The sequence below is a fragment of the Chamaesiphon sp. genome, from assembly GCF_041737865.1.
Taxonomy (GTDB): Bacteria; Cyanobacteriota; Cyanobacteriia; order Cyanobacteriales; family Chamaesiphonaceae; genus Chamaesiphon.
Genome location: NZ_JBGSQZ010000148.1, coordinates 1 through 54,078 on the forward strand (window position 1 = coordinate 1; position 54,078 = coordinate 54,078).

Consider the following 54,078-nt stretch of genomic DNA (forward strand, 5'->3'; position numbering starts at 1 on the left):
AGAGTGGGGTTGCGATCATGATTCCAGTGGCGATGTTTTTTGCTAAAACAATTTTCCCACTGTGGAGATCCCTCCCTTTTCTTCTCTTTTACCACTTTCTACTCCCTGTAACCGTTTCAGGAGTTTTCTGCACCACTAAGGCTCGGTTGTTCGATTTCCATCAAATCGGCTCTAATCGATCGATTCGCCCCAATTTAAGAAGATCGATGACTGTCTGCGTAACTTTAGCTCCTAGTCCCTTAAACAAATTTCTTAGCTGTGATGGGTTAAGAAGTTCAATTACCTGCGTTACAGCTTCGGCTTTAGCTCGAAGAGATACTTCATCATTTTCTAGTACTGTTTGTACATACTCAACTGGTTCCAATTCAGTCAAACTCTCCCAATCAGAGAGTAGAGAGTTGGGTATTTCATCTGTAGTCGATTTGAAAGGGTCAATGGTGCTACATAGAGCTTTTAATAGCACCATTGACCCTTGTTTGAAATCCTCACCTAATAGCTTGAACAGATGAGTGAGATTGGATTTGGAGCATTCAACCAATCTAGCTAAATTCTCTCTAGTCAGGGTACCCGCTCGATGTAGTCTCATTATTGCCTCAGTAATCCGCACCTTCAGTTGTCGATCGGGTGATGCTGCTGTTAGACAAATATCGATCCACCCAAGTATTTGATGAAGAGACTGATGTATTACCCGTGCCTGAATTTGCCAAAGATTTTCAGCTCACATTAGGCGATTTATTTGGATGGCTGCGCGATTGAATTAGAGTTTTTGGTGGCGACTTACAGCGGTTTGCGTAGAGGTGCCCTTTACGGATATCCTAGAACAGTGATAACAACAAAACCCGACTCCTGTGATAGATAGTCTACCTTTAACACCAGCAAGACTGACAGATATTCGGCTGATTGCCACAGATATCGATGGTACCCTGACTCGTGAGGGAAAATTTACCACGGAGCTGCTAGAAGCGATCGAGCGAGTCAACACCAAGGGGATAAAATTACTACTAGTTACTGGTAGATCTGCGGGTTGGGTGAGTGCTGTCAATAATTATCTCCCTGTGGCAGGTGCGATTGCCGAAAATGGGGGACTATATTTTAATGGCGATGGTGACTTCGATTTGATGACGCGGCTCGAAAGTATCGAGGAGCATCGCGCACAGTTGGCAAATCGGTTTTATCAATTGCAATCGCGTTATCCCCAAATTGCTGAATCAAGCGATAATCAGTTTCGGATTACCGATTGGACATTTGATTTAGCTGGTTTGAGCGATTTAGAATTAGATGAAATTGCCACTCAGTGCCAACAATGGGGTTATAGTTTTACTTTTAGTACGATCCAATGTCATATTAAGCCGCAGCGTCAAGATAAAGGAGTAGCGATTTTACAGGTACTCAAACAGTATTTTCCGCAGATTAACCCGACACAGATGATTACTGTCGGCGATAGTCCAAATGATGCTAGTATGTTCGATCGAGAGTTGTTTCCACACTCAGTTGGTGTCGCTAATATCGAGCACTACATCACCCAATTACCACATCAGCCCCAGTATCTCACCCAATTACCAGAAGTAGCCGGATTTTGTGAATTAGTAAATGTATTGACACGAATGTAGATTAGTCATGCTACTATCGAACCTAGACTAATCTTAACTATCAAAATTTCACTAATTTTAGGAACTTTTGAGCAAACGGGTACGTCATTCGGGGCAAAGCAGTTAATTAATATTACAAATGGTTCTTTCATTTACTAGAGGTTCGCTCATTTCAACTGCTTTGATTTCAATGGCGATCGTCGCGATCGCACCTGCACAAGCGGATATTAATTCAAAAGTTCAGCCAATTATCCAAACAAACTACAATCAAATTAATGCTGCCTTCATTCGTAAAGATATTAAAGGAGCCACAGCACTATTTACTCAAGATTATGTAAGTATTAACCCTGAAGGTGGGAAACAGACACTCACAGAATTTCGCGAACATTATAATAGTTTATTCACTCGTTTTAATATTAAGTTAACGTCCAATAAAGCAACGATTAAAACGATCGATACCAATACTGGCGGCATCGATGTAGCGATCGAGCAAAAGACAGAGGGTACTATTGCTGGCTTTAATAAAATTGTTATCGATCAAACATCTCGCGATCTGTGGTTGAAAACGCCTCAGGGATGGCGACTAAAACAAAGTAAAATTTTAACTAGCCAGACTACTTTTAATGGACAAACTTTTAAAGGTTAGCTATTGCTAAAATTGATTTAATTGATGAATTTAGTTCATCTCAAAAGAATCGATCGTCCTCAGCGCAGTTGCCAAGAATTGATAATATCGAGTTGGTTCGGCTTTGTATGTTAATATATAAGCCTTACCACGATCGATCGTCCAAACTTCGAGATGCTCGATCGGGAGTGAATTTTCATCTTTTCCTGTATACACAACCAAATTTGCTCGTCTTTTTGCTAAAATAGTCGAATTGGATTCAATAATTTTAGCACCTTGGTAATATTTATTAATCTCAGCGATCGTCGATCGAGTATAACTTGCTAAAGTAGTCTGAGGATTCGTTAAGTTTTCGATTCGGATCGAGATATTTTCTCGATATTTAGTAGAGTTGGGATTAGTAAACATAACATTTTCTCCCGTAACGATGTTGTGAATGTCCTGCTGATGCCAATTAGCAGGATATTTGACTGAGATCTTCGCTGTTTTATCTACGTAGCTGTTCCAAATGCCACTATTGGTTACAGCTGGCGACTTAATTGTTGTTACTGATGATAAGACTTGAGGCTGATTTGCCGATGTAAATAATTTTACTCCACCAAATCCTAGTAATAAGGTGGTGATAGCAGCACCAATGATTAACTGAGATTTGAGCGGATGAGATTTAGGCGGTAGCTGAGTCAGCTCAAAAGATTTGAGATCTTGTAATACCTCGGATGCCGAGCGATAACGATTACGATAGTCAGGACGTACCATTCTATTGATGATTTCGATTAACTTTTGGTTAATGGTTACTTCATCGCGCCACTTTAATTCATAACTATATGAATCTTTTTCAATTGGGAATTTACCAGTCAGAGCTTGAATTGCAATTGTCCCAACTGCATAAATGTCACTATTAAAATGCGATACATTTTGTTCCTGCTCGTAGGAAGTATAACTCGGATCGTTGAGGTTATGCGTCTCATAATGCGGCGGATACCAAGTATTCCCCAGATCTCGAACAGCACTAAAACTAATTAATGTTAACCTACTATTATCCTGGCGACGAATAATATGCTGGGGACTAATATTTTGATGAATATATTTGAGCGGATGAATAAAAGATAAGATTTCGATTAGCTCGATTAAAAAAGATAATACCTGCGCCTGACTCCAAGTTGAGCCTGGAGTTAGTTCTTGAATGAGTAATTCACCATCAATATATTCATAAACTAGATATTTATGACCATCTGCTTCAAATTTAGCAACTAATGAGGGAATTTGGGAGTGCTGTCCAACTCGATGTGAGATCGTTCCTTGAACATCAAATGATTGTTCGATTAGTGGTAAAAATATCGGATCGAGATTGTCATAGGTGAGCTGTTTGACTAGATAAAATGGGGAATCGATCGAGTCTAAGTCTTTTGCTAAATAAGTAGTCCCTGACTTACCCGTACCTAAAACTTTAAGGATATTGTAATGATAAATTATTTGGTTGAGCATACGAACTGAGATTAGTAACCCACGGCGGAAAAGGTCGAGTCTGACTGAGGATAAAAGACGACGCTCTGGTAGAGCTAGTGCTTAGATAATACTACTCCCTTCCTGTGATAAGATTATGAGCTATAAACCCTTACAGGATAAGCTTTATAGCGGCTAAACACCTATACTCTTGTGCCGGAAAGGGAGTAAGCATATATTTGCAAAAAATGCTGCGATCGCGATCGCAAGTTGAATAAGACATTTAGCTGATTTTGCGAGGTCAGATTCAGTATTTTTACGGTATGGAGTTAATCAGAATACATTCTAACTACCCCTATAATAGGTGATAAATTAAAAACGATCGAATCGCTGTGCAGCTTGGTGTTGACGACTCATCGCGATACCACTGCAAAAGCCCTGAAACAATTGCACCCACCCGTGACATTTAGAATGCTATCCCCAATCCATAAATTTGCTGGTGTTTTCATCCTGGGTACGATCCTCGCAATCGTGCCCCCATCCTCACCGCCGAGCCTAGCTCAATCGAGTCGCAAGTTTAGCTGTGAATTAGTTGGTGAAGTGCCTACTACAGTCGTCCGCACAGTCAGGGGTAGTATCCCGATGATTCATTGGGTCAAGTCCTTTACGGGGCGATACAATAGTGTGAGTCAACGCTGCGACGAAGTATCTACTAGGCTCGATCGATTCAATCGCGATAGTAAGTTAAGATTTATTCGGACTGGCAACGTCAATAGCTATCCGGTGCTGTGTGTCGATACGGGCGTAAGTGGAAATACTTGTCCCAAGACTAGTGTATTGGTAACACTTCCTAGAGGTACTGATTCTGCGGTGATGCTCCAACAGATGCTCGATCTGCGCGCGCGGGCTTCGGGACGCATTATTCAATTGAGTGGGGAACAATTAATTAGATATCGCAATGGCGATGCTTATGTTAGTATCGATCGACTATTAGCAAAATAGTCATCCATAATTTTCACCATTCCTCAATGCTCCCCCCTACTTCACCTCTACCTCAGCATCGAACGATTAGCGCGAACAAATGAAATTGCGTCAAAATAATCTAACTAGCTGGGTAGTAAATATCATCACAATCGTGGCTGCGGGAGGCTTTATCGGTCGCATCCTCTGGCAGATATTGATGCCAAATGTGAGTGAGATTGCCAAAACAGTCACAGTGCGGATTGATGGTGCAAATAGTGGTTCTGGAGTGCTAATCGAGGATCGGGGTGTTGGCGCATCTCCCCTAGAGCATCGATATATCGTTTTGAGTAATTGGCATGTAGTCAGTCTATTACCCACCCCTAAATCATTTACGATTCGGACTAGGGATGGACAAAAACATCTAGTCCCCACGAGCAAGATCGTCAGAGTAGGGAAGCTAGATTTAGCTATTTTAGAATTCCAGAGTCGTTATCGTTATCCAGTCGCCGCAATTGGTAATTCCGACAAGTTGACTGAGGGCGAAACACTATATGTATCTGGCTGGGCAGATCCTAGCCCGACACTACCGACTCGAACATATCAGTTTTTGGTCGGCAATCTATCGGGACGAATCGATCGCCAGCACGAGCGCGATGGTTATACTCTAATATATACAGTTAATGCCTTACCAGGCATGAGTGGTGGGCCAGTACTCGACAATCGGGGGAATTTAGTTGGGATTAACGGACGCGCCACAGTAGACTTACGTACTGGTACAGTCAGCTCGGTACTCGGCATCGATATCGCTCGCTATCTCCGCGCCAGTGGCAATTTACCCCGTCACAATCGTAAATAAATCTCCTGCGAAAGTCAGGTGTTAGGCTTTAGGCTTTAGGCTTTAGTTCCCGCACCATTCACCATTCACCATTTTCACTATTGATGAATTCCAACAATCCAACCGAACAAATCTCCTTTAATTTAGTAGCAATATGTGTATTTGGGATGACGGTATCTAGTTTAGTCGCACCCCTACTCAATATTTCTTCTACAGTACCGATTTTAGGTATTTTTGCGATCGTTGTTGGAGCGACTGTAGATAACTTTTTCCTCAAAAGTACGGCAGCTACCCTAATTATTGATGCAATCGCTGGTACTAATCCAGAATATCGCCAACGAATTATCAATCATGAAGCCGGACATTTTTTAGTTGCTTATCTACTCGATATTCCGATTACTGGATATACACTCAGCGCGTGGGAATCGATGAAAGTAGGGCAGTTAGAACAGGGTGGAGTGATGTTTACGCCGCCACAGACAGACAAATCAGATCGACTACTACAACAACATTATTTTACTGTCTGCATGGCGGGAATTGCTGCGGAAAAATTGATGTCTGTTGGTAAGTCTTCGCAAACCGAGAATCAATCTCAAGGCGGTAGCGAAGATCGCCAAAAAATCCGGCAGATCTTGTTGTTAGCAGGTAAACAGCAACAGGAAATAGTCAACCAGGAAAATTTAGCCACACTCCAAGCTAAAACTCTAATTCAAACACATTGGTCAGCCTATCAAGCTCTAGTTCTCTCCATGACGGAACGTGCTAGTGTTGCCGAGTGTTGTGATACGATTGAATCCCATAGTTATAAACAGTTGATAGTTGATAATTGACAGCTTGCGATTCACCATCCACCATTCACCATTCACTCCCTACCCTAAATGTCTAGCTTGGGTTCGTTCCATGGTCGGGAAACCCGACCGGACAAACTCCGCAATTTGACACTACTTTAAATTAATAATATGGTGATGGATTTCGATCCCAAAACTGCGTACTTAGAATATGTCAAACATAATCGAGTCGAAATCTCCCCGACAGCAACTGGGCAACTCACTGAGATTTTAGATGATTGTCAGTGGGAGGAACCTCAAACAGCCTTAGATTGGAATAATTTAGCCGTCGCCGCCTTAGTTGCCGCCGAAAGCTGCGATAACTCCCTAGCACATGGATTGTATGTCGAAATCGCTTTTGATGCGGTACAAGCCGGATCTGAGTTGAACCAGCACCCTTTGTGTGCTGCACATCTAGCCTTACTCAACTGTATGTTGGGTAATTATAGTGAAGCTGCCCAGATTGCCTTTAGTGCCTTTATTAATAATCTCCAACCTACTTATACCGCAGCAGAAATCGCGCCTGGAATTGTTTATATTCCGCCCTTGACATGCACTCATATCACTAATGGTAGAAGCGAACAACTCCAACGGATATTAAATACAGAAAATGGCTATGCTCAAGCCATGCTTTTACTATCCGAGGTACTTTGCCGTACTCAAATTACGCTAGATAATCATACTGGAATCCGGTTGTTACATTTAATCAATCAACTCATGCCAGATCTGATTTTTCCGAATATTAGACTCGGAATTTATAGCATTGGAGATCGAGAATTAGAAGGATTAGTTTATCTACATCGGGCTGGTGACTTAGCTTTAGATCATCCGACTATTTTGCAAGCATTATATCTAGCTTATCGAGATTTAGAACAGCCAGAAGTAGCTAGTTATTGGCAACAAGTGGGCTGGGATTATGGTCGTCAGCGATTGGATAAAAACCCCTGGCGGTGGACACATTTAGCGATCGATAGTCCGTGGACTTATATCCCATTTGGTGGTGGTATTTCTCCCATTGAGCGGCGAGATATTTCATTAGCAGTACCTGCTAGTCTCCAGAGTCCGACCACTCGATGTTTACTCGCTCAAGGGGATTGGTTCGAGCGAGAACTAGAGTTTTGGCGACAATATCTTCAACCTGGAATGAACGTCATCGACATCGGTGCCAATGTGGGGATCTATACTTTTAGTGCCGCACACAGAGTTGGTAAAAATGGAATAGTATATGCGATCGAACCATTTAGTGAATCGATCGATCTTCTGAACGAAACTTGTCGGATCGATGAAATTAAAAATGTCCAGGTTTTTAAAAATGCTATGAGCGATCGCAATGGTAATGCTCACTTAGTTTTGCAGACTAGTAGCGAACTCAACTATCTAGCCGCAGTCGCTCCGAATGAGTCAGCAACTCAAACAGAAGAAGTTATCTGCATGACTCTCGATACATTTATCGAGCAAACAGGCATCGAGCGATTAGAGATAATCAAAATCTCCACCGAAGGTAGTGAACTCGCAATCCTCAGCGGCGGCGAACAAACTCTGGCTAAATTTGCACCGACGATTATTTATAATAGTTACACCAGTAAAGGCATCAATTTAGCCGTCGCTCAATATCTACTCGATCGAGATTATGAACTATTTCGCTATCAACCCTATTTACAGCAACTAATCCCCCTAGTTAGTGAATCTGATTTTACCGAAGTAATCAAAGCGATCGCAATTCCAAAAGTACAAGGTTAGGGATTAGGGATTAGGGATTAGGGATTAGGGTTTAGGGATTAGGTTTTAGGTTTTAGGTTTTAGGCTTTAGGGTACCCCTGTTAAGGTAAGTTTACTCACATCTTGCACCAATACGTAGAGACTAGTGAAAGCATAGATCTGAGGGTACCCACAAGGGGCACCCCTACAGGTTAATTGTGTAGGGGTGCCCCTTATGGGTACCCTGGATCTATACTAAGCAATAGTATATTCAAACTGGTGCAAGATGTGAGTTTATCTACGATCGGATGACTTTGATAGCGATTGCGCTCAGACGCAGGCTGTGCTCAACGGCAGAGTATCGCCAACAACGATTACCCAATACTAGTAATCCAAAGTCCAAGCACTAATGCGAAGCGCGCTCCGCTTCCCACAAATCAATCCTTACGCAGGAGAGTTTGAGAGGCGGCGTTCCGCCTCTCAACGGGGGGTCTGGGGGTCGGAACCCCCAGATCCGGGTTCTGTCCCCGCCAATAAAATCCGCAACCCGCAAGTTCTCTTCGTTTGCCGATAAGCAATACAAGCACCCCGAACAACTAGCAACACAAAACCCACTATGCTGCTATCGTGCATTTTCATATAAGATGTAGAGTGCCATTGGCGTACCCCCAAAGTCCAAAGTGCCATCTCTTCTCCGGCTTTACCGGACTAACAAGAAGCAAAGCAGGGAACAGAATCGGGTACGATCGCCTTAATTATCATTATTCACGTCAACCAGGAACTTATATGAGCGTAGATGTATTGGCTAAAGTACAAGCCGTAATTGCAGATAAATTGGAAGTAGACGCCAGCAAAATCACTCCCGAAGCCAATTTCACCGACGATCTCGGAGCCGACTCCCTCGATGTCGTCGAACTGGTAATGGCACTAGAAGAAGAATTCGATGTCGAAATTCCCGACGAAGAAGCCGAAAAACTCCAAACAGTTCAATCTGTAGTTGACTATATCAACACCAAACAAAGCTAGTACCGCTACGCGGAAATCATGATATGCGGTGCCGCGATGCGGAGACTTCCTCCGCATGAGCACAGCCCCTATCTATCCCCACACCCCACATCTCATCTCTGACATCCACCATGGCAAATTCCGATCCGCAAGGACAGCACAGCTATCGCAAACGTGTAGTTATTACTGGTTTAGGGGCAATCACGCCCATTGGCAACACCTTAGCTGAATATTGGGAAGGCTTAGTGAGTGGGCGGAATGGGATTGGCATGATTACCCACTTTGACGCATCAAAACACGATTGTCGAATTGCTGGAGAACTCAAAAATTTTGATCCACTCCTGTATCTAGAAAAAAAAGCTGCCAAACGGATGGATAGGTTTGCTCAACTGGCTGTCTGCGCCACCAAGCAAGCAATCGTCGATTCGGGCTTGACGATCGATAGTACCAATGCCGATCGAGTCGGTGTTACCATCGGTACGGGGATCGGCGGTCTCAAAATCCTCGAAGACCAACAAGAAATCTATCTCACCAAAGGGCCGAGCCGTTGTAGTCCCTTCATGATTCCGATGATGATCGCGAATATGGCAGCCGGACTCGTCGCGATCGAAATCGGTGCCAAAGGCCCCAACTGTTGTACCGTAACTGCCTGTGCAGCAGGTGCAAACGCGATCGGTGAAGCATTTAGACTAATTCAGGGGGACTACGCCACAGCGATGATTTGCGGCGGTACAGAAGCAGCAATTACACCGCTGGGCATCGCCGGATTTGCCGCTTGCAAAGCAGTCTCCACTCGCAACGACGACCCCCTCCACGCTTGTCGCCCCTTTGATACTGGACGCGATGGATTTGTGATGGGAGAGGGTTCGGGCATCTTAGTATTAGAAGAACTCGAACACGCCGTAAATCGCGGCGCGAGAATCTATGCCGAAGTCGTCGGCTACGCCATGACCTGCGATGCGTATCACATGACCGGACAGACTCCTGGCGGGATCGACGCCGCCCGAGCGATGTCTCTGTGTCTCAAAGATGCCAGACTAGCACCTGAAGCCGTCAGCTATATCAACGCTCACGGTACCAGCACACCCATCAACGACCCCACCGAAACAGCCGCCATCAAAAAGGCTCTGGGCGACCATGCGTACAAGATCGCCGTCAGTTCTACCAAATCTATGACTGGACACCTCCTCGGCGGTGCAGGTGGAATCGAAGGCGTTGCTTCCGCCCTCGCCATCCATCACGGCATTATCCCCCCCACGATCAATCTCGAAAATCCCGAAGCAGGTTGCGATCTCGATTATGTCCCCCATGTCAGTCGCGCCGCCAATGTCGATGTCGTCCTCTCCAATTCCTTCGGTTTTGGCGGGCACAATGTCACCTTAGCATTTAAGAAATTCTAGTAAAATGGAACCGAACTTCTTCTGCAAGGGGTCGCCCGTTATATCCGAAGGATTAGCGGGTGGGGAATTGCGGTCATCCCTTCAGCTTGTAGGGGATGATTGCTGTTCGACATAAACCTTAGAACTTTTAAGAAGACATTGGAATTATTCATTAGGGCAGCGGTTAGACTATCTACGACGTACTCGCTCACAAATCGATAGGTGTTCGCTGGTCTCTGAGCCGATTGGTGACATTCCCGAACGGGTCAACTACTATACTCAGCAATCAGATCTCAAGCAAACGAAAGTCTTGTTTCCTGAATATCGACAGATTTGGGCAGAGTCACAGCAAGTAAATTTACAGCGGCTAAATAAAGCTTGGGAAAGATGGCTAATTCCTGATGCTAGTGGTAAGCGTGGTGGTCGCCCTCAGTTTAAAAAACCTGGGGAACTACGGTCATTTGTCTATCCTCGAATCAATAGTCTTAAAGCTGGGGCACATTTGATTGACGGAGTTTTGAAACTCTCAAAAATCGGTCAAATGAAAGTAGTAGTACATCGCCCATTACCAGATGGGTTTGTACTTAAAACTTGTGCGATAGTGAAGAAGGCTGATGGCTGGTATTGCTGTATTTCAATGCAGGATGATTCAGTCCCATCAACGATCCCTCTATCAGAGATTAAATCGGCTGTAGGTGCTGATGTTGGTTTGAAAGAGTTCTTGACAACCAGCGGAGGTGCGGCCGTTCCTATCCCACAGTTCTACCGAAAGGCTCAAGGTAAATTAGCTCGTCAGCAACGAAAATTAGCTAGAAAACAAAAGGGGTCACATCATCATACAAAACAACAAAATCGAATTGCTAGAATCCATCAACAAATTGGTAGACAGCGACAAAACTTTCATTACAACACCGCACACGATTTAGTCAAAAAATATGACTTAATCGCTGTTGAAGATCTCAATATTAAGGGATTGGCTAAAAGTCGTTTGAGCAAATCAATTCTAGATGCAGCGTGGGGAGCTTTTATCAATATTTTAAACGCAGTGGCGGTCAAACGCGGCGTTCATGTGTTGAAAGTCAATCCACATGGTACGAGTCAGAATTGTTCTAGTTGTGGCATAAAAGTTCCGAAAACATTATCTGTTCGTCTGCATGAATGTCCGAAATGTGGACTGAGTATGGATCGCGATGAAAATGCGGCGGTCAACATTCTCAATCGAGCATTAAACGAGGTGGGACTCATCTTGTCTGCGCGTGGAGGCTTCGGGGATACCCAGCCATTGAAGCGTGAAAACCTTGAAGGAAGTCCCCATCATACGCCCAAGCGTTGATGGTGGGTAACGTCACCAACGAACAAGCTCAAGGTCTTTATCGACTTTGCTATCGATTGACTAACGTAATTTATCCTGGCTGGCAATTTAGATCTATACAATACAACTTGTTAGAATTGATGAGCGGACGAAAAATGTGTACGTGATTGCAGGGGAAAGTGATTTTGAGATTAAGCCCACAGGAGGGTATTAGCGAAAAGTGCTCCACTTGGGGTTTCCCCAAGTGGAGCACCTTTTCAAGAGAGCCATGACATCACCTAATTATGAAACAATGGAGCTTGATGAGCTACGTCAATATATGCTTACCTATCGTGAAGATATTCAGGCTTTTCATGTGTATGTAGATCGATCTAAAGCGTCGGGACGGATGATAACGATCGATCCTACCGATCCTCAGTGGGAAGCAAATTTAGTCCAGAGAATTGAATCGCAAACATCTGGTGAAGCGAATAAATAGAAGATACAGCGGTTTGCGATCTAATCCACCACATCAAAAATCTGGAATGGTGCGTTACGGCTTGCGCCTAACACACCCTACCCTCTACTATTCCCTATTCCCTATCCCCTATCCCCTACCCTCTACCCTCTCATCAAAGTTAACCTCGGACTTTCACCGGAGATCTACTGTGCTCTGATTTGATAAAATTTCACAATCTATTTAGATTCGTCCCTGATAAATATGCGACGATCTAAGTAAGTAGGATTCGATCGATCCAGTATCGTCCAGCTTGGCGAGATAGGTGATAATCGTTTGCGACCGAGTGAGCATATTAGCAGAGGTAATAGTGTGAGTAATAAACGGATCTTAGTAGTTGATAACGAACCATCGATCCAAGAAGTTGCTCAAATTTGTCTAGAAACTGTAGCAGGTTGGGAGGTAAGTATTGCTGGTTCTGGATTAGAAGGATTAGCCACCGCCGAGCGGGAACAACCAGATGCGATTTTATTGGATGTGATGATGCCAGATATGGATGGTTTAGATACCTTCAGTCGGCTTCAAGCTAATCCATTCACGAAAGCGATTCCAGTGATTTTGCTGACTGCCAAAGTTCAAACAACCGATCGCCAAAACTATCAACAACTTGGGATTCGATCGACGATCGCCAAACCATTTAGTCCGTTAGAATTAGCCCAACAAATTGCGACAACTCTGGGCTGGAAACTCTAATATAGCTGAGGGTTGGTTGAGACAAGCATGATACCAGGTAGAGATCGTGAAGATTTTAGTAGTTGAAGACGATCGAGCAGTGGCTGAGGCACTCAAAATTATCCTCTCCGAACAGAAGTATGCTGTGGAGATTGCTAATGATGGACAAGCCGGATTAGACTTTATCGAAGCATTCGACTACGATCTGCTGCTGCTAGATGCGGTTTTGCCCAAGCTCGATGGGATTAGTATTTGTCGTCATGTGCGATCGCGTGGCTATATGATGCCGATTTTGCTGCTCACAAGTAAGGATAGCAAACACGATCGAGCGATTGGTTTAGATGCTGGCGCGGATGATTATGTCGTCAAACCTTTCGAGCCAGAAGAGTTGTGTGCCCGAATTCGCGCCCTGCTCAGACGCGGAAACGATCGCGCTCGCCCTGTCTTGACTTGGGAACATCTCACCCTCGATCCGCGCAACTACGAAGTCACTTACCAGCACCAACTCCTCAATCTCACCCCAAAGGAGTACTCCCTACTCGAACTTTTTCTGCGGTACAGTCGGCATTTATTTAGTTGTGGAGCGATTTTAGAGCACTTGTGGGCATATGAAGATGTACCGAGTGAAGAGGCTGTCCGCACTCATATTAAGGGACTCAGGCACAAACTCAAAGCCGCAGGTGCACCCACCAATTTTGTCGAAACCGTCTATGGCATGGGCTATCGACTCAAACAGGGCGAACCTGTAGTATACAGACAAGTCCGATCGAAAGATCGCCAGATCGGGCTGGAAACCTCAGTAGATGCGCCAGTAGCGACGCCACTACCACGATTTGCGCGGGGAGAGGCTCCAGGTGCTAGTGTTACGTCGGAAGTCTCCGCGATCCCCAACTTTCTCACCGAGATCTGGAACCGACATTACGCGCAAATGCTCGATCGAGTAGCCACGATCGAGCGAGCCATTGTCGCACTCCAAGATCTGTCATTGACTCCCGAAATCCGCCACCAAGCTTGGCACTCCGCACACAATCTCGCTGGTGCTTTAGGTACCTTTGGCTTACCACTGGGTTCCCAAGTCGCCAGACAAATTGAATTAGTACTGGCTCTAAATACCGCGCTCACTCCCGCCCAGATTCCCCAGTTGCAAAGCGGAGTAGACAAATTACGGCAAGAGATTACCAGTAAAAAACCCGTGGATGGGCAAGATGGAATCGGCGGGGATGGGGCGACGGGGGATCGGCACGGCGATCGATCGCCGTGGTTGCTTGTCATCACTGCGGAGACAGATTTAGCCTCATCTTTAATATCTACCAATCCAGGTAGTTTTGAGATTGTCGGTGCGACTGAGTTAGTATCTAGTCAATTAGATCGAGCACCAGAGGCGATTGTCCTCGATCTAGACTGTTTCCCACAAATTACCGCCGGGTTAGCTGTATTATCTGAATTAGAGCGGGATTATCCAAATATTCCCGTTGTGGCGATTAGTCAACCCCACCACTCGGTATCCGAACGAACATTGAGTGCCAATGGCACTCAACGGCTGCGTCAACGCATCGAAGTTGCGCGTAGGGGTGCCAGACTATTTCTCTCGAAACCGATGCCCGCCGGAGAGATTTTGCTGGCTGTCGATCGAGTTATCCAGCAAGCTCGTACCGTTGGTGGAGTCTCTGTGCAGAAGCAGCAAGTCAGAGTGACGATCGTCGATGACGATCGAGCGATCCTAGAAGGAGTCAGTGCCCTATTATCGCTACAGGGGATGACAGTGACGACACTATCCGAACCCCGCCGCTTTTGGGAAACGCTGGAGGCTTCCACCCCCGATTTATTGATTCTCGATTTGGATATGCCCACCCACGACGGGATCGATCTGTGTCGGGCGGTACGCACCGATCCACGGTGGGCGATGCTACCGATTCTATTTCTCACCGCTCACGCCGAAGCCATCGCTAGCAATCGAGTTTTTGCCGCTGGTGCCGATGATTTTGTCACTAAACCCGTCGTTGATGCTACCCTAGTTACCCGCATCATCAATCGACTCGATCGGATCGGATTTGGGAGATCTCTGAATCAAATCGACGGCTAACAGCTATGCTCTACTTATGAAATATCGATTCAATGCTCACACGCCCAGCAAGGGTGAAGATCGATGGCATCAACTCAAGGATCATTTGGCTAAAGTTGCCAATTTAACTGAGGAGTTTGCGAATAAATTAAATGCGGGAAAACTCGGAAAATATGCTGGATTATGGCACGATCTGGGTAAGTACAATCCTGGCTTTCAGCAGTATTTAGATGAATGTGCATCAGGTAATAAACATCCAAAAAGTGTTCCTCATGCCTTATATGGTGCTAAATTAGCTCTCCAGCTTTTACCACCATTAGCACCGATTATTTATGGACATCATGCTGGATTGCCAGAGACTAGTAAGCTTAGATATAGTATTGCAAACCCCGATCGAGAAGCAACTTATTTAACTAGTCTGAAAGCCGCAGCAGCAGACGGAATCAAATTAACAGCCGATCTAGATTTAAAAGAAATTCTGGCTGACTTTAAGGAACCGTTGAGTTATGAGTTATTTATCAGACTATTATTTTCCTGTTTACTGGATGCAGACTATTTAGACACTGAATCTCATTTTGATATTCAACAATCGCTATTGAGAAAACCAGCAGCAATTGTATCAGAACTATGGGAGAAACTAGAAAACAGCCAAAAACAACTATTAGCAAATACAGCCACAGAGCAAACAGATGTCAATCGAATTCGGGCTGAAGTTTATCAATATTGTATCGATCGAGCAGAGGAAGATCGAGGTGTATTTAGATTAGCAGTGCCAACTGGTGGTGGGAAAACTCGCAGTGGATTAGCCTTCGCACTTAAACACGCTGTTAAGCACAAAATAGATCGAGTAATTATCGCCGTCCCTTATACCAGCATTATTGAGCAGACAGTTGGGGTATATCGCGAAATCTTTGGCAATGAAGCAATTTTAGAACATCACAGCGCGACGAAAACAACAGTAGATGATGAGGATGCTAAAGCAGCCCAAGCACAAGCACGATTAGCTACTCAAAACTGGAATGCACCATTAATTGTAACTACTACAGTCCAACTATTCGAGAGCTTATTTCATAATAAGACTAGCCGCTGTCGAAAGTTACATAATATTGTGAATAGTGTAATTATATTGGATGAGGTGCAGACTTTACCGATTAGATTATTAGAGCCGATCGTGAGTGTTCTGCAAGAACTAGTCGATCGATATAATGTCACAGTTATTCTCTGTACTGCTACCCAACCAGCATTGGAAGGTGAGAATCCTTATCTCAAGGGATTTCCTAGCATCAAAGATATTATCCCACCTCATATAGCCACAGACCATTTTCGACAACTCAGTCGTGTAAATTATCAAATATCTGTAAATGCTTGGAATTGGGCTGATGTTGTCGCAGATGCAGGTGATAACAAACAGGGTTTGGTAATTCTCAATACTCGTAAAGACGCTTTAGATTTGCTAAAGGAATTTACAGAAACATTCGAGCAAAAAGAGTCAATATTTCATCTTTCTACCTTGCTCTGTGGTACACATCGGCGCAAAGTTTTAGACGAAGTTCGATCGAGACTAAAAACAGATCTTCCTTGTTGGTTAATTTCTACTCAAGTCGTAGAAGCAGGTGTAGATCTAGATTTTCCCTTAGTATATCGAGCATTGGGGCCACTCGATCGGATCGTTCAAGCCGCAGGTAGATGCAATCGGGAAGGTAAACTGAAAAATAGTGCAGGTAAGCTAGACAAAGGAAGAGTAGTTATCTTCGAGCCTCAAGATGGCAAAACTCCCCAGGGTGAATATGCTACGGCGGTTGCGCTGACAAAGAATTTAATTGGGCAAAATCCAGATTTTAACGATCCAAGTATATTTCAATCTTATTTCAGGGAACTATATCAAGGTGTAGATACTACAGATGGAAAGGAGGTACAAAAATATCGAGCGGTACTCAACTACCCAGAGACAGCCACAAAATTCCAACTTATTCAGGATATCACTCATCCCGTTGTCATAGCCTATGACGACAAGGCGAGGAAGCTGCTCAAAAACATTGAACGGTACGGAGCGAAGTTTACTAATTATCAGGCTCTTCAGCCTTATTTAGTGAGCTTACGCGATCGAGAATTCAAGCAGTCAGTAGATCTGCGACGAGAAATTAGCCCTGGAATTTGGCTCTGGGAAGGCGATTATGACGAGGTAACAGGTATCAGTATCGGCGCAAATGCGATCGTTCGCGATCCGGCGGATTTAATTTTATAGTCTAGTCAGCGGTTCAAACCGCTGCTCATGTTGCAAAAACCGCCTACGCGGATTAGGATTTCTAGTCTGCGTAGGCAGACTTTGCAATACAAGCGACGATTTCAATCGTGCGGTACTCAGTAAATCTGATTCATAACAATTAGGGGCAGCATCGATGAGTAATTTTAACTCACCATTAGTGGTGAAAGTTTGGAGCGAGCAGGGGGCACTCTTCACGCGCCCTGAATTTGGTGCAGAGCGGGTAAGTTATCCCGTGATGACTCCCAGCGCGGCTAGAGGCGTATTAGAAGCAATTTTCTGGAAGCCGGAATTTAGCTGGAAAGTGCGAGAAATTAAGGTGTTAAAACCGATTCGTCACTTTTCGATCCTGCGGAATGAGATCAACGACTGGCAAAGTGCTAGCGCAGCAAAAGATGAGAGCTATCATTACTTTGCTGATGACAATGAGGCTAAAAATAGATGTCAACGCCATTCGCTCTGCCTACGGGATGTTGCTTATATTATCTCTGCTGATATTATGCTCAAGCCCCATGCAAATGCGGATGTAGCTAAATATCGGGATCAATTTCGGCGCAGAGTAGCTAAAGGGCAATGTCATCATCAGCCCTATTTAGGTACGCGAGAATTTAGTGCTTATTTTAGCAATCCAGACAGCACAGAACCGACGATTAATCACAGTGATGAGCTTGGTTTAATGCTGTGGGATTTGGATTTTACGATCGATCCTGAAGCTAAACAACTAGAGTTTCTCACTCATGATGAAAATGGCGGGAGAGTCACCAAAGGTACTGCTAAACCTCGATTTTTCCGAGCGCGGCTGGATAAGGGTGTTCTACGCATTCCAGAGGTAGCAGTATGATTCTAACTAAACTCAAGGAATTTGCTGAAGAGCAAATGACTTTACCACCAGTTAACTATCGCAAAATTAATGTTAGCTGGTTTATCGATTTAGCTACGGATGGTTCACTTATCGGTTTTGTTCCAATAGGTGGAGAGTCTAAATCTAAAAAGGGCAAAGAAATTATTGCACCTTATATCAAAAGAGCAGGAGTTAAGCCTAACCCTCAATTACTTGTTGATAATGGTGAGTATATTTTGGGAATTGTTCGGGCTAAATCAGATCCAGAGCGTGCTATTAAGTGTCATGCAAGTTTCAAGGAACTGATGATTCATTGTCATGCCGAAACTGGAGAGGAAAAACTAAGCGCAGTAACTAAATTCTTGTCTACATGGAATCTATCTAATCAAAAATTAATTCCTAGTGGATTTAGTCCAGAAGACAATTTGACATTTAGGGTTAGTGGTGAAATTTTAGGTGATGCAGCCTTATCAATTAAGTCTATTGAGAAATTCTGGGAAAAATACACGTCAAAGTCGAGTGATGAAGAAGATTCTTCTAAGAAAATGTTGTGTTTGGTTACTGGAGAATTATCTTCTGTCGTTCAAAGAATGCCAGAATCAATTCGAGGGTTAATTGGGGGACAGCCTTCTGGGACAGAACTAGTCTCAGCAAATAAGAAACCTTTCACATCTTATGGATTAGAAAATTCTCTCACTTCACCGATTTCTAGAGATGCGGCGGAGAAATTTGCTAAAGCTCTAAATTATCTCTTGTCAGACGAGCGACACCGGATGTATATTGGTTCGACAGCTTATGTATTTTGGACTAAAGAAAAGACTGAATTTAACCCAATTAGTTTTTTCAATAATCCTGATATTGAAGATGTCAAGAATCTCTTAGCATCTCCATTCTCAGCTAGTCAAATGTATGGTGTAGAAAGTCAAGAATTTTATGCACTATCATTGACAGCTAGCATGGCTCGATCTGTAGTCAGAGATTGGCTAGAAACAACTATCGATAACGTTCATAGCAATCTTCAGCAATGGTTTGGAAATCAAAAAATTGTTGATGAGAATGGTGACGTTGGCAAGCCGTTAAGTATTAGTGAAATATCCATTAGTTTGATACGTACTAATAAAAAGGGTCGAAAGCCAGATTATGAAACTATTAAAAAGGAAATGCAACCGACAGTTCCGACTACATTAATCCGCCACGCTCTACATGGAAGCAGATTAGCTGATGACTTATTAGTCAAACTAGTTCGCCGCAATCGTGCCGAGCAGGATATTACCTATCCTCGTGCTGTTTTCATCAAACTTATTCTGATTAGTCAAGGAAAAATTGCCATGTCTGAAATGGAATCATTAAACCTCAATCCCCAATTAGAGGGACAGGAAAAAGCCGCTTATCATTGTGGGCGACTCTTAGCAGAACTAGAAGCGGTTCAACGTTCTGCTTTAGGTAATATAAATGCTTCTTTAGTCGATCGATATTATGGAGCAGCTTCAAGTACACCTGCTAAAGCATTTTCGCCATTATTGCGTGGGGTACAATCCCATTTAGGCAAACTTAGGAAAAATGCTCCAGGTATTAATAAATTACGGGAGGAGCAACTAGAAGAAATTATGTCTCATTTCAATGAGGGTAAATTACCAAACACTCTAAATGTCGGATCGCAAGCAATTTTTGCGCTGGGTTATTACCATCAACGAGCATTCAATCGAGCTGCAATGAATGCGGCTAAAGCTGCCAAAGCACTGAAAGCTAATTCTTAATCGATATTTGTACTAATTTTAGTCCGCGTAGCGAAAAGTGCGGTCTTGGGGTTTCCCCAAGTGGAGCACCTTTTCAAGACAGGCGGATTTTGCAACACCAGCAGCGGTTGAAACCGCTGACCAACCGTCAACTACTCATCAGGAGCATCAATCATGAACGTACATTTAGATCCCAACAAACGCCACGATTTTATTCTGTTATTTGACGTTACTGATGGCAACCCCAACGGCGATCCAGATGGCGGCAATATGCCTCGTACAGATGCCGAAACATCGCATGGATTAGTAACTGATGTCTGTTTGAAACGGAAGGTTCGCAACTATATTTCGACCTTCTCTGAATATGAGGCAACAGAGGATCAAAAAACCAGACTCAAAATCTTTATCGAACATCATGGTGTTTTGAATGACAGTATTCGTCGCGCTTATACCGAGCAAGAATTAAAAACAGGTAAACCAGTTACCGAACCAATCAAGGATGAATCTTTAATTGAAATTATCCGCGAGCAAAAACATCTATTAGCAGATGCTTTTACTTTTAATGATATTGAAGGCGACGATAGTGAGGATGTGGTAGCCACTTTAGTATATACAGGTGAGCTAGGAGATGCAGAACTAAAAGAAGCCTATGAACAAATGAGTGAACTCTATGAAAACAAAGCAGTTAAGAAATTAATCGATGGAGTAATTAAAAAGGCAGGTAAGCCCGATAAAAACCGAGATAATACTGAGAAAGCACGAAAATGGATGTGCGAGAATTATTATGATGTGCGGATGTTTGGTGCGGTGATGAGTACAGGCTTAAATGCTGGGCAAGTTCGCGGCCCAATTCAGTTGACTTTTGCTCGATCGATCGACCCTGTATTACCTCAAGATTTAGCTGTTACTCGTGTAGCTGTTACCGATCCTAAAGATCGCGAAAAATTGCAAACAATTGGGCGCAAAACTTTAATTCCTTATGGATTATATCAGGGGCATGGGTTTTATTCTGCTTGTTTAGCATCTCAGACTAAAGTAGATGAAACAGATCTAAAATTATTCTGGGATGCCTTGATGAATATGTGGGATCTCGATCGATCTGCCAGTCGCGGATTGATGGCTTTACGTGGTTTATACATCTTTTCTCATGAGAATAAACTGGGTAATGCTCCGGCGCATGTGTTGTTCGATCGCATCAAACCAGAACTAAAACCATCGGTAAATGTTCCTCGTAAATTCACAGATTATACGGTGACAATTCAAGAGGATGATTTACCAACTGGTGTAACTTTAACATCCCTAGTTAAGTAAATTATCTACGCTAGATGATAAGATCCTCGACTTCTCGAAGAAGTCGGGGATCTGGTGGTAAGAAATCAATTAAAATAGGTATTAGTTAGATTATCCCTAAATATAGGTAGTTTAAGATCTATGCCTGTTGGAACTAAATTCATGAGCATTGAGGAATACCTCAAATACGACGATGGCACTGATACTCTTTGTGAACTTGTTAATGGTGAACTCATCCCAATGCCCCCAGAGAGTTTTCAAAACCAACAAGTTGTTATCTCTTTATTAGCCTACTTTTTTAAATTAGGGATATCACCAAGACTACTCATGAATAAATTAGCGATCGCAGTAATTGGCGGAAGATCGACTGCCAGGATACCAGATCTAATGGTTCTTTCAGAAAATTTAGCACTAAAATTAAGCGAAACTGATAGCTCAATAATCTTAGGGGATATGCCCCCACCTACTTTGGTTGTGGAAGTAGTTAGCCCCAATCAAGAAAAAAGAGATTATCGCTACAAAAGATCGGAATATGCAGCTAGACAGATTCCTGAATATTGGATTGTCGATCCGATTTTAGATAAGGTGACGATTTTAGAACTGGTAGAAGGATTGTACGAAGAACAAGTTTATACAGCCGAACAAATCATCAAATCGCCTCAATTTAGTCAATTTAATTTAACCGCTCAACAAGTTTTAACTGGATCGTAAAACAAAATATTGATATTTATACTTCATCAAATGGGTACTCTTTAAATAGGATACCTATTTTTTGTGCCTATTGTGCCAGATTCAGAAGATTATGTGATGATTAGTGCCCTTCAGCACTATGCTTATTGTCCGCGCCAATTTGCGTTGATTCATATCGAACAAGTTTGGGATGAAAATATCTACACGCTACGGGGGCAAAGAGTCCATGAAAAGGTCGATATTCCTGACGATGAGCAACTTGATGACGTGCGAGTAGAACGTGCTTTGCCGCTCTGGTGTCATCGATTGGGGATTCGGGGAATTGCTGACGTGGTGGAGTTTAATCGAGATGAGATTCCCTACCCAGTGGAATACAAATCTGGTAGTAAAAAGCCGCGACTCGCCGATGATATTCAACTATGCGCTCAAGCTCTATGTTTGGAAGAAATGCTCGGTTGTGGTGTGCAATTGGGGGCGATTTATCATGCTGGCTCAAAACGGCGGCGAGAAGTGAAGATCGATCCTAAACTACGCGCCCAAACCGAAGAGATAATTATCGCTACTCGTGAGATTTTAATCAGTCAGAAACTACCGCCACCTGTGGCTGATAAACGTTGCGATGACTGCTCGCTGACTGATGCTTGTATGCCAGAATCGATCGCGAGTTTTAGTAAATCCAGCATTCGGAATAACCCTTTCTCGATCGACTAAATAATAACATTTACAGTGAAGATGGCGGGTTTGAATTGGATTTTTAGTGAAATCGACATCGATCGCATAAACCCGCCCCTCCAGATGGCTTGTATTTATGGTTGCTACAAACAAAACATATATTCAATTAATTTTATTACCATGAAACAACTTCTGAATACGCTCTACATTCAAACTCAAGGTGCATATTTGCGTCTAGATCATGAAACGCTCAAGGTTGAAATCGAAAAGGAGGTCAAAAAACAAATTCCGCTGCATCATTTGGGGAGCATTGTCACATTTGGAAATGTGTTGATGAGTCCTTATTTAATTCACCGCTGTGGGGAAGATGGACGGAGTTTGGTGTGGTTGTCTGAATTTGGTCGATTTAAGGGGAGATTGGCGGGTTCGACAACGGGAAATGTGTTGTTGCGTCAGGCTCAACATGAGGCGGTGCGGGATGCTGCGGCTACTCTAGCCATTGCGCGATACATGGTAGCTGGTAAACTCCAAAATACCCGCACTGTGGTGATGAGAGCCGCACGAGAAGCCAAAGATCCAGCCGATCGAACCCAGCTCACTGAAACTGCCAAACGTCATGCAGAATCAATCCAGAAGGCTGAACTAGCCCCCGATTTAGATACTTTGAGGGGCATCGAAGGCTATGCGGCTAAAACCTATTTTGGCAGCTTTACAGGCATGATTCGGGCAAATCGCGAAACGTTCGCACTACTCGATCGCAATAAACGCCCACCTCGCGATCCGATTAATGCGTTATTGTCCTTCGTTTATACATTACTAAAAAATGATTGTGTGTCAGCCTGTGAAGGTGTGGGACTCGATCCCCAAATGGGTTTTTTACATACGCTTCGCCCTGGTAGACCTGCTTTAGCTCTAGATTTGATGGAAGAATTTCGTGCTCCTTTTGCTGACAGATTAGTTCTAAGTCTGATTAATCGCAAACAAATTCAACCCAAAGATTTTGTCACGCGTCCAGGTGGTGCGGTACATCTAGTAGATGATGCGCGGCGAACTCTACTCGAAGCTTACCAAAATCGCAAGCAGGAAGAAGTTCAGCATCAAATTATAAATTCAAAGGCTCCGTTTGGTTTGATTCCTCACGTTCAAGCCCGATTATTAGCCCGTCATTTACGCGGTGATGTGCCCAGTTATCAACCTTTTATTCAGAAATAAACCGATGGATATCTTAGTCACTTATGATGTGAATACGGAAACAAAGGAAGGACGGCGACGATTGCGGAAGGTGGCGACTGTCTGTAAGGATTATGGGCAACGTGTGCAATTATCGGTGTTTGAGTGTCGGGTGAGCGATAGTCAGTACGAGACTCTGCGCGATCGATTGGTAAAGACGATCGATCCTACTCTCGATAGCATCCGAGTATATCGATTACCTGCACCCAGGGAAGAACATCTATTTTGTTTTGGGATTGATGGTTATACTGATTTTGAGAAGCCACTGATTCTCTAAATTCTGGCGCGAACCTATAGTACTGGTCAAAATCCTGGGGGGTTCGCAACCTGATGTTCCATCACGGTTTGAGCTATTTTGTCGGCTATGTAGATCTATCTGGAGATATGAGGAATAATAGGATCGCGGCAGTCGTTGTTCAACTTGTTGATATCAGCAGGTTTGATTCGATCGCCGTTGCATCCAGCCTTAGGGTTGGATGAGGATTGGAACTATCTATCTGAAGGCAAAGACCGTCGAGAAAATTGTAATTGCTGTTGCAGCTAGAATCAGGGTGAAAGCCATAATAATCACCCATTGAGTAGCTTGTTGGTAATAGTCAAATTTAGTGTTAAATAGTTTGGTGTCTAGTTTGTATGCCTCGATTTTAGTTTCTAGTCTGGTTTCCAAATCTTTAATATCGGTTTTAAGTTCAGTTTTGAGATCGGCGATGGATTCAAGGACTTGTTGTAGTTCGGTTTGCATTGGATCTAATTGATTAGTCAACCTCCTTAATTACATCCCATTTATTTTATATTGTCTAGTATTTTATCTGTTGGTACTAAGATGATTTTACCTTGAGCTACGGCATCTAAGACTTGAGCTATCGATCCTTGTCCTCCATGTTGATAACCTAGCGATGCTGCTAGGTTTTTGAGTCGATCGACTGTTTCTGGAGCCACTCGGGCGTGAAATTCTTGGCGGTCTAGTTTTTTCCGTCCCATTTTAGATGCGATCGATAACAATTATTTACCATAATAAACGGGATATAGATATATGTCAATTCAACAAGCCACCAGGACGCTTCTCATTAATTAATCCCTCGGTAACTAGGTTACGGAGTTGCATCCAGCCTTAGGGTTGGATCGGGATTGGAACAGGGCGTGGCGCGACGCATTGAAAAACAAGCGATGGTGAGTTTTTCATCGTCGGGGGAGTGTCAATCGGTTAAAATAGGATTGTAAAGTTAGATCCCTTCAGATATAGATGGAATTCCTATCACTAGAGACAATCCAGTCACTGGCAAATCACTACGGATATCTCGCTGTCTTTGTAGGCATTCTGTTAGAAAATTTAGGGATTCCATTACCTGGTGAAACCATCACGATCGTCGGTGGTTTTTTAGCTGGAAGTGGCGAACTAAATTATTGGCTCGTCCTCGGCTCTGCCGCGATGGGAGCTTTTATTGGCGGTATCGGCGGTTACTTTGTCGGTAAGTACGGCGGCTGGAAACTGATCCTTGCTGGTTCAAAAGTCTTCCGCATCCAAGAAGTCCAGTTGGAAGAGATCAAGACTAAATTTAGTGAAAATGCCGTTAAAGCCGTCTTCTTCGGTCGATTTATCCCCTTGATTCGGATCTTTTCGAGTCCGATGGCTGGTGTCGTGGAGATGCCATTTGGTAAATTTCTTGGGGTTAATTTGGCTGGGGCGTTGACTTGGGCATCGGTGATGACGACGCTGGCTTTTTTCGTCGGCAAAATAGTCTCGCTCGAACAGTTATTAGAATGGGTGAGTAAGTTTGCGATCTTGGCTCTATTTATCGCAATCGCCGCGATCGGTGTGCCAATCTGGTTGGAATCTCGCACGTTAAAATCAGGTGAAGGTGAATAACCATCACCCAAGGTAGCGGCAATTTACGAATTGTCCTACCTTGGGGCATAATACTTTTAGGGAATGGCTGCATCTGCTTTACATCGCACCTAAAAATTTATGAACTGTTATCAATGTGGGGAAATAGTCACGGCTGGCGATCGCTTTTGTGAAGAATGCGGGGTGAGTCTTATTACGCCCAATCCCCACGCGATCGATAATAGTTGTCAGAAATGCGGTGCGCCACCAAGCAAAATTGATGCCGAAAGATACTGCATAGAATGTGGATTTCGTCAAGTGGTGTCAAACGAGTCGGTCGAACTGCAATCCGCTCCCAATCTAGCTGGAGCCAGCGATCGCGGTCGTAGACACCATCAAAATGAAGATGCGATCGCCCTCAAATTTATCGAACCAGACACATATATTATCGTCGTCGGCGATGGCGTATCTAGCTCCCAACACCCCGAACTCGCCTCTCAAGCGGCGGTAACTACTTGTATTGAGGCGATCGAGATTGCCATCCACCAGGGGATCGAACCAGCTACAGCCATCTGCCAAGGTGTTGCTGCTGCACTCATTGCTGTGGCGAAAATCCCGATCGATCCGACATCCGACATCGATCCATCATCTACGACGATCGTCACCGCGATCGTCCGCGATAATATTGCCACCATCGGCTGGTTGGGCGATAGTCGCGCCTACTGGATAGCTCCAGACAAATCGCTCCAACTGACTCAAGATGACTCCTGGATGCGCGACGCGATCGAATCAGGAAGATTCACCCCCGCTGAAGCCGAAGCATCACCCTACGCCCATGCGATCGTCCGCTGGCTCGGTGCAGACACCGCCGACGATGGCAAACCCAATCTCACGACTTTTCCCATCCCCAGCGCGGGTTATCTCCTGCTCTGTACCGATGGTTTGTGGAACTATGCCCCAGATCCCAATTTTCTCCACGATCTGATCCAACAAGCTCCCAACGACAGCAGATCGATCGCCCGTTACCTCACTCAGTATGCAAATCAACAAGGCGGGCAGGATAATATTACAGTAGGCATCCTCATCACTAGCGATCGGGAACTCATCGCATAACTCGTCGCAGTTTTACCCAAGTATTCAGTAATTAGCAAAAAGTAGTAGGTAATATAGCAATCCTAAACGATCGGCTATGTTGATGTAGGGTGTGTTAGGGATCGGCCGTAACGCACCAGGATCGATACCCAAGGATCTGATTTAGGATTGCTATAGAAGAGAATAAGTGTCTGAGTGCGAATATTTGTTAGATAGAAATTGCGTAACCCGAATTATGGTGCGTTACGCTTGCGCTAACACACCCGACAACTCTAAACTGGTGCGTTACGCTTGCGCTCACACACCCTACAACTAATACCTAAAGCCTAAAGCCTAACACCTAACACCTAATCCCTAACCCATGTTTAACGCCGAAGTCTTCCAAAATCCCTACTTACCCCAAGGTGCTACAGAAGTAAACGCCATCATGACGATTACGACTAGTAGTGAGGGAGTAACCATTGCCGCACCTACCAATCTCCGCTTATTTGGGATTATTTGCGATATATCTGGCTCGATGGGTGGAGCTAAAATACTCGCAGCTAAAGATGCGATCGTCAAAATCATCGAGCTGCTCCCTACTGATGCCGCATTTTTTGTCGTCACCGGATCGAGTCGGGCCAAATTATTGGTACCGTTAGTAAATGCCGTACCTGAAAATAAACTCCGAGCAATTTCCCAGGTAAAGGAAATCAGTGCTAACGGGGGGACATTGATGTCAACTTGGCTGCATACTGCCTTGAGTGAATTTAACAAAATGCCCCAAGCAATTTGTCAAGCTTTATTGCTCACCGACGGACAAAACGATCTTAGCGACGAGCAAGACTTAATGAGAACTTTAGACGCATCTGAAGGTAAATTCCAGTGCGACTGTCGTGGGGTGGGTACGGATTGGCGGGTGTCAGAATTACAGAAAATTGCGGCAAGATTATTGGGGACAACTGATATTATCCCCTCACCCGATCGCATTGCCGAGGACTTCCAAGAAATCCTCACTAAAGCAATGGGAAAAACTGTCAGCGACGTTAGCCTGAGATTATGGACGCCAATGGGTGCAAGGGTGTTATTTTGCAAACAGGTAAGTCCCGAAATCGTCGATGTCACCAGTCGGGCGAAAGTCGTCAGTGAAAGAATTGTCGAATATCCTACAGGTGCTTGGGGGAATAATGATTCCCGCGATTATCATTTCTGCATCCAAATTAACGCCGGAAATATCGGCGATGAAATGTTAGCAGGAAGAGCGAGTTTGATAACTCAAACTAACGGACAAGAAACCAAAATCACCGAAGCCAAAATCCTCGCCACTTGGACAGAAGATGAAGCCAGAACCGCGAAGATCGATCGCCGTGTCGCTCACTATACCGGACAAGCCGAACTCGCCCAATCGATCCAAGAAGGTTTGGAAGCCAGAGCGCAAGGCAATATCGAAGTAGCGACAGTCAAGCTCGGCAAAGCCGTCAAACTCGCCCACGAATCGGGGAATGAAGCCACCGCCAAACTCCTCCGCTCCGTCGTCGATGTCGAAGACGCAGCCGCAGGTACCGTCCGCATCAAGCGCACGGTAGCTAAAGAAGATGAGATGATGCTAGAGACTCGATCGACCAAAACGGCTAGAATCCAGAAGTAGTGAATGGTGGATGGTGAATAGTGAATAGTGAACAGTAACAAAAACACAGCAGAAAGCAGTACGTGGTCATGTAGTTCGTTTGCATTGCCAACTCCTATTCTCTAATCCCCATTCACCATCGATCCTTCACCATCCACCATCCACCATCCACCAAATGCACGCTTGTCCCAAAGGTCACAACTCAACAGAATCAGATTTTTGCTCGGAATGTGGGGCAAAGATCGTCGGGTTGGGGATTGCCGAACTCGGCTCAAATCCTACCAATAGAACCACGCCTGCGGCTACCGCCGCCATCTCAGTACAACCTTGTCCCGATTGTAGTACTCCGCATGAGGCAGATAGCGGCAACTTTTGTGAGATTTGCGGTTTTAACTTCCTGACTGGTGCCAAAGGTGGCGATCCCTTATCCATTTTTCCACCACCGATTCGATCGTCAGCCAATAGTCTATATACAGCCCCAACCCAGCGACCACCCCAACCTGCTAGTACCTCAAATCCCGCTCCTGAGGCAGTCAAACAATGGCAGCTCGTTGTCTCGATCGATCCGAGTTTAGCTACCCCCAACAGCCCCACAGCTCCCACCCAAGCACCAATTACTATCTCCCTAACCCAACCTACCAATCTGATCGGACGCACTAGTATCGCTCGTGCCATTCATCCAGAGATTCCGTTAGATTTGGATGATGCGATCTCCTCGCGTCACGCGATTCTGACGCTCCATCCCGATGGCTCCCTGGTACTTAGGGATATCGGTTCGTCCAATGGCACGATGGTAAATGGTCGAGAAATTGCCGTGATGTCCGATATTGCGATCGGATCTGGCGATGAAATCACCCTCGGACATTGGACGCGAATTAAGGTAACTGCTGCTTAGTAATTAAGGTTGGGTAGGTTAAATACCATTCTTAATTATTTCTTTAAGCAAATTTTCTTTGACCATCGATTGGCGCAGCACCTCTAGCAAGAGGTCTTGTGTCGTTGGTAAATCCAGACGAGTGACCTGTTCTTTATAGACTCTCAAACTGAATTCTTGCTCAAAGCTCAAACCGACGGAAACATCCATAGTTAATAGTTAGATTGTGAATAAATTATCGTCAAAGCTGAATGAAAACTTACAGGCGTTAACATTCAGCTTTGACTCATCGCACGGAGCGATAATAGTGCTGCCCTTAAACCAGGAGTTGGGGGTGAATTAGATCGTATCCGGCTGCTTTAATCTTTTGATTGCTGACTTGCAAGCTCTTGCGCTGAATACTTAGTTTGGAGGTATCCCACTGTACTTGCGGTAGACCGTAAGCAGAGCAGACCCGCTCGATCTGTTCTTTGACGGTGAGCTGGCTGTCGTCAACCAGATTATAAATGCCCTCTAGCTCATTTAACCGAGCAAATTCGATCGCACCAACGATATCATCGCGGTGAATCCAATTAATAAATCGATCGCCTTTACCTGGCATCGTCATCCCCGCCATACCACCAAACATCCCAACTAGCTCCCGATCGGGGCCATAAATGCCACCCAGTCGCAGCACGCAGACTTTTTGACGGTCATTAGCTGCTTGCAAGATGATTTGTTCGGACTGATGCAGCACCTGGCTGTTATGCTCCATCGGGTCAATGCGGGCAGTCTCATCCACCCATTCTCCCTGCCGATCTCCATAGACAGAGCAGCTACTCAAGTAAATGATTTGCTTGACATTCGGAGCTTGGGCGAGAGCATCGACCAAATTCTGAGTCGTAGTGATGTAAGTATCTGCATAAGCCGCTTCGGTTGCTACCTGGAAACCTGTGGGCGCAACGCTGACGACCAAAGTATCTTGACCTTCGAGGAGTGAATGTATGGCTGAGAGGTCATCCCCTTTCATTAAGACTACCTTTGAGACTATGCCCGAAAGTGCCGCCACCCGTTCTCTGCTGGTGGTCGTACCTGTCACATCATGTCCCCGATCTTGCCAGTAGTCGGCGACTGCGCTACCCACATATCCACAACCCAGAATAGCGATGTTCTCGAACAGCGGGCGGCTTTGAGTCTGTTGACGGATCAATTTAGTGAGGAGATCCATGTCTAATGCCGAGCTAGGTTCGCCAAAAGGATTGTTTTTGTCAATGGAGTCGTACATGTTTTTGGGTGTTCATTACTATCGGGAGCAGTTGGAATCTCGATCGACATACCGGATATCAAGACTTGGAGCCTATGTATTTGCACTTGAAATTCTCCGATCGATCGATTTTTGTTGATTACTCATTCAAACTTTAATATCAACTTTTGTAACAACCTATTGACAGAATACCAATTTTTACTTTTGAGGGTCAGACCGGATAACCGTCATTGCAGTGGCGCGACGAGGATCGCCGAATTGCCACAAGTAGCCCCTTCCTTTGGGTATCACTAAGTTGGGAGATCGCTCCGCAGTCTAGATTCAGAGAAAGTTTTTACCCAAAACTTTCTCTTTTTAATTACATCGAGTAGGCAACGACAATCTCGATGGCATAGGCTACCGCTGCACCGAACAAACCAAACGTGAGATAATTTCCAGTTTTGCTGTCTGAACCTAAAAGTCGATCTTTGTTACTAGCTGAAAAAAACAGCGACCATGCTTGAGTCGCACCGATCTTTTGAAAGCGATTAAATTCAGGGTTAAAGATTGGAGCTGTATTTTGGTTCTGCATGTAAGGATGAGGCTATTAAACTACTGTAATAAACCCCAACATAACACTAGTTTAATTTTGAGGATGGTACGGTCGAAGTAGGGTCAGCAGTAAAATTTTGACGAATAAAAACATCTATCTCCTATAGCTCGATCGGATCGATACTACTTCTTCCAATCGAGAAATAGAGAGGTGAACTGCTCAGTTTCTGAACTAGATAGCCCACTACTTTGTGTAAGATCGTATACGGAGAAGGGAAGATTATGTTCAGCTTGCGTCCAATTTTTTTACACATATATGATAGTTACTGAGGTCATTAAATTTATGATATTTTCCATCGATAATTAAATATTTTCGAGAGGCGGAATTTAAGTGATTAAATTATACAAGACTTACTTCATCGACCAAGTTTTTCCAGGTGTCGCACTCAAGTATGAGTTCTATGCAGATGAACTCTATTTCGATCTAAAAGCAATTAAAATTCGCTATAGAATATTTTCTATCTTCTCCCATTATCAGGATATATCTCTAGTTGCTTGGAGTGGAGTTGCCAGAGATAATTTTGATAATAATTATGAGTGTTTAGGCGGAGTTTGCGATCCTTTTGATGATGGAACCCATACGGAAGGCGTTATCTCCTTCACACCTCTTCTCAGCAGAAAGATTAGTAGATTAGATTTTGCACTAATTTCAGAGGGAATCAATCTAGTAATTGAGTGGAAGTTTGCGATAGATTTTTGAGTACGGTTGCCTTGACCAAACAAGACGATTGCGTGTTGACCTACTCCCTTCCCAGTGTCAAATTAGACATCTAGGATAGTGAGTGAATAGTGAATAGTGGCTAGTGGATAGTGAATTAGACAGTCAACATCACAGATTACTAGTGTCTATTGCTTGGGTGGGAAGGGAGTATGAATATTGGGCGATCGCCTCTCGGCTCGACTCCGCCAACGTTAACGCAGATATAGCGACAAGTCAAACCGATCTAGTGGCGGTAATTACCCACTTATTTTAGACGTAATAATCAAATATGCTGTGAGGAGTCGGTTTAGTTCTGACACTCACAATATTTAAATACAGCAATCATGACAACCTCCCCAAAAGCACCCGCTACTGCGGTCAATCTCAATAGCTGGCGTTGGGGTTTCACTCCTCAAGCCGAAAGTTGGAATGGTCGATTTGCCATGCTGGGTTTTGTAGCTGCACTCTTAACTGAATACCTTTCTGGTCAAGGTGTTTTGCATTTCTACAACCTCGTCCAAACTGTTACTACTGTTGTCAAATAGATTGATTGGCGATCTGTATCTTTGACTACAATCGAAGATTCAGCTTTCTTTAGAAAGCTGAATCTTCAAGCGATACTTAGTTCGGTTGTAGGCACTTTTATATTTTTCTACTCGATCGCCCAATTCCAAATAAGTCACGGTTTTAATCTCCAACAGGATTCATCAACTAATGTCAACGGCAGTTCGTGTAGGTTCAAACCCAATCCACCGGAGCAAATACTACTAATGATTGCAGTTTCTTTCATATCAGACTTCCCGCTGCTTGGAGCAGTCTTGGCAACAGATGACCTTCCTAGTCGGGTGTCAACAGTTCAATCCTTGACTTCTAGTCAGTTCAACTTGGTTTACAATGCCTTTTCCTTTGCGATCGCCGCAATGTTTGCCTCAGCCTTGTTCTTCCTGAATGCTCAGGCACAAGTGGGCGCAAAATACCGACTAGCACTGCTAGTATCGGCGATCGTCGTCAGTATCGCTGGCTATCATTACTTCCGCATTTTCAACAGTTGGGAAGAAGCATATAGCCTCCAAAATGGCGTATACACTCTAACTGGCGCACCATTTAATGATGCTTACCGTTATGTGGATTGGCTGTTAACTGTACCGCTGCTATTGGTAGAGACAGTTGCAGTGCTGGCACTATCTGGAAAGGAGTCAAGACCTTTGCTGATCAAACTGGTAGTCGCTTCAATCTTGATGATTGTCACTGGCTATCCTGGCGAGATTTCAGCAGTTATCAAAACTCGCCTAATTTGGGGTGCTGTCAGTACGGTTCCTTTCGCTTACATTCTCTATGTATTGTGGGTTGAATTGTCCAAGTCCCTCGAACGTCAACCCGCCGAGGTGCAGTCTATAGTTCGTAATATGCGGCTACTACTGTTATTCTCTTGGGGTGTTTACCCGATTGCCTACCTGTTGCCAGTGTTTGGGATTGCTGGTACCTCGGCAACGGTGGGCGTTCAGGTTGGCTATACGATCGCTGATGTATTGGCAAAGCCGTTATTTGGTCTATTGGTATTTGCGATCGCCGTCTCAAAAACGAAGTTCGATTTAGACAGTAGCAGTAAACCTAGTGCGGCAAACGATGCTCCCGAACTAGACGTATTGCCCAGCCCTACTAATTCCTAATCGATCTCGTAGTGTCGCAAATCGAACATCAAAAATGAGCTAAGGGGGCGCAAATCACTACCCCCTTAGCTCATTTTCTTTCAACATGTGTTTTGGTTAATCTTAAAACTCCGAATCTGCCAAGGTTTAATAGTAGAATTTACAATATCGGGTTGTGGTTCTTCGAGGATATTTACCACTCGATCGATCCTTAGCCCCACGCCAGTCAACTCAACTTTTCCCTCGACTCCATGACACTCATAACACCTGAGTACCCACGATCGATCTAAAGCCTCTGAAGGTTTAAATGCCATCAAAACTAGATTTTCTGCTTGGAGATCGATGAAACTATTTGTTAGAGCTAAGTTTCGATTCACCTCTATTTTAGTCGTTGGGGCTAATTGAAATACTTGTAAGGGTGAATTCAATTCCAATCCCTTTCGCACTGTCTGAGCGGCTTGCCAGGTGCCACTGTGGGGATAAATTGCATAGGTAAATTCATGATAACCGCGATCGGCTGTCGGATCTGGCCACTTACTACTGCGGAGTAAGGTTAGTCTTAAATAGTCCGTTCCCGCATCGAAGCCATATTTACAATCATTTAAAATACTCACGCCATATTCGCCACTATTATCGGTGAGATCTACCCAGCGGTGCATCGGCAATTCCCATTTGGCTTTTTCGGTGGCGGTTTCGGCAGTAGTGGGACGATCGATCGCGCTACAGGCAGTTTCGGCGGTGGATCGATCGGCGGTAAGATTGAGTGGGAAGTTGGCTTTGATCAGCACATGTTCGGCTTGCCAATTGACGCTGGTTTTGATGCGAACGATCGGGCTATGAGCATCTAAAATATAGTCTTGAGTAAATTCACATCCAGCTAATTCCCGCACCACGCGCACGCATTGACGGATTTCACCTTGTTCGATCCATTCGATTGCTGGCGCAGACGGCGAGCCGTGCGATCTTAGCTGACTGGGTGGTAATTGTTTTTCGGCATATTTAGGATCGATATTCCACGCATCCCAATATTGTTCGCCGTCTTGGAAGGCTTGAAGTTGATTTGCACCTGTAGATGTGAGGATCTGGCGGTGGTTGATGCGATCGTAAATACTGGCAATATCTCCGGTTTCGGGGTTTATTTCTACTTCTACGAATTGGTTTTTAAAAATAAAATCGCTAGAAGCTCGTGTTTCCGTAGCGATTGTTTGAGTTGCTGCGGAGATGGCGAACCCACCCCCAGCCCCGCCAAGGAGGGGAGCCGGAGTAAAAGCCAGCCAAAATAAGCGATAACCGACACTGGGTAAATCTGCGGCGAGAAATAAGATATGTTCGGCGGATGATTGGCTGGGTAATAATATCCCATCAGCATCGAAAACTTGCCAAGCTAGATCTGTAGAATTTAGGGGATATTTAATAACTTCGGTACGCTCCCAATTGAGCGCGTTAAAAATGACGACCGCAATTGCACCAGCTACAGGTGGAGTGGGAAGGATAATTCGATCGCAAATCTCACTCAGAGCATGACTAATTATCTGCGTCGTTACCCGTTCGACATCTTCCCAGCCTTGATTTGCCGTCACATATACAGGTGCGATCGCGGTGCCAGGGATGATATCGTGAAATTGATTGAATAATGTTTGTTTCCAAGCTATCTCGATCTGCAAGTTGAGATCGACAGGATAATCTCGATCGGTGACGATACAAGCGATCGACGACCAGAGTTCTGCCTGATATAATAAATCCTCACACTGCCGATTCGATCGCTTTTGATCGGCGTGGGTAGTAAAACAACCGCGATGGAATTCAAGATAGAGTTCGTTTTTCCAGACAGGAAGTAGTTGACTATCGGCTCTACTTGCTAACTTGTCCAGATACTTCACCGCTGTCGTAAATTCCAGATCGGGAAAAACATCTGACTTCGACCATCGATCGGCAATTTCCAACATATCACGAGTCGGCCCACCGCCATGATCGCCGACACCAAATAGATACAAGGATTCATTTATGCCTGTATTAGTTTGCCATCCACAGGCATAATCGATCATCTTCAACGGATCGATCCCTTCCCCAATCGGCGATGACATCAAACTCAATACGCGACTACCATCTGGAGACTCCCACCAGAATAATTGATGGGGAAATTGGTTGGTATCATTCCACAAGAATTTCTGCGTGACGAAATAATCGATCCTACCCTGCTTTAATAACTGCGGTAATTGCCAGCAAAATCCAAACGTATCTGGAAGCCATGCAACTCTGGTAAGTGCGCCAAACCTCGACTGGTTGTATGCTTGTCCATAGATAATTTGCCGCGCGATCGATTCTCCCGAAATTAGATTAAGATCTGGTTCGATCCACATTCCCCCGACGATTTCCCATTTACCCATCTGTACCTGCTGACAAATACCTGTAAATACGTCCGGCTGATGAATTTCCATCCACTCATATAGAGCGGGAGTAGAATGACAAAATGTGAGATCGGGAAATAATTGCTGTAAACTGAGACTCGATCGAAATGTCCGCTCCGCTACTTCCCAAGTTTCGGCTACCTCCCACAACCATGCCATATCCAAGTGAGCATGTCCCAGCAATTGAATACTTTCCACCAAAATCCCCTCCCCAGAGGAGCTATCGTGAAAAATCCCCTCCGAGGAGGGGTGCCTGAAAGGCGGGGTGGGTAGATCTCCACCGACACCCAAGATCGATTTAACTTGCTTTTTAACTTCCACCACCTGCGCGATAAACCGACAACGATCGATCTCCACCAAATCATAATCGATCGCATCAACCATCCCCGCCACTGCCTCTAACTGCGATGGATAAAAACTCACTACCTGCTTTACCATCACCGCCAACTCATCCGCCAACCAGCCTGGTTCGGGATCTGTCAAATCTGCGGACTCATACACCAGCCGAGAACGCATCAAAGCACCGATATCGTGCTGGGGACTGACCAAGCGCAACCGCACGTCTACAAACGTCCCAGGTACCGCAACGGGCATCAGCAACACACGCGGACTATGATCGAATAAATCTCCCTCCTGTACCAACTCCCCATCCACAAATACCTGCGCCGTCTCCGCCCACCACGTCAGAGCCAACCGACAGGATAGACTAGTCACGGCATACCCATGTAGAGCCGATGGTATCGATAATTGTTGTGCCAACCAGATCTCTTTTCTCCCCCGCTCCCAAACAATCTGCCCCTTCGGGTTCAAACTCACCAGCTCCCATTGGCGCGGATCTGCATCTATAGATCCACTGCCCAGATATAGCCGCCAATCAGTTAAGATATTGCTTTGACTCAAACTCCGCAATCGATCGATCCTCTCTAATAGAGACACCAACGAGATCGACACAGCAGATCCAATTCGATCGGCATCATTCATAATTTCGCTAAAATCTTAGATCCTAAAAAGATCGGCATCGATTGTCAACACTTAGGCTACGCATTGCCTACGGCAGGCTAACGCCAACAGTACCAACTGCCAACTAAACACCCATGTCTGGATACCAAAGCCGAGTCTTCACCTTTATTAGCAAACGTACCAATCAGTTGAAAGATACCTGCACTAAAGGTTTGCGACACCTCAAGGTAGCAGTAGTCTGGAGTGGGCAAGCTTTACTCTATCCTCTCCACTTACTCGCCCAGACAGCCAAAATTTTTCAACCCCAGCTCGCGCCACCGCAGCCACAACGCGCCCTGACTTCCCAACCAGTTCCCGATCTTAACATCGAACAGGCTCTAGAATTGGTCGCCGCCACCGAATATCCGATCGCGATTGCAGGTGTACCATTAATTGAGGCTCGATCGATCGTTGATGAGAATCTATGGAATGTCGAGCATATTCAGATCGATGAAGATCGGTTCGATCGCGATCTGACATCGATCGATCGATTGGCACAGTCCGATCGAGTTACAATTGGCAAACCAATTATTCGCGGGATGAGTTCGCTATTGGTCGATCGACAGTTAGTTTTAGTCACTACCACCAATGAGATTATCGATATTCTCACTAGCTCTCAGCAGCAGGAGATCCGCCGCCGCATTGGGATGGATTTAGCGATTAGTTGGGAATACTGGCATCAAGCAACATTATCAGATCGCCAATATTCCCCACAACTATCATCGACAGATCGAGAATTTCTACTTCCCGATCGACTGGAATACCAAATGTATTCTAGCCGCAAAATACCAACTCCACAACCGCCGAAATTATTCGCTGCTCCAAGCAAGATCTGGCAGCAATTAACAGGATGGGTAAAAAAAGCCATCCCACCCCAAACCACAATCGAAAAGCCCCAATTACCCCGCAAATTACCATCTGCCAGTTATCCATTTATCCCACCGCCAATCGATAACAGATTTCTGGATCTGCCGCAGCTCCCACCCATCAAACAACCACAGACATTAGCCAGCCAAGAGCATCCAGTTCGCACCTCTCAATTCCCACCATTGCTCAAACAATGGTGGAATTACTATCGCGATTATTTCTACATCCCCGCCCGCCCAAACGATTCGATCGTCCATCAACCAGCCGAATTTAAATTAACGCCATTGAGACAGTCGCTCGAATCAAGAATTCAGTTACGCTCGAAAAATACTCAGCTAAAAGAAACTTTCGATCGACAGAATTTAACGCCACCAGCCAGTGACATCAACCATCAAAGATCGGGTAAACTATCCAGAAGAATCGATCGTCACATCGAACATTATCCAGACTGGATTGAAGCAGACGTAGAAGATATTGGTTATATTAAATCGCCCCTAGCCAGATTTTTAGCATGGCTCGATCGCATCACCCTTAATCTCGAAAATTGGCTGATAAAAATTTGGCGGGCGTTTAAACAGTTGACAGTTGACAGTTGACAGTTTGGTAATTACCTGTAATTAGATGTTCTGTTTCGGCAAACTTTTCAGCTTGCTGTATCGATCGAGAATTCCCCTAAAGCCTAAAACCTAACGTCTAACGCCTAACGCCTAAATAGTGAGGCTGCGCCAATGCCCAAAGAAAGCACTAAAATGAAGAAAGCATAGTCTAAATTCAAACGTTGTCTCGATTTCAGTCACAACTGTCTTGATTCGCTGTCTTGTCGTTTTTTTATTCGGGGGGAACCCCCGAATAAAAACGCCGCTAAACCCTGGGGGAACCCGAGGAGCGCGAATCGCTGTCAACCGTCAACCGTTACCTTTACCCAGCCTGCTCCAGCACGATATGAACATTCTCACCGATTTACTCAAGCCCCAAGCTACCCGCGAAAAGAAACAACAAAAGGGAATCCAGATCAAAACTGAGCGTGAAATTGGGATCATGCGCCAATCTGCTCGGATTGTGGCTACAGTATTGAAGGAAATTATGACGATGGTAGAGCCAGGGATGACTACCGCAGATTTAGATGCTTATGCTGAGAAACGGATTCGGGAAATGGATGCTATCCCCAGCTTCAAAGGGTTATATGGATTTCCAGCGTCGATCTGTGCGAGCATCAATGACGAAGCAGTGCATGGTATCCCCAATCGCAAAAAAGTAATTAAGCAAGGTGATGTCCTCAAAGTCGATACTGGAGCTTTCTTTCAGGGCTTTCATGGGGATTCTTGCATTACGATCGGTGTAGGTAGCGTTTCCCCTGCTGCTGCTAAACTAATCCAAGTTGCCGAGGAAGCCCTCTACAAGGGGATAGAACAGGTCAAAGAAGGTGCTTACTTACTAGACCTCGCAGGTGCAATCCAAGACCATGTAGAGGCAAATGGCTTTAGTATCGTCGAAGATTTTACCGGACATGGAGTCGGGCGCAACCTGCATGAAGAACCATCGGTATTTAATTTCCGTACGCGTGAAATGCCTAATGTGAAACTAAGAGCAGGAATGACGATCGCGATCGAGCCAATTATCAATGCTGGATCGAAGATTACTAAAATGATGCCAGACAAGTGGACTGCGGTAACTGTCGATAAATCTCTATCTGCTCAGTTCGAGCATACCGTTTTGGTAACTAAAGATGGTTATGAGATTTTGACCGATCGGAATTTAGTTTAGGGCGTTGCTGAATCTGGGTATCAAAGACGGGGTTACTGGGGGATTAGGGGCGAAAAGTGCGGGAACAGGGGCGCGAGCCGCTACCCTCTACCCTCTACCCTCTACCCTAGTAACTTTGTTTTGATGCAAGATGTGAGAAGACATGAACGATCGATCCGAAGAACATCAGCCAGTGACAGATTCCCAGCAGTCCTCAGTCCAAAAATGGCGAGTGATGCTGGGAATTGGTTTGGGAGTGCTAATGTACACGATCGATACTAGTATCGTGAATATTGCGCTTCCTACCCTCATCGAGAATTTGAACACGGATTTTGCCACGGTGCAATGGGTGGGATTGAGTTATGTCCTCGTCGTCACCTCGCTGGTATTGGGTGCCGCTAGATTGGGCGATATGCTGGGCAAAAAGCCGCTCTATCTGGGCGGTTTGGTGGTATTTACAGTTAGTTCGCTACTGTGTGGCTTGGCACCCTCGATCGAAGTGTTGATTGCGGCGCGGGCATTACAGGGTTTTGGTGCGGTGATGATTTCGGCTCTGGGTGCGGCGATTATCGTCGAGGTATTTCCGACATCGGAGCGGGGGAAGGCACTGGGAATTATTGGGGCGGTAGTCTCATTAGGGATTGCTTTAGGACCATCTGTGGGCGGCGTTCTGATTGGAATTGCGGGATGGCGATCGATCTTTTTAGTGAATTTACCGATCGGGATTTTAGCCAGTTTTGTGGTAAATAAATATGTCCCCCACACTCGCAAAACTCAGCCCCAACGTTTTGATTTCTGGGGTTCTGTCGCAATTTCGGTAGTGTTAGTTTGCTTTTCGCTGGGGATGACGGAGGGGCAAAGGTATGGATTCACGAGTAGTTTACCGTTGGGGTTATTATTCCTGAGTGCGATCGGTTTAGTTGGCTTTATTCTCCTCGAAAGTCGGATCGCTCAACCGATGCTCGATCTGAGTTTATTTCGCTCTCGCACTTTTAGTTTGAGTCTGTTGACGGGATGGTTGGTGTTTATGACATTGGGCGGAAGTTCGATCGTCATTCCCTTTTTCCTGCAATTAGTCATGCACTATCCGATCTCCCATATCGGGTTATTAATGGCAGTTACGCCCGTTGTGGGTGGCTTAGTCTCGCCCCTGGCTGGCAATTTGACCGATCGCTTTGGGACTCGAAGTATCATGCTGACTGGTATTATTCTGATGACGATTGGCTGTTTGGCAATTAGTACCCTCGATGCCAATATCCGCGATCTGGATTATCTCCTGCGGGTGATTCCGCTCGGTTTGGGCTGGGGGATGTTCCAATCGCCGAATAATAGTGCCATTCTGGGGGCGGTACCGCCGCAGCGGTTGGGCATCGCCTCTGGATTACTTTCGCTCACCCGCACCCTCGGACAAACTACCGGATTGCCACTATTTGCCACCATCTTCGCCGCGATCGCTTTAGCTGGAAAAAATGGCAGTGACCTGAGTTTAGCCGCATCTGAGGCGATCGTCAGTGGTTTTCAGGGCACATTTCAGCTAGCGGCTCTCTTACTCGCGATCGCGGCGGCATTAACCATGCTGTTGTGGCGGATGGAAAGTCAGCAATAATCTGGGCGATCCGATCGTTATCAACTATCTAAGTAATAAGCGTAGCCAGGGTACCCATGAAGGGCACCCCTACAGGTTAATTGTGTAGGGGTGCCCTTGGGTACCCTGGATCTACGCTATTGTCTAGTCTTTATGTATTTGTGCAAGTTGAGAAAGTAGCATAAGCCGATCGCTAACTAACTAGCTCATCACTCACAATGGAGGAGCAGAAAACCACAAATAATATATGATTTACGGTAGCGTAGCAGCTTTTAATTCTGGATTAATTTTTATTGCTATATTAGCATTTGGACTATTAAACTGGTTTCAAATTCCAACTGGAAGTATCCTCGATTGGGCGATCGGGATTGGTATTTTTGAATGGGCGATCTTAATCGTCACGGTACCGTGGAATATTTATTTCAAAGCACAATCCGTAGTTCAGACGGGAAAAGAATCTCAGCTTCAAGGCATCGATGTCGAAGAGCGTCAGATTCAATATGCTAGCAGTGTTGCTACTAAATCTTTAATCGTGGCGATCGGCTTACATTTAGGCACCGCGATCGGTTTATATTGGTTAGCAGTGAGCGGAATTACTGCTTTAGGTTATTGGAGTTCGGTGGGGGTACTATTACTGACATTATTACGTCCAGCGATTAGTACTTACGAGTATTTAGCAATCCGGCTGACGGCGATGCAGCAAGAATTTGCTTACCCGCGTGCAGATATTTTAGAATTGCGCGACAGGTTTCAACAATTAGAGGATCGAGTGACTCAATTAAACAATACATTAGATCCCGATGATGACACATCTTGGTTGAGCGAACAAAATTATCGGTGGGAAACAAATCGCCAAGAAGTAGCAAAAATCACCGTTTCGATCGCCAATCTCAAAGCAACTAATGAATCAGATCATCAACGATTGACGCAAGAGGCTAGACAAGCAATTTCGCAAATTACCGTCGATGGGCAATTTCTCGAACACGCTCGTGAATTAGTCAGATTTTTCAAAGAAGCCTAAGTTAGGGATTAGACTTTAGGCTTGAGGCTTGAGGCTTGAGGATTTAGGACGTGAAAATGTGTTTGAAAATTAGCAAAGCAATATAAAATATCACTATCGCTCTTACTATCCGAGCGCACTATCGGCAAACAGATTGAGTTTCTAAATCCTTTTCCTAAATCCTCAAGCCTAAAACCTAAAGCCTAAAGCCTATTGAAGGTAGACTCGATCGATAAAATTTGTAGTAAAATTGAATCACTCATAAACCAACTGATGTAGGTAGCTATGGTTGCCCAAATCCCCACAGAAACAACGACTCCAGTCATCTATCCCGATTGTGATGGCAATCCGATGTCCGATAATACCAAACAATTTCGGTGGATCGTGACGATTAAAGAAAACCTTGAACTGCTCTCTGCTGAAGATCCGCAGGTATTTATCGCTGGGGATCTGCTCTGGTATCCAGTCGAAGGCGATAATAAGATTCGCCAAGCACCGGATGTGATGGTAGTATTTGGTAGACCAAAAGGAGATCGAGGATCTTATCGACAGTGGGTAGAAGACAACATTCCGCCGCAAGTCGTGTTTGAAATCCTGTCCCCTGGCAATCGGATGGCAGAAATGAGCCGGAAGTTGCACTTCTACGATCGCTATGGAGTATCAGAGTATTATATATATGACCCCGATCGGATCGATCTCGCAGGTTGGGTCAGACATGAAGATCGATTAGAATCGATTTCCCAAGGGGAAGGCTCCGCCAACGAGGATACTCACAATTGGATTAGCCCACGACTGGGTATCCGCTTCAGTATGCAGGAAGATACACTGGTAATCTATCGTCCTGACGATCGACCATTCTTGAGTTTTGTCGAAATAGACCAACTTCGTCAACAAGCGCAACAGGAAACCCAACAAGCTCGACAAGAAACCCAGCAAGCTCGACAAGAAACCCAACAAGCTCGACAAGAAATCCTGCAAGTTGAGCAACAGGCTGAAAAATTAGCGGCTAAATTGCGCGAACTCGGGATCGATCCAAACGATTTGTAAGGAATGTCGATGTCTCGATCGAGTTATCATCTCTGTGCCAAACACCGATCGCAATTACCACACCGCCAATGTTGATGCGGCTGACAGCCAAACGCCGTCAATAAATATTCCCAGCGACAACCAGGATATTTAATATAAGTCGGAACGCCGCTAAAGAGTTGCTGCTGTTGTGCCTTTAATGACTGCCAATTGGGTTGTTTTCCAATATTCAAACGTCGATAATTAAATGGTGTTTCCCAAGCTAATTCACCAATGCTGTGTAACAAGGATAACGCGATTGAGCTTTGCGGGAATTTACGCTCGATCTCAGTTGCATCACCACTCGCTGGTAATTGTTTGGCTAAAGTAGTTGCCAGATCGTAATAGCGATCGATACTCTCAGTAAAAAACTTGTTTCGCTGGCGATCTTCTGGATATAATAAACCCGTCGATTCACATGCTAATAGTAACGCCGCCGAGGGTTTCCCATCCCGTCCAGCTCGACCAATTTCTTGGATATATTCAGCCAATAATACTGGCGGCTGAAAATGGACAATCCACCGCACATTTGCTTTATTAATCCCCATCCCAAAAGCGCAGGTACACACCACATATTGCAATTTCCCGCTCAACCATTCGCCTTCGACGCGCCGCCGCGCCTGGGGACTCAAGCCAGCATGATAAGCTGCTGTTTTGTCGCCGCGTGTTGTTAGCAAAGTTGCTAATTCTTCGCTGGTGTCGCGCGTTCTGACGTAGACTAGCCCCGACTGGTGGGGATATTTGTCGATAAACTTGGCGAGCTGCTCTCTTCTACCGCGCGGTGTCCAGATCTGCTTGACTGACAACTGGAGATTCTGGCGGTGAGGATTGAGGATAAATTCGGCGGGTTTGTCAAGTTGCAGGACTTTTTTGATTATCTGCTGCGATCGGGGGTCAGCAGTCGCTGTAAAGGCAGCGATCGCGATTTTGGTACCGAGTGGCTTTTGGCGGATCAGGGTGGCACGAGTCGCCCCCAAGCGGCGATAGGTGGGACGAAAGGTTTCACCCCAATGGACGAGACAATGAGCTTCATCGAGGATCAGCCGATCGATCTTCAGTTCGGGAGCGGACAATCTCGACCATACAGGCGGAGTCAGCAGGGTTTCAGGGGATAGATAGAGTAGCTGTAGCTTGCGATCTGATAGGGCTTGTAGCGTCTGCTTGCGCTCGGCTGGGGGGATTTCGCTATGCAGCAAACCAGCGGCTAATCCTTTCTGGGTTAATTCCTGAACTTGATTTTCCATCAAGGCTACTAGCGGCGAAATCACTAATGTGACCCCACTACTGAGTAAAGCTGGAATTTGGAAGCACAGAGATTTACCGCCCCCAGTCGGCATCACAATCAGTGCATCCCGATCTGCAAGCAAGCACTCAATAATTTCGCGTTGGGGCGATCGCAACTCATCATAGCCCCAAATCTCTCGTAATTTCGCCTGAATTCGATCCATGAATCGCCTGAAACCTATCTGGTGGGAACTGCCCACCCTACTTTATTAAAAATCCCCTACTCGGAGCGGCGGTTTTATTAGGAGGTTACCACCGAATAAAAAAACCGACAAGACAGGGGTGCCCGCAGGGTGGGGTGGGTAGATCTACGCCTACAAACCCAGGGGCAATCCATGAATTGCCCCATCCTATATTCGATCGTTACTTATTATTCACCAGTTCCAATCGATCGCGATCGGACAGTTTCCAGACTTTACCATCGAGAGCCATCTGCTCGATCAATGTCGCGAGGCGCAGGGCTTTGAGTGCCTGTTCGCCGCCGACTGAGGGTTCGCTGCCACACCTAACACAGTTGACAAAATGCTCTAATTCTGCATATAGTGGCTCGACATTTTTGACATAAACTTTCTCGATCAGTCCATCCTGACGGTATAAACCCTGATGGTACTCATTGAGTAGATCGGTGTTGTGACGGTGGATCGAGATTTCGTTGCTGAGGAAGTTTGCTTCTGTCAATGATTGACGACAATGAGCGGCGATGGTACGCGTTTTGCGGTGGGTGACTTTACTGGCGGTGAGAGTGGCGACGACACCATTGGCAAAACCGAGCGTTGCAGTCACGTAGTCGAGATATTTGGATTCGGGGCAGCGGCTACCACTAGCAGTCAAGCCGACAACAGGTGCCCCAGCTAGTTCCATCAACAAGTCGATGTCATGGATCATCAGATCGAGGACGACAGAGACATCATTCGCCCGATTTGAATAAGGACTCATCCGATGTGCTTCGAGAGCCAAAACTTTCTCAGTTTTGAGGACTTGACTGAGTTCTTGAAAAACGGGGTTAAAGCGTTCGATATGTCCGACTTGGAGGATACATTGAGACTCAGCCGCAGCATTGACTAGAGCTTCAGCTTCAGCAATCGTTGCGGCGATCGGTTTTTCAATCAAAACGTGTATTCCTGCTTGTAAGCAAGCAATCCCCACCTCGTAGTGCAGTCTAGTCGGGACAGCAATGCAGACAGCATCAACTTGGGAGATCAGATCGCGATAGTCTTCATAAAATTTAGCTTTATACTTACTCGCGGCTTCCAAACCATGCTCGACATTGACATCAGCGATGCCAACCAGTTGGACGTTCTTGAGTAAGCTCAACACCCGCGCATGGTGTTGTCCCATATTACCGATCCCGATGAGTCCTACTTTCAGTGGCTGGGGCGAACCTGACTGAATCCCTGTGTCTAACTGTCTGGCTGACATGCTGTTTCTCACTCTAAAATTTACTCCTCCACCACGAATTAGTTATCAGTTGTCATTTATCAGTCGATCCGACTGGAGTTTATTTGTCCTAGGACATCTTCTCATCTCGATCGATCTCAGATGTGTTTGGTGTCGATCGAGCCAAGCCAAACCGAATGGTGGCAATTGATAACCAATCGTTGTTCGACCGATCTAGAACAATCCCGATACTATCACAGCATCATTATTGTAAAGAACAAAAAAGTTTTGTTTATGTTCCTTATTTTAGGCTTTAGGTTTTAGGCTTTAGAGAGTAAGGAACACCCAGTCCCCCAGTCTCCCCGTCTCCCCGTCTCTAAGTTAAAATAGCGGTTTATCCCTCATCCCTCGCTTGTTGTGAAAGCAGTTATTCTCCTCTCAGGTGGTTTAGATTCCTCGACGGTGTTGTATCTGGCAAAAAGTGAGGGTTACGATTGTTACGCCCTTTCTTTTGATTATCAACAACGTCATCGGCGCGAACTGGAGGCTGCTCGGACGATCGCGACTGCTGTTGGTGTCGCTGCTCATCAAGTAGTGAGCTTCGATCTCCGCTTGTGGGGCGGTTCTGCGCTGACAGACGATCGAGTTGACTTGCCGCAGGATCGCGATCTGGCGGCAATGTCGGAGTCTATTCCCGTTACCTATGTGCCCGCCCGTAATACGATCTTTTTGAGTTTCGCGCTGGCTTATGCCGAAGCGATCGCGGCTAGTCGGGTATATATTGGTGTGAATGCGCTAGATTATTCTGGTTATCCCGATTGTCGCCCTGACTATATCGATGCGATGCGATCGGTATTTAGATTGGGCACTAAACAAGGTAGAGAGGGCGATCCGATCGAAATCATCACGCCACTAATCGATCTAAAAAAAACGCAAATTATTCAGCTTGGCGATCGATTGGGCGTACCTTGGGCGCATACTTGGTCTTGTTATTCTGCCGCAGATGTCCCCTGCGGTGTCTGTGATTCCTGTCGGTTGCGGTTGGCAGCATTTGAAGAGTTGGGTTTAGTCGATCCGGGATTAGGTTTTAGTTAGGCTTTAGGTGTTAGTAAATCCCTAACTGGTGCGTTACGCTTGCGCTAACACACCCTACAAATATAACTAACGCCTTTTTCCCTAAAGCCTAAAGCCTAACGCCTAAAGCCTAAAGCCTAAAGCCTAACGCCTAAAGCCTAACGCCTAATCCTGACTCGATCGATTCTGGGGCCTACGGTAGAAATAACTGTAAAATTCCAGTCACCATAATCTAGGGATTCTCCATCCTGGGGGAATCTTTGTAATTTGTTTAGCAAAAATCCGGCGAGAGTTTGATAATCATCAGCTAGCGGGAGATCGATGTTCAGTTGTTGGTTGAGATCTTCGAGATGGATTTGGGCTTGAACGAGGAATGTCCCGTCTACTAGTTTCTGGAATAGTTGGGTGGGTCGATCGGATGTAACTTTCATGCCGATCATTTCTTCGATCGCATCTTGACGGGTAATCAAACCAGCGGTGTTGCCAAATTCATCAACGACGATCGTCATGTGGGTGTTGGATTGCTGCATCTGTCTGAGGACAGCAGTTACAGGTGTAGATTCGGTGACAAATTCTACTGGTTGAATCCATTTGACGATCGGGATTTGTCCGGCGGATTTACCTTGAGCGAGCAGGGGGACAAAATCTTTAAATGCGACGACGCCGACAATTTTATTTAGGGATGTATCGGTAACAGGATAGCGGGAATAGCCATTTGTCGCGACTTTAATTAGCAGTGTTTGACAACTAGCTGTTTGGGGGACAGTAACCATCTGGGTACTCGGTACCATCACATTAGTCGCGATCGTGTTGGCAAATTCCAGGACTTTGGTTAATACTTCGCGTTGTTCGATCGCTAGTCCACTCGATTCCCGCTCGGTAGAGACGATCGCTTGCAACTCTTTGAATGTCATCCGATCTCGCCCATCATGTCGCTCGTCGATCCCGACTAATCGCAAACACAGTCTAGTCGATCGATCGAGTACCCAAATCAGCGGACTAAAAATTCGGGTGATGGCGAGACTGGGAGCAACCAGCAAACGGGCAATTTGTTCGGCATAAGTCAGCGCGATCGATTTGGGAATTAGTTCGCCGAATACAATCTGGAGATACGCCAACAGAATAAAAGTGACTGGAATCGCCAGCGAATGCGCCAGTGGAATGCTCTTAAACACCTGAGCCAAGATTTGGGCGATTGCCCGTTCGCCAATCCAACCTAGTGCCAAACTAGAGAGCGTAATCCCGACTTGGGTAGTTGAGAGCAACCGCTCGATTCCCCGTTGTAAATCTTGGACTTGTCTGGCTGGATCGTCACCAGCAGCCACTAACTGCGTAATTCGCGATCGCCTGACTGACAATATCGCAAATTCTGTAATCACAAAAAAGGCATTAATCGCAATTAAACCCGACACTAGTAGGAGTCGCCACCCAATGTCTGAACCACCTAAAAGTGGATGAGGATCGTTCATTGTCTAGACGCAGAGGACGCAGAGTAAGGGGAGTACGCGAAAGAGTTGGCTAGTTGGGACGGGGGGACGGGGGACATTATTTACCATTCACCCCTAAAGCCTAAAGCCTAAAGCCTAAAGCCTTCCTACTGGTACTCCTGATGCTTCAAGTTGCAGTTTTCGATCTACATCGGTTAATTGTAACGATACACTCTTGACTTTATCCAGAGCATTTTTGGGAATAATCAGCATAACTTTGGCTTCTGTACCATTAGCCGCGAGACTATTTGGTAATCCAGTGGTGGTAGTACCGATCCCTCGATCGCGATCGTTGGTGACATTAATTGTCCCTTGTCCAAAGTTTACAGGTTGGCTGCCATGATTGACTAGTCCCAACTCTAGCTTAACATCGTTGCCTTTGGATGCGATCGATTTGACTGTCATCATAATTCCCCGATCTTCTCTGACGATCGGCAGTTTGAGCGGTGGCAGACCAGTTTTTGGGTCGTTTTTCACAGCTTTTTCAAAAGCATCAGCCTGTTTTTTGGCATCTTTTGCCTGTTGAGCATCTTTTTTTGGTTCTTCAATCCCCATCTGCTTTTTAGCATTAGCAATCAATTCTTGCTCTGAGATTAATTCCAAGCTTTTGGTATTTTGATTTTGTTTACTGGCACCCTTGTTATTATTAGGACGAATATCTGGTTGGGTAACGCCTTTGAGTGCCTCATGTCCAGACAAAAAGCCAATCCAGCCGCTCATAATTCCTGCTGCCAGCATAAAGAATAGTAAAATACTGGTCAATAGTAATGTGCGGTCGCCTTTGATACTTTTTTTCATATTTATCTTTGCCAAAAATCGCTTGAGACAGCCATTACCTGCTAATGTTTATAAAATATTACCCGATTCGGTTGATGTTCTTTGTTAATATCCTAGCAATCGTAGCATTAGGCTGTATTGTTCGCTTCAGTCATATTTTACCCGAATATCTCCATCCTATTGCTAGGGATAGCCAAGATCGCTCGATGATTTATTCAAACCGTTACCGATCGAACTATTGATGTTGTTTCTTGTGTTCTGCGAGTGCGTGTCTGAGTAGATAGATAAACATGGCGATATTGATAGCGAATACCCCAAATTTGACGATCGAGGCTTTTTGAATGATTTCGTAGACTTCCACTGGAATTGTGATCCCGACAATCCCGACTACCAGAATTGTTGCCCAAGCTTTTTGGTGCCATAAACCAAATGCTTCGATCCCATTAACTGCGGCATAAACCAGGGCGACAAATGCCCCGAATTGCATTTTAGTAGTTGAGACGCTCAATACTTGCCTTAATCCTGCTTTGATAATTTCGCGTTTGCCCGTCATCATATATTCTTCGGCAAACGCGAACAAACTATCATGTCTTTTCGATGTCAAAAATAACCCGATCGCTACACAAGTTAATAATCCAACTGTAAAACACTTGTAGATAACGATCGCAACTAAGGCACGCGGACGGGTTTCTGGTTCGGACATTGACTCGATCGTTTGGTGGATGGTGAATGGTGGATGGTGGCTAAGGGCATGAACTTCGATCGAGGATGGAGCTGAACTTGCTAGTCTCTCAAACCCCCTCATCCCCAATCCCGATCCCCGATTGCCTGGGTTTAGTACCTAGATTGCCTAAAATTATGCTTCAATAGTAGAATCAACGGGGAGTCTGCGATCTTCGTAATGAGCAAGAGTCGCCCATCGTTTCTTAACCAGGTTATAGTCACATCATGAGTTTAGATACCCAAATTGAAGTCAATTCCGTAACTAATGTCAACCGTGGTTGGCCGGGATTAATTGAAACCTATCGAGCGTATCTACCTGTGACTGCGACTACCCCAGTAGTCACCCTGAATGAAGGTAACACACCATTGATTCCCGTGCCGACGATCGCGGCAGAAATCGGACGTGGTGTCAAAGTATATGTCAAATACGACGGCTTAAATCCCACAGGTAGCTTCAAAGACCGAGGGATGACTATGGCAATCACTAAAGCAAAGGAAGCGGGTGCCAAGGCGGTAATTTGTGCCAGTACGGGCAATACTTCGGCGGCGGCGGCGGCTTATGCAGTGCGCGGGGGAATGCGCGCCTATGTGTTGATTCCCGATGGTTATGTGGCTTTGGGTAAATTAGCCCAAGCTTTGCTGTATGGTGCTGAGGTATTGGCAATTAAAGGTAACTTTGATGATGCTTTGGATATCGTCCGGCAGATGGCAGATAATTATCCAATTACGCTGGTAAATTCGGTCAATCCTTATCGGCTAGAGGGGCAAAAAACCGCAGCATTTGAATTAGTCGATGCTTTGGGTGACGCGCCAGATTGGTTGTGCATTCCCGTCGGCAATGGCGGTAATATCACGGCGTATTGGATGGGATTCAATCAGTATCAACAGCATGGCAAATGTCGGAATCTCCCCAAAATGATGGGATTTCAAGCCGCAGGTTCCGCGCCGCTAGTTAGTGGGATCCGCGTCAAAAATCCCGAAACCCTCGCGACGGCGATTCGGATTGGTAATCCCGCTAACTGGGAAAAAGCAATCGCGGCTAAGAATCAAAGTGGGGGCGAATTTAATGCCGTTACCGATGCTGAAATCATCGCCGCTTATCGGTGGTTGGGTAGTAAGGAAGGGATCTTCTGCGAACCTGCAAGTGCGGCTTCTGTAGCAGGTTTACTCAAGGTCAAAGATCGCGTACCCGATCGCGCTACAGTAGTCTGTGTCCTGACTGGAAATGGACTCAAAGATCCCGACACGGCGATCGCCAATAAAATCAATCCATTTCAACAAGGTATCGCGGCAAATATGGAAGCTGTTGCATTGGCAATGGGGTTTTAAATTAATTGATAATTAGCTTTGTAGCTTTGTAGGGTGGGCACTGCCCACCAACTAGTTTTCAGGCGATTTACTATTAGCTATATCGGCTCTTCATCGAGATTCAACACAAACGTTCTCTATTTAATTTTGACGATTAGAATCAGAGCTTTCCTATGTCCGATTTAGATATATCTTGGGATGAATATCATCAGTCGATCGAGTTATTAGCCGCCAAGATTTTTGAGTCGGGATGGGAATTCGATCGGATTGTCTGTCTGGCTAGAGGTGGCTTGCGAGTAGGCGATATTCTCTCCCGAATTTTTCACCAACCATTAGCAATTTTAGCGGCTAGTTCCTACGGTGGCGACTCCGAGCAAGAGCGCGGTAAACTATCGATCGCCAGTCAGATTACCATGACCAGCGATAGGTTGGGTAGTCGGGTATTATTAGTTGATGACTTGGTAGATTCTGGCGTCACACTCCAACAGACAGTAGGCTGGTTGAAGGATCGATATCCAGAGATTGAGGAGCTAAAAACGGCTGTCATCTGGTACAAAGATTGCTCGATTTGTGTACCAGACTATTACGTTAGCTATCTCCCCGAAAATCCCTGGATTCATCAACCGTTCGAGAAATACGACAATTACTCCCGTACCACCTAAAAAACAGACGATCCACCATTCACCATTCACCATTCACCATTCACTATAGGAAGGGACTATAAACTATCGACAGCAGATCGTAATTGTCCGTGATTCTGGGCGAGAATTGCCTCGGCTGTGGATCGATCGATCTGATTCCAGTGCATTAGTAGTGCCACTTTGACAGATTTATTACTCGCTGACAATAACTCACTTGCAGCATCCCGATCTAATTGCGTCAAGTCTTGAATTATCTGCAAAGCTCGATCGAGTAACTTGGTATTAGTCACAGCTACATCGACCATCCGATTCCCGTAGACTTTGCCCAATTTTACCATCGTCCCAGTCGAGAGGATATTCAGAGCCATCTTTGTCACAGTGCCCGATTTTAGCCGCGTAGAACCCGACAAAATTTCTGGCCCTACAGGTAATCTAATGTCGATATCGGCGATACTGGCGACCTGATTTGCAGGCACACAGGCGATAAAGATGGTCTGAGCACCGCGTTGTTTGGCAGACTCGATCGCACCGTGGACATAGGGAGTCGTACCACCTGCGGTAATGCCCACTACCACATCATGCTGTCCGATCTGATGCTCCACCATCGCTTGAGCACCATCGCTAGCAATATCTTCCAAGCCTTCGGAACTCTTGATTAGTGCCCCAATACCCCCAGCTAGAATCCCTTGCACTAGCTCCGGCTCTGTACAAAAAGTCGGCGGGCACTCAGCCGCATCGAGTACGCCCAATCTCCCGCTAGTACCCGCACCGATATAAAATAATCGTCCGCCTTGACGCAAGGAATCAGCAATAATATCGATCGCTTGGGCTAATTCCTGTTTGGCACTGGCGATCGCGTCTAAAGTATTCACATCTTCCCGATTAAATAACTCTACCAGCTCTAGGGTACTGAGTCGATCGAGGTTGGCACTATTGACATTTACCTGTTCGGTGAGCAGATGTGCGCGGGTATTCGGGCTTTCGGGGGTCATGGTTTAGTGGATGGGTGGATGGGTGGATGGTGGATGGTGGATGGTGGATGGGTGGATGATGGGTGGAATGGATGCAAAATTAATGGTAGGAGCAATTTGTGAATTGTTCCTACCATTAATTTTATTGAATGTCTAAAACTGAGGGATCGAATTCAATCCTCAAACTCTGAGAGACTCACTTCCCACTCAAGAAATAGACAATTGCGGTACATGATACACACTATGCCTCCGGCAGGCTACGCATTGCCTACGGCAGGCTAACGCCAACAGTGCAAGCCATTCACCATCCACCATCCACCATTCACTTACTACTCCAGATGTCTAATTTGACACAGGCACAGTAGCAGTCATTACTGAACCAAAGCTAGAGGAGGATTGGTAGCACTGACGCGGCGATCGATCACGGTATCGATTAAACCATAGTTCTTGGCTTCATCCGCAGACATATAGAAATCGCGATCGGTATCTTCTTGGATTTTCTCCAATGGTTGACCCGTATGTTTGGCGAGGAGATCGTTTAGTGTCCCCTTGATATAGAGAATCTCCTTGGCTTGGATGGCGATATCTGTCGCTTGTCCTTGTGCGCCACCTAGAGGCTGGTGAATCATAATCCGCGAACTGGGAAGACTCATGCGTTTGCCTGGGGTACCAGCACTGAGCAAGAATGCGCCCATACTCGCGGCAAATCCCATACAGACAGTAGAGACATCGGGGCGAATTTGGTTCATCGTATCAAAGATGCCCATTCCCGCCGAAACCGAACCGCCAGGGGAATTGATATACACATAGATATCTTTTTCGGGATCTTCTGCTTCCAAAAATAGCAGTTGCGCCACAATCAGATTTGCCATATCTGAAGTTACTTGACCGCCTAAAAAGACAATGCGATCGCGCAGTAGTCGAGAATAAATATCAAAGGCGCGTTCGCCTCTGCCAGATTGTTCAATTACGGTAGGTATCATAGCTACGCCTTTATACATCGATTCTTTTTATTATCGCCTAATCTCGGTACTAACAGTCTAGGGTTAACCGTACGCGACGATTGTGCTTGGCACACGGGCGATCGATCGGCTTTTTTTGGGGATCTGGGGTCAAACTCACTACCTCTAACAGATGAGGTCAACACATGCGTAAATTCCCTGAAAGGCTCGGTAAATATGTACGTGAATCCCCAGATGGCTTATTGGTCGATGTTGGTGATGTGGATGGAATAGCCGCAGCAATGGCGAGGATCCTCAAGTCACCCACCGCCGCAGCTCAGATGAGTAAATTAGGTTAGAAGCGGCTATTTGACTACGATCTGGAATCGATCGTCAAGCTACACGAGCAATTATATGCTAACGCTTTAGGCGGCGCAACTTGAATTATCGAACCAAAATTAATGCCCCACCACAATGTGATGAGGCATTAATTTTTAGTAGTGTTGCCGATCGTTCGAGCGGTACACTTCGATCGACCGATCGACGATTGACTGTTAACTATAGCAAGCCTAAATCAAATCCATAGGTATCGATTGTGGTGCTCCTGCGGCAGCAGCCCA

Annotated in this window: 55 protein-coding genes and 1 pseudogene; 41 read left to right on the forward strand and 15 right to left on the reverse strand. The window is 45.3% G+C overall.

All coding sequences use genetic code 11. From position 1 onward, the window contains the following. Positions 1–160: 160 nt before the first annotated feature. Positions 161–586 carry a hypothetical protein gene (locus ACEW9J_RS11015; protein WP_373545166.1) on the reverse strand — a complete coding sequence of 142 codons (426 nt, stop codon included), beginning with the start codon at positions 584–586 and terminating at the stop codon, positions 161–163. A 41-nt stretch (positions 587–627) separates the two neighbouring features. Here ACEW9J_RS11015 and ACEW9J_RS11020 point away from each other — a divergent pair, with 41 nt between their 5' ends. From ACEW9J_RS11020 to ACEW9J_RS11030, 3 genes are all read left to right on the forward strand, one after another. Further along, complete coding sequence (locus ACEW9J_RS11020; protein ID WP_373545167.1) at positions 628–756, forward strand: hypothetical protein; 129 nt, start codon at positions 628–630, stop codon at positions 754–756. Between the two features lie 92 nt (positions 757–848). Continuing rightward, positions 849–1,610, forward strand: a complete 762-nt coding sequence (locus ACEW9J_RS11025; RefSeq protein WP_373545168.1) for an HAD family hydrolase — start codon at positions 849–851, stop codon at positions 1,608–1,610. A 118-nt stretch (positions 1,611–1,728) separates the two neighbouring features. Further along, on the forward strand, positions 1,729–2,235 hold the full coding sequence (locus ACEW9J_RS11030) for a nuclear transport factor 2 family protein (RefSeq protein ID WP_373545169.1): 507 nt from the start codon (positions 1,729–1,731) through the stop codon (positions 2,233–2,235). A gap of 30 nt (positions 2,236–2,265) precedes the next feature. Here the strand turns inward: ACEW9J_RS11030 and ACEW9J_RS11035 are convergent, their stop codons facing one another. Further along, positions 2,266–3,699 carry a PsbP-related protein gene (locus ACEW9J_RS11035; protein ID WP_373545170.1) on the reverse strand — a complete coding sequence of 478 codons (1,434 nt, stop codon included), beginning with the start codon at positions 3,697–3,699 and terminating at the stop codon, positions 2,266–2,268. Between the two features lie 429 nt (positions 3,700–4,128). Between ACEW9J_RS11035 and ACEW9J_RS11040 the strand changes: the two genes are divergently transcribed. The 19 genes and pseudogenes from ACEW9J_RS11040 to cas2 all read left to right on the forward strand — a co-directional run bounded on the left by ACEW9J_RS11040 (position 4,129) and on the right by cas2 (position 23,905). Further along, positions 4,129–4,659 carry a COP23 domain-containing protein gene (locus tag ACEW9J_RS11040; protein ID WP_373545171.1) on the forward strand — a complete coding sequence of 177 codons (531 nt, stop codon included), beginning with the start codon at positions 4,129–4,131 and terminating at the stop codon, positions 4,657–4,659. Between the two features lie 79 nt (positions 4,660–4,738). After that, the gene (locus ACEW9J_RS11045; protein WP_373545172.1) at positions 4,739–5,476 is read left to right on the forward strand and encodes a serine protease; all 738 of its coding nucleotides are present in this window, start codon (positions 4,739–4,741) and stop codon (positions 5,474–5,476) included. A gap of 83 nt (positions 5,477–5,559) precedes the next feature. After that, the gene (locus tag ACEW9J_RS11050) at positions 5,560–6,285 is read left to right on the forward strand and encodes an ATP-dependent Zn protease (protein WP_373545173.1); all 726 of its coding nucleotides are present in this window, start codon (positions 5,560–5,562) and stop codon (positions 6,283–6,285) included. A 135-nt stretch (positions 6,286–6,420) separates the two neighbouring features. Beyond that, positions 6,421–8,022, forward strand: coding sequence for an FkbM family methyltransferase (locus ACEW9J_RS11055; protein WP_373545174.1), 1,602 nt, complete (start codon positions 6,421–6,423; stop codon positions 8,020–8,022). A 744-nt stretch (positions 8,023–8,766) separates the two neighbouring features. Next, complete coding sequence (gene acpP, locus ACEW9J_RS11060; protein ID WP_373545175.1) at positions 8,767–9,006, forward strand: acyl carrier protein; 240 nt, start codon at positions 8,767–8,769, stop codon at positions 9,004–9,006. Positions 9,007–9,116: 110 nt separating this feature from the next. Continuing rightward, positions 9,117–10,385: a beta-ketoacyl-ACP synthase II gene (fabF, locus tag ACEW9J_RS11065; RefSeq protein ID WP_373545176.1), complete on the forward strand. Its 1,269-nt coding sequence runs from the start codon at positions 9,117–9,119 to the stop codon at positions 10,383–10,385. Between the two features lie 118 nt (positions 10,386–10,503). Next, positions 10,504–11,697 (forward strand): annotated as a pseudogene (locus ACEW9J_RS11070) (RNA-guided endonuclease InsQ/TnpB family protein); the annotation flags it as partial. 136 nt (positions 11,698–11,833) lie between these two features. Continuing rightward, positions 11,834–11,890 (forward strand): hypothetical protein, encoded by a 57-nt coding sequence (locus tag ACEW9J_RS11075; protein ID WP_373545220.1) that lies wholly within the window; start codon positions 11,834–11,836, stop codon positions 11,888–11,890. 54 nt (positions 11,891–11,944) lie between these two features. Then, a complete protein-coding gene (locus ACEW9J_RS11080) occupies positions 11,945–12,154 on the forward strand; it encodes a hypothetical protein (RefSeq protein WP_373545177.1) in 210 nt (69 codons plus the stop codon). Between the two features lie 330 nt (positions 12,155–12,484). Beyond that, a complete protein-coding gene (locus tag ACEW9J_RS11085) occupies positions 12,485–12,865 on the forward strand; it encodes a response regulator (protein WP_373545178.1) in 381 nt (126 codons plus the stop codon). A gap of 46 nt (positions 12,866–12,911) precedes the next feature. Then, a complete protein-coding gene (locus tag ACEW9J_RS11090) occupies positions 12,912–14,927 on the forward strand; it encodes a response regulator (RefSeq protein WP_373545179.1) in 2,016 nt (671 codons plus the stop codon). 16 nt (positions 14,928–14,943) lie between these two features. Continuing rightward, positions 14,944–17,151, forward strand: coding sequence for a CRISPR-associated helicase Cas3' (gene cas3 / locus ACEW9J_RS11095; protein WP_373545180.1), 2,208 nt, complete (start codon positions 14,944–14,946; stop codon positions 17,149–17,151). 154 nt (positions 17,152–17,305) lie between these two features. Beyond that, positions 17,306–18,010, forward strand: coding sequence for a type I-C CRISPR-associated protein Cas5c (gene cas5c, locus ACEW9J_RS11100; RefSeq protein WP_373545181.1), 705 nt, complete (start codon positions 17,306–17,308; stop codon positions 18,008–18,010). After that, positions 18,007–19,767: a type I-C CRISPR-associated protein Cas8c/Csd1 gene (gene cas8c / locus ACEW9J_RS11105; protein WP_373545182.1), complete on the forward strand. Its 1,761-nt coding sequence runs from the start codon at positions 18,007–18,009 to the stop codon at positions 19,765–19,767. The genes cas5c and cas8c overlap by 4 nt, the downstream gene beginning before the upstream one ends. A 153-nt stretch (positions 19,768–19,920) precedes the next feature. Further along, positions 19,921–21,057, forward strand: coding sequence for a type I-C CRISPR-associated protein Cas7/Csd2 (gene cas7c / locus ACEW9J_RS11110; RefSeq protein WP_373545183.1), 1,137 nt, complete (start codon positions 19,921–19,923; stop codon positions 21,055–21,057). A gap of 120 nt (positions 21,058–21,177) precedes the next feature. Beyond that, on the forward strand, positions 21,178–21,747 hold the full coding sequence (locus ACEW9J_RS11115; protein ID WP_373545184.1) for a Uma2 family endonuclease: 570 nt from the start codon (positions 21,178–21,180) through the stop codon (positions 21,745–21,747). A 63-nt stretch (positions 21,748–21,810) separates the two neighbouring features. Then, positions 21,811–22,437 (forward strand): CRISPR-associated protein Cas4, encoded by a 627-nt coding sequence (gene cas4 / locus ACEW9J_RS11120; RefSeq protein WP_373545185.1) that lies wholly within the window; start codon positions 21,811–21,813, stop codon positions 22,435–22,437. Between the two features lie 141 nt (positions 22,438–22,578). After that, entirely contained in the window at positions 22,579–23,610 is a 1,032-nt protein-coding gene (gene cas1c, locus ACEW9J_RS11125; RefSeq protein ID WP_373545186.1) for a type I-C CRISPR-associated endonuclease Cas1c, read from the forward strand. Between the two features lie 4 nt (positions 23,611–23,614). Continuing rightward, a complete protein-coding gene (gene cas2, locus ACEW9J_RS11130) occupies positions 23,615–23,905 on the forward strand; it encodes a CRISPR-associated endonuclease Cas2 (RefSeq protein WP_373545187.1) in 291 nt (96 codons plus the stop codon). Between the two features lie 216 nt (positions 23,906–24,121). Here cas2 and ACEW9J_RS11135 read toward each other — a convergent pair whose 3' ends face one another. Further along, entirely contained in the window at positions 24,122–24,370 is a 249-nt protein-coding gene (locus ACEW9J_RS11135; RefSeq protein ID WP_373545188.1) for a hypothetical protein, read from the reverse strand. A gap of 41 nt (positions 24,371–24,411) precedes the next feature. Further along, on the reverse strand, positions 24,412–24,609 hold the full coding sequence (locus ACEW9J_RS11140) for a hypothetical protein (protein WP_373545189.1): 198 nt from the start codon (positions 24,607–24,609) through the stop codon (positions 24,412–24,414). Positions 24,610–24,871: 262 nt separating this feature from the next. Between ACEW9J_RS11140 and ACEW9J_RS11145 the strand changes: the two genes are divergently transcribed. From ACEW9J_RS11145 to ACEW9J_RS11160, 4 genes are all read left to right on the forward strand, one after another. Beyond that, on the forward strand, positions 24,872–25,495 hold the full coding sequence (locus ACEW9J_RS11145; RefSeq protein ID WP_373545190.1) for a DedA family protein: 624 nt from the start codon (positions 24,872–24,874) through the stop codon (positions 25,493–25,495). A 99-nt stretch (positions 25,496–25,594) separates the two neighbouring features. Continuing rightward, positions 25,595–26,566, forward strand: a complete 972-nt coding sequence (locus tag ACEW9J_RS11150; RefSeq protein WP_373545191.1) for a PP2C family serine/threonine-protein phosphatase — start codon at positions 25,595–25,597, stop codon at positions 26,564–26,566. Positions 26,567–26,906: 340 nt separating this feature from the next. Next, a complete protein-coding gene (locus tag ACEW9J_RS11155; protein WP_373545192.1) occupies positions 26,907–28,172 on the forward strand; it encodes a VWA domain-containing protein in 1,266 nt (421 codons plus the stop codon). Between the two features lie 79 nt (positions 28,173–28,251). After that, the gene (locus tag ACEW9J_RS11160) at positions 28,252–29,046 is read left to right on the forward strand and encodes an FHA domain-containing protein (protein WP_373545193.1); all 795 of its coding nucleotides are present in this window, start codon (positions 28,252–28,254) and stop codon (positions 29,044–29,046) included. An 18-nt stretch (positions 29,047–29,064) separates the two neighbouring features. On the opposite strand, the gene ACEW9J_RS11165 is transcribed toward ACEW9J_RS11160, so the two are convergent. From ACEW9J_RS11165 to ACEW9J_RS11175, 3 genes are all read right to left on the reverse strand, one after another. Next, a complete protein-coding gene (locus ACEW9J_RS11165) occupies positions 29,065–29,235 on the reverse strand; it encodes an NblA/ycf18 family protein (protein ID WP_373545194.1) in 171 nt (56 codons plus the stop codon). A gap of 106 nt (positions 29,236–29,341) precedes the next feature. Next, positions 29,342–30,289 (reverse strand): SDR family oxidoreductase, encoded by a 948-nt coding sequence (locus ACEW9J_RS11170; protein WP_373545195.1) that lies wholly within the window; start codon positions 30,287–30,289, stop codon positions 29,342–29,344. Positions 30,290–30,626: 337 nt separating this feature from the next. Next, the gene (locus tag ACEW9J_RS11175) at positions 30,627–30,839 is read right to left on the reverse strand and encodes a hypothetical protein (RefSeq protein ID WP_373545196.1); all 213 of its coding nucleotides are present in this window, start codon (positions 30,837–30,839) and stop codon (positions 30,627–30,629) included. Between the two features lie 351 nt (positions 30,840–31,190). On the opposite strand from ACEW9J_RS11175, the gene ACEW9J_RS11180 reads away from it, so the two are divergent. From ACEW9J_RS11180 to ACEW9J_RS11195, 4 genes are all read left to right on the forward strand, one after another. After that, the gene (locus tag ACEW9J_RS11180) at positions 31,191–31,559 is read left to right on the forward strand and encodes a hypothetical protein (RefSeq protein ID WP_373545197.1); all 369 of its coding nucleotides are present in this window, start codon (positions 31,191–31,193) and stop codon (positions 31,557–31,559) included. 142 nt (positions 31,560–31,701) lie between these two features. Beyond that, a complete protein-coding gene (locus ACEW9J_RS11185) occupies positions 31,702–31,833 on the forward strand; it encodes a hypothetical protein (RefSeq protein ID WP_373545198.1) in 132 nt (43 codons plus the stop codon). A gap of 70 nt (positions 31,834–31,903) precedes the next feature. Next, positions 31,904–32,104, forward strand: coding sequence for a chlorophyll a/b-binding protein (locus tag ACEW9J_RS11190; RefSeq protein ID WP_373545199.1), 201 nt, complete (start codon positions 31,904–31,906; stop codon positions 32,102–32,104). A 21-nt stretch (positions 32,105–32,125) separates the two neighbouring features. Next, positions 32,126–33,229 (forward strand): bacteriorhodopsin-like, encoded by a 1,104-nt coding sequence (locus tag ACEW9J_RS11195; protein WP_373545200.1) that lies wholly within the window; start codon positions 32,126–32,128, stop codon positions 33,227–33,229. An 80-nt stretch (positions 33,230–33,309) separates the two neighbouring features. Here the strand turns inward: ACEW9J_RS11195 and ACEW9J_RS11200 are convergent, their stop codons facing one another. After that, positions 33,310–36,597: an alpha-mannosidase gene (locus ACEW9J_RS11200; RefSeq protein WP_373545201.1), complete on the reverse strand. Its 3,288-nt coding sequence runs from the start codon at positions 36,595–36,597 to the stop codon at positions 33,310–33,312. 113 nt (positions 36,598–36,710) lie between these two features. Here ACEW9J_RS11200 and ACEW9J_RS11205 point away from each other — a divergent pair, with 113 nt between their 5' ends. The 5 genes from ACEW9J_RS11205 (at position 36,711) to ACEW9J_RS11225 (ending at position 42,857) form a co-directional block, all read left to right on the forward strand. Continuing rightward, on the forward strand, positions 36,711–38,078 hold the full coding sequence (locus tag ACEW9J_RS11205; protein WP_373545202.1) for a hypothetical protein: 1,368 nt from the start codon (positions 36,711–36,713) through the stop codon (positions 38,076–38,078). A gap of 346 nt (positions 38,079–38,424) precedes the next feature. Next, positions 38,425–39,246: a type I methionyl aminopeptidase gene (gene map / locus ACEW9J_RS11210; protein WP_373545203.1), complete on the forward strand. Its 822-nt coding sequence runs from the start codon at positions 38,425–38,427 to the stop codon at positions 39,244–39,246. Between the two features lie 142 nt (positions 39,247–39,388). Further along, on the forward strand, positions 39,389–40,831 hold the full coding sequence (locus ACEW9J_RS11215; RefSeq protein ID WP_373545204.1) for a DHA2 family efflux MFS transporter permease subunit: 1,443 nt from the start codon (positions 39,389–39,391) through the stop codon (positions 40,829–40,831). 226 nt (positions 40,832–41,057) lie between these two features. After that, a complete protein-coding gene (locus ACEW9J_RS11220) occupies positions 41,058–41,831 on the forward strand; it encodes a hypothetical protein (protein WP_373545205.1) in 774 nt (257 codons plus the stop codon). A gap of 264 nt (positions 41,832–42,095) precedes the next feature. After that, positions 42,096–42,857: a Uma2 family endonuclease gene (locus ACEW9J_RS11225; RefSeq protein WP_373545206.1), complete on the forward strand. Its 762-nt coding sequence runs from the start codon at positions 42,096–42,098 to the stop codon at positions 42,855–42,857. A 26-nt stretch (positions 42,858–42,883) separates the two neighbouring features. Here the strand turns inward: ACEW9J_RS11225 and ACEW9J_RS11230 are convergent, their stop codons facing one another. Both ACEW9J_RS11230 and ACEW9J_RS11235 read right to left on the reverse strand, forming a co-directional pair. After that, complete coding sequence (locus ACEW9J_RS11230; protein ID WP_373545207.1) at positions 42,884–44,323, reverse strand: ATP-dependent DNA helicase RecQ; 1,440 nt, start codon at positions 44,321–44,323, stop codon at positions 42,884–42,886. Between the two features lie 199 nt (positions 44,324–44,522). Further along, the gene (locus ACEW9J_RS11235; RefSeq protein WP_373545208.1) at positions 44,523–45,578 is read right to left on the reverse strand and encodes a Gfo/Idh/MocA family oxidoreductase; all 1,056 of its coding nucleotides are present in this window, start codon (positions 45,576–45,578) and stop codon (positions 44,523–44,525) included. Positions 45,579–45,953: 375 nt separating this feature from the next. On the opposite strand from ACEW9J_RS11235, the gene queC reads away from it, so the two are divergent. Next, positions 45,954–46,631, forward strand: a complete 678-nt coding sequence (queC, locus tag ACEW9J_RS11240) for a 7-cyano-7-deazaguanine synthase QueC (RefSeq protein WP_373545209.1) — start codon at positions 45,954–45,956, stop codon at positions 46,629–46,631. 137 nt (positions 46,632–46,768) lie between these two features. On the opposite strand, the gene ACEW9J_RS11245 is transcribed toward queC, so the two are convergent. From ACEW9J_RS11245 to ACEW9J_RS11255, 3 genes are all read right to left on the reverse strand, one after another. Next, positions 46,769–48,079 (reverse strand): hemolysin family protein, encoded by a 1,311-nt coding sequence (locus ACEW9J_RS11245; protein WP_373545210.1) that lies wholly within the window; start codon positions 48,077–48,079, stop codon positions 46,769–46,771. Between the two features lie 114 nt (positions 48,080–48,193). Continuing rightward, complete coding sequence (locus ACEW9J_RS11250) at positions 48,194–48,895, reverse strand: hypothetical protein (RefSeq protein ID WP_373545211.1); 702 nt, start codon at positions 48,893–48,895, stop codon at positions 48,194–48,196. 214 nt (positions 48,896–49,109) lie between these two features. Next, positions 49,110–49,679, reverse strand: a complete 570-nt coding sequence (locus tag ACEW9J_RS11255) for a DUF2127 domain-containing protein (RefSeq protein WP_373545212.1) — start codon at positions 49,677–49,679, stop codon at positions 49,110–49,112. 143 nt (positions 49,680–49,822) lie between these two features. Here ACEW9J_RS11255 and thrC point away from each other — a divergent pair, with 143 nt between their 5' ends. Both thrC and ACEW9J_RS11265 read left to right on the forward strand, forming a co-directional pair. Beyond that, a complete protein-coding gene (thrC, locus tag ACEW9J_RS11260) occupies positions 49,823–50,926 on the forward strand; it encodes a threonine synthase (RefSeq protein ID WP_373545213.1) in 1,104 nt (367 codons plus the stop codon). Positions 50,927–51,078: 152 nt separating this feature from the next. Beyond that, entirely contained in the window at positions 51,079–51,567 is a 489-nt protein-coding gene (locus ACEW9J_RS11265; RefSeq protein WP_373545214.1) for a phosphoribosyltransferase, read from the forward strand. Positions 51,568–51,623: 56 nt separating this feature from the next. Here ACEW9J_RS11265 and murQ read toward each other — a convergent pair whose 3' ends face one another. Then, on the reverse strand, positions 51,624–52,538 hold the full coding sequence (murQ, locus tag ACEW9J_RS11270) for an N-acetylmuramic acid 6-phosphate etherase (RefSeq protein ID WP_373545215.1): 915 nt from the start codon (positions 52,536–52,538) through the stop codon (positions 51,624–51,626). A gap of 10 nt (positions 52,539–52,548) precedes the next feature. Here murQ and ACEW9J_RS11275 point away from each other — a divergent pair, with 10 nt between their 5' ends. Then, positions 52,549–52,674: a hypothetical protein gene (locus tag ACEW9J_RS11275; protein WP_373545216.1), complete on the forward strand. Its 126-nt coding sequence runs from the start codon at positions 52,549–52,551 to the stop codon at positions 52,672–52,674. 214 nt (positions 52,675–52,888) lie between these two features. Here the strand turns inward: ACEW9J_RS11275 and clpP are convergent, their stop codons facing one another. Further along, positions 52,889–53,500 carry an ATP-dependent Clp endopeptidase proteolytic subunit ClpP gene (clpP, locus tag ACEW9J_RS11280; protein ID WP_373545217.1) on the reverse strand — a complete coding sequence of 204 codons (612 nt, stop codon included), beginning with the start codon at positions 53,498–53,500 and terminating at the stop codon, positions 52,889–52,891. Between the two features lie 164 nt (positions 53,501–53,664). Between clpP and ACEW9J_RS11285 the strand changes: the two genes are divergently transcribed. Together ACEW9J_RS11285 and ACEW9J_RS11290 are read left to right on the forward strand one after the other, a co-directional pair. After that, positions 53,665–53,817 (forward strand): hypothetical protein, encoded by a 153-nt coding sequence (locus tag ACEW9J_RS11285; protein WP_373545218.1) that lies wholly within the window; start codon positions 53,665–53,667, stop codon positions 53,815–53,817. A gap of 80 nt (positions 53,818–53,897) precedes the next feature. Then, entirely contained in the window at positions 53,898–54,044 is a 147-nt protein-coding gene (locus ACEW9J_RS11290) for a hypothetical protein (protein ID WP_373545219.1), read from the forward strand. The last annotated feature ends 34 nt before the right edge of the window (positions 54,045–54,078 follow it).

Bases quoted from the DNA above. Each gene is read 5' to 3' on its own strand.
- ACEW9J_RS11020 (WP_373545167.1), top strand. From the start codon at position 628: ATGCTGCTGTTAGACAAATATCGATCCACCCAAGTATTTGATGAAGAG.
- ACEW9J_RS11170 (WP_373545195.1), bottom strand. From the start codon at position 30,289: ATGTACGACTCCATTGACAAAAACAATCCTTTTGGCGAACCTAGCTCG.
- ACEW9J_RS11265 (WP_373545214.1), top strand. From the start codon at position 51,079: ATGTCCGATTTAGATATATCTTGGGATGAATATCATCAGTCGATCGAG.
- ACEW9J_RS11150 (WP_373545191.1), top strand. From the start codon at position 25,595: ATGAACTGTTATCAATGTGGGGAAATAGTCACGGCTGGCGATCGCTTT.
- cas3 (WP_373545180.1), top strand. From the start codon at position 14,944: ATGAAATATCGATTCAATGCTCACACGCCCAGCAAGGGTGAAGATCGA.
- cas7c (WP_373545183.1), top strand. From the start codon at position 19,921: ATGAACGTACATTTAGATCCCAACAAACGCCACGATTTTATTCTGTTA.
- ACEW9J_RS11230 (WP_373545207.1), bottom strand. From the start codon at position 44,323: ATGGATCGAATTCAGGCGAAATTACGAGAGATTTGGGGCTATGATGAG.
- ACEW9J_RS11165 (WP_373545194.1), bottom strand. From the start codon at position 29,235: ATGGATGTTTCCGTCGGTTTGAGCTTTGAGCAAGAATTCAGTTTGAGA.
- ACEW9J_RS11275 (WP_373545216.1), top strand. From the start codon at position 52,549: ATGGGTGGATGGGTGGATGGTGGATGGTGGATGGTGGATGGGTGGATG.
- ACEW9J_RS11220 (WP_373545205.1), top strand. From the start codon at position 41,058: ATGATTTACGGTAGCGTAGCAGCTTTTAATTCTGGATTAATTTTTATT.
- ACEW9J_RS11040 (WP_373545171.1), top strand. From the start codon at position 4,129: ATGCTATCCCCAATCCATAAATTTGCTGGTGTTTTCATCCTGGGTACG.
- ACEW9J_RS11250 (WP_373545211.1), bottom strand. From the start codon at position 48,895: ATGAAAAAAAGTATCAAAGGCGACCGCACATTACTATTGACCAGTATT.
- thrC (WP_373545213.1), top strand. From the start codon at position 49,823: ATGAGTTTAGATACCCAAATTGAAGTCAATTCCGTAACTAATGTCAAC.
- ACEW9J_RS11135 (WP_373545188.1), bottom strand. From the start codon at position 24,370: ATGCAAACCGAACTACAACAAGTCCTTGAATCCATCGCCGATCTCAAA.
- ACEW9J_RS11175 (WP_373545196.1), bottom strand. From the start codon at position 30,839: ATGCAGAACCAAAATACAGCTCCAATCTTTAACCCTGAATTTAATCGC.
- ACEW9J_RS11245 (WP_373545210.1), bottom strand. From the start codon at position 48,079: ATGAACGATCCTCATCCACTTTTAGGTGGTTCAGACATTGGGTGGCGA.
- clpP (WP_373545217.1), bottom strand. From the start codon at position 53,500: ATGATACCTACCGTAATTGAACAATCTGGCAGAGGCGAACGCGCCTTT.
- ACEW9J_RS11235 (WP_373545208.1), bottom strand. From the start codon at position 45,578: ATGTCAGCCAGACAGTTAGACACAGGGATTCAGTCAGGTTCGCCCCAG.
- murQ (WP_373545215.1), bottom strand. From the start codon at position 52,538: ATGACCCCCGAAAGCCCGAATACCCGCGCACATCTGCTCACCGAACAG.
- ACEW9J_RS11145 (WP_373545190.1), top strand. From the start codon at position 24,872: ATGGAATTCCTATCACTAGAGACAATCCAGTCACTGGCAAATCACTAC.
- ACEW9J_RS11255 (WP_373545212.1), bottom strand. From the start codon at position 49,679: ATGAGGGGGTTTGAGAGACTAGCAAGTTCAGCTCCATCCTCGATCGAA.
- acpP (WP_373545175.1), top strand. From the start codon at position 8,767: ATGAGCGTAGATGTATTGGCTAAAGTACAAGCCGTAATTGCAGATAAA.
- ACEW9J_RS11140 (WP_373545189.1), bottom strand. From the start codon at position 24,609: ATGGGACGGAAAAAACTAGACCGCCAAGAATTTCACGCCCGAGTGGCT.
- ACEW9J_RS11015 (WP_373545166.1), bottom strand. From the start codon at position 586: ATGAGACTACATCGAGCGGGTACCCTGACTAGAGAGAATTTAGCTAGA.
- ACEW9J_RS11050 (WP_373545173.1), top strand. From the start codon at position 5,560: ATGAATTCCAACAATCCAACCGAACAAATCTCCTTTAATTTAGTAGCA.
- ACEW9J_RS11035 (WP_373545170.1), bottom strand. From the start codon at position 3,699: ATGCTCAACCAAATAATTTATCATTACAATATCCTTAAAGTTTTAGGT.
- ACEW9J_RS11225 (WP_373545206.1), top strand. From the start codon at position 42,096: ATGGTTGCCCAAATCCCCACAGAAACAACGACTCCAGTCATCTATCCC.
- ACEW9J_RS11200 (WP_373545201.1), bottom strand. From the start codon at position 36,597: ATGAATGATGCCGATCGAATTGGATCTGCTGTGTCGATCTCGTTGGTG.
- cas8c (WP_373545182.1), top strand. From the start codon at position 18,007: ATGATTCTAACTAAACTCAAGGAATTTGCTGAAGAGCAAATGACTTTA.
- cas1c (WP_373545186.1), top strand. From the start codon at position 22,579: ATGAAACAACTTCTGAATACGCTCTACATTCAAACTCAAGGTGCATAT.
- ACEW9J_RS11155 (WP_373545192.1), top strand. From the start codon at position 26,907: ATGTTTAACGCCGAAGTCTTCCAAAATCCCTACTTACCCCAAGGTGCT.
- ACEW9J_RS11045 (WP_373545172.1), top strand. From the start codon at position 4,739: ATGAAATTGCGTCAAAATAATCTAACTAGCTGGGTAGTAAATATCATC.
- ACEW9J_RS11115 (WP_373545184.1), top strand. From the start codon at position 21,178: ATGCCTGTTGGAACTAAATTCATGAGCATTGAGGAATACCTCAAATAC.
- cas5c (WP_373545181.1), top strand. From the start codon at position 17,306: ATGAGTAATTTTAACTCACCATTAGTGGTGAAAGTTTGGAGCGAGCAG.
- ACEW9J_RS11205 (WP_373545202.1), top strand. From the start codon at position 36,711: ATGTCTGGATACCAAAGCCGAGTCTTCACCTTTATTAGCAAACGTACC.
- ACEW9J_RS11080 (WP_373545177.1), top strand. From the start codon at position 11,945: ATGACATCACCTAATTATGAAACAATGGAGCTTGATGAGCTACGTCAA.
- cas2 (WP_373545187.1), top strand. From the start codon at position 23,615: ATGGATATCTTAGTCACTTATGATGTGAATACGGAAACAAAGGAAGGA.
- map (WP_373545203.1), top strand. From the start codon at position 38,425: ATGAACATTCTCACCGATTTACTCAAGCCCCAAGCTACCCGCGAAAAG.
- ACEW9J_RS11285 (WP_373545218.1), top strand. From the start codon at position 53,665: ATGCGTAAATTCCCTGAAAGGCTCGGTAAATATGTACGTGAATCCCCA.
- ACEW9J_RS11215 (WP_373545204.1), top strand. From the start codon at position 39,389: ATGAACGATCGATCCGAAGAACATCAGCCAGTGACAGATTCCCAGCAG.
- ACEW9J_RS11055 (WP_373545174.1), top strand. From the start codon at position 6,421: ATGGATTTCGATCCCAAAACTGCGTACTTAGAATATGTCAAACATAAT.
- ACEW9J_RS11030 (WP_373545169.1), top strand. From the start codon at position 1,729: ATGGTTCTTTCATTTACTAGAGGTTCGCTCATTTCAACTGCTTTGATT.
- fabF (WP_373545176.1), top strand. From the start codon at position 9,117: ATGGCAAATTCCGATCCGCAAGGACAGCACAGCTATCGCAAACGTGTA.
- ACEW9J_RS11190 (WP_373545199.1), top strand. From the start codon at position 31,904: ATGACAACCTCCCCAAAAGCACCCGCTACTGCGGTCAATCTCAATAGC.